Source organism: Flavobacterium sp. NRK F10 (genome assembly GCF_024054235.1).
Lineage (GTDB): Bacteria > Bacteroidota > Bacteroidia > Flavobacteriales > Flavobacteriaceae > Flavobacterium > Flavobacterium sediminis.
Genome location: NZ_JAMXLC010000001.1, coordinates 1,754,055 through 1,811,725, shown reverse-complemented (window position 1 = coordinate 1,811,725; position 57,671 = coordinate 1,754,055). Strand labels below are relative to the sequence as shown.

Genomic DNA, 57,671 nt, shown 5'->3' with positions numbered 1-57,671 from the left:
GCTTGCGGAGTACTTACCACAACGGCTCCTGTAAGAGGTAAAGATTGCATAATTGATAAATGGATGTCTCCTGTTCCCGGAGGAAGGTCTATCAACATAAAATCGATGTCGCCCCAGTTCGCATCAAAAACCATTTGGTTCAGTGCCTTCGCTGCCATTGGTCCTCTCCAAATAACCGCTTGATCCGGTTTAGTAAAAAATCCGATCGAAAGGATTTCAACACCATAGCTTTGAACAGGTTGCATTTTTGATTTGCCCTCCACTTCAACAGATACCGGTTTCGCATTTTCCACATCAAACATAATAGGCATTGAAGGTCCGTAAATATCAGCATCTAAAACACCGACTTTAAAGCCCATTTTTGCCAAAGACACTGCTAAATTAGCCGTAATAGTTGATTTTCCGACCCCTCCTTTACCGGAGGAAACGGCAATAATATTACTAATACCGGGAATCTGTTTTCCTTTGATTACGTTCTCTTCTTCCTTTTTTTCCGGAACTTCTACTTTAACATTGACCTTTACTTTTGCTTTCTCATACACCTTTTCATGTATTACTTTCATAATATCAACCTCTGCTCTTTTTCTGATATGAAGAGCCGGCGTATTAAGCAGCAAATCTACGACAACCTCATCTCCGAAGGTCAGTACATTTTGTATTGCTCCGCTTTCCACCATATTTTTACCTTCTCCGGCAACTGTAATGGTTTCTAACGCTTTTAATATATCTTTACGATCTAACTTCATTGTACTTAGTAATTTAATTTCCTTATTTACAATCTTTTATTAAGACTGATTTTAGATTGCAAAGATAAGTTGAAAAAGATAACGGGCAAAAATCAATTTGTAAAACTTTTGTTATTTTCCGCAAATAAAAAAAGCATCCTTGTCTAAGGGATGCTTTAAAAAAACCAAATTTAAAACTATCAATATCTAAAATAGAGGTCAAAATCTATTTCAACTTGATTGTTTACTACTATTGCTCCAAGGAGTTTTTTGGGGGCTTTAAGGGAAAAATCTTGAATATCAAGGTTAAGTACTCCTTTTACATTATTGTCTTTTGCATGGTATTGTACCGGAATTTCATAGGCTTTTCTTTGACCGGCAATCGCGACATTGACTTTTGCCGTTAGGGGGGTACTGTGTGTAAGTTCTATAAGTTCAATTGTAATATTCGGAAACTCATCGGTTCTTAAAATGCTTTTTAGGTCTTTTGTAATCATTCTATGTTTACAATCGAATCCGTCACTTTTGATCGCTATCACAGCTCCGTCGCAAATTGTACTGTTTTTAGCTTTCAAAAAGGTGATACAATACTCTTCTTTCAGCAAAGCCGAATCGTACTGACATTGAAACGTATTAACATTAGACTTGCCTTTTATAATAATCTGGCTTTGCTCTGTAATCATCACTTTAGTAGTTTCTACAGGTGTAAAACCTAAACTAAAGATTAATACTATTACAAATGTAAGCGCTTTCATAATTTCTGTTTTTTAGGCACGAAGACCAAACATGATCTTCGTGCCTCATGAAAAAAGTTATGATTAGAAGCTGATTATCGCTTCAGCAACAAATCCGTTAAATTTACCGCCATCCAGTTTATTTCCGGGTGCAAATCCGTCATATTTTTGATTTACATATTCTACTTTAGCTAAGATGTTTTTAGTCATAAACCAGCCGCCACCAATATTAAATCTGGTAATATCGACATCATATCCTGAAGCATCTTCTGCTGATACTGTATTATAACGTCCGCCAAAATAGAAGTTTTCATTACCTCCGAAACGATATAATAACTCTGCTCCTAATTGAGTGGCTTTTCTTCTATCTGTTTCGCCTAAATTTCTACCATTTGTAAATTCTAATACTCCAAAGAATTCTAAACCTTGGTATTTTACAAACGGGTTAAACATAATAGCAGTTAACTTATTATTGAAACCCGGATCGTATCTGCCTGATCTGAAATCTGTCGCTGCAGTAGCATCCGGAGCTGACATTACCATATAATATCTCGCACCGGCTCTGTCTCCTGCATATAAATAAGTTCTGGTTGCCCAAGCTGTATTGTAAACAGATCCTGTTAAACGAACTCTTAAATCATCGCTTAATTGTTTGTCAAAACCTAATTTACCCACAAATGAAGGACTTGCGTTACCATTAGTTTCATCGCTGACCACACTTTGATTTAATTTTGTATTAGTCACTGCTGCCATAGCTAAAAAGCCATCTTTTCTGAAATAAACTTCACCACCTACTTCGGTTGTAAATGAATCCATAATATAGTTCCCTACAAACGGATTAAATATAGCTTGTGCATTATCACTTCTTCTGAAGTGAGTATCCCCGTAGTTGATCTCCATATGTCCTACTTTAATAGTCACATATTTCATCAAATCTGAAGCTAAACCTTCTTTAACAAAATCTAAGTTGTCAACTTGGAAATAACCTCCTTTTACATACGGTTCATTATGGTGACGAGATGACAAATAGGTTCTCAAGTGCATACGAAGTCCTTTTGCTAATGCAACATCCATATCTAAGTTAGCTGTAGCTAAGTTAAAATTGTTAGTTATTGCTATCAAATCAGCCGCTCCATCTGCGTTTTCATGATCTATCGCCTGATACTGCAACGCAAAGGAACCTCCCATTCTTACTTTTACATTGTCAAAAGTTGAAGCGGTATCTTTTGGTGATTCAAAAACATTCAACCCTCTTTTGTCCGGTTGTCTAAAATTATCTAAGTCCCTGTTTTGAGCCTCTAAACTGCTGCATAAGCTTAACAAAGCTATTATAAATGCAGATTTAATAATTGATTTCATACCTGTTGATTTTATGTTGATTCGTAAAATTTTATTGATATACTACTGAAAAATTTATTGTTACACTTTCGCCTGTTTTAATAGTTCCTAACAGTGCTGTAGGCGGTTTTACACTATAGTGCGTCATATTAAGCGTTTGTTTACCGGTTAACTGAATTTTATTAGCAATTAGCTTAGCGGTAAAATTTTGTGTGATCTTTTTAGTTACCCCATTAATGGTAAGGTCGCCCTGAGTCTCGATCAAAAAAGTTCCGTTTGTATTTTTAGCTACTTTAAGAACTTTCGTCACTTTATAATTAATGGTTTTATATTTAGAACTATTCAGCGCTTTAAAAGTATTTTGATCCATTCCTTTTTTTCCGCTTTTCAATTGTTCTACTTCAACCACAAAAGTTAAATTTTTTAACGCTGTAATATCTGTACCGGAAACTGTAAAACCAGCCGTTCCTGACATTGTTTTTGCTTCTATTGTCCAATCGTGTAAATTAGAAGTCCCGTCAACTGTTAATTTACTTTCACTTAATAAAAGTTTATATTCTTGTGCATTTAAAAAACTGAATGTCAAAAACATAAACATTACTAATCCTACTATTCTATGTTTTGCTTTCATAACCTTTTCATTTAAATTATAGAACAAATTTCGCCTGAAATTTTAGTAGAAAACATGACTTTTGTCACTTTTGTTACAAAAGCCTGTAGAGAAGAGCAACTCAAACGTTATAGTTTATGTTTTTTTCAAAAAAAAATCCTAAAAGTGTTTTTCAACCTTTAGGAATAAGAAAAATAACAACTATTTCTTTTAAAAAAACAGAATTAAAAGCTCATTTACAACTCGTTATATTTTAAAAGATTCATCTTAATTGTAGTAAACCGAATCATTAATTGATTTTTTAAGACATCATATTGTGATTGTAACAACTGATTTTTTACGGAGTTAAATGTCACTGCTTCTATTTTACCACTCTCAAATTTTGACTGAGATGTTCTGTACGAGAGTTTAGCAAAATCTAAAACATCACTAAACCGGGATTCTAACTGTTTGTATTGTTCTTTTCTTTCATTTTCCAAAGCCAGTTGTTTCTCCAGTTGTTGTTTCTCAAATGTCATCTGCACTTTGCTTTTCTCTGTTTCTATTTTAGCAGACGCTATTTGTTTGCTGTTTCTAAATCCGTTGAATATAGGAATATTAAGTTGGAGACCTATTTGATGGTTCTTATTGTCCTGTAACTGGGTTTGTAAATCGCTGACCGCAACATCCGGTTGATTCAGAGGTTTGTAATAAAAAGTCGAAAACTGATAATAAGCTGATAATGACGGTAAACTATTCGCCCGATATTGTAAAATTGTTTTTTTACTAATCTTAAAATTGGTCTCTGCTAAATCTAATTTCGGATTTTGTATCTCCTTATCTATGGTTCCTGATGAAAAATCTTCTAATACGATCTCTTGTACCTCAACATCTGTTTTATTGATCAACTGGAACAATTGCAATTTTAAAAGAACTAACTGTTGTTCACTGTCTACTAATTGTGCCTGCTCTGACTTATAAGACAATTGCATGTCATACTCATCACTTTTCGGTTTACTTCCTATTTCAACTTCTTTCAGAACTCTGTCTAAATTATTTTTAGAATTTTTAAGTTGTTCGCTTTTAATTTTAACCAACTCTTGGGTATATAATGCCTGATAATAGCTTTCTGCTATTTGTAATTTATACTCATTTTCAAAAACTTTTCTTTCGGCTTCTGCTTTTTCAAGCTCTAATTTACTTTTGCTTTTTAGTGCCAAATTATTAAAATCTAACACATTGACAGACGCATTGAGATAGAAATTATCGTATAAAATATTGGAACTGACCCTGCCGTTTGTAGCCGGATCAATTGTAGATCCGAAATTATATGAATGATTTCCTGCAAGATTTACGGTTGGTAGCCAATAATGAATCAACGAAGTTTTACTTCTTTCTGCTCTTTTTACTTCCAACTGCCTGACCTGCTCTTCTAAACTTTGCTCTAAAGCGGTATCAATACATTCCTGTAACGACCAGATTTTTGACTGGGCGGTAACAAGAAGACTAAAAGTCAATAAAAGCGTAGTATATATTAGCTTTTTATTCATATTTCAAATATTTTAAAACATCTACTTTAGTCGCCTGATATGCTCTTGACAAGACTACTACTAATGTTAGTACCAATAAGGCTATGAATCCGATAACAAACGGCATTATACTGATCGATATCCTGAAAGCAAAGTTCTCTAACCATTTTTCCAGAAAGTAATACGTTGGCAATATGGCTAAAGCAAAACCGGCAATACCAAATACAATATATTGTTTCGACAATTCTTTTAACAAAGAACCGGTTTCTGCCCCTAATGTTTTACGAATGGCTATTTCTTTCATACGACGCTCAATGGAAAAGGCTGCTAAAGCAAATAAACCGAAAAGCGCTATTAATATCACCACCAGATTAAGAAGTGAGAACAAGTTTTTCTGTTTTACGTACTGTTCATACGTACGGGCATAATTTTTATCCACAAAATCATAATCAAAAGGATATTCGTTGTCCACATTCTGAACCCAGAATTTTTCTATTTCAGATAGTGTCTGTTCTAAATTTTCAGGATCAACTTTTACATACATCTGACTAAGATTTGACAACATCCAGTCGATCGTTTTGAAATGAAAAAATGCCATTGGCGGAATTTCGGCCTGTGGTCCGTAAATATGAAAATCTTTAACGATTCCTACTACTTTTAATTTATGATCGTTCCAGTTTACTTCTTTCCCTACTAAAGCACTATCTTTCATCATCTTTGCAGCAGTTTCATTGACTAACATGGAGCTTATGGTATCAGAAGCATACTTAGATGATAAATTTCTCCCTTCTTTTATTTTAATATTCATCATAGGAAGCATGTCAAAATCAATGGCCATATTCTGCCCCTGAATATTCACATTATTATAGATAAAACTGGAAGATGAAGTTGCTCCGCCACCAAAGTTAAAGGCTCCGGATGCTACCTCACGAACTCCTTTTATTTTTCCGAGTTCTTGTTTGATCATTTCAAAACGAGAGAAGTTTTTCTTCATATAACCTTCCTCGTTATGTCCGTATTTATTTCTATAAGAAATCCGGATCACTTGTTCTCCACTAAAGCCAAGATCCTTGGTTGCCATATAATGCACTTGTTGGTATACAATATAAGAACCTACAATAAAAAAAGAGGCTATGGCAAATTGTACGATCAACATGGCGTTTCTAAGCCAAATGCCTCTTTTGCTTCTGCTGAAATTTCCTTTTAAAACCTTCAGCGTTTCAAAATTGGAAACATACAAAGCCGGAAATATCCCGGCAAAAACAACTACGGCAAAAAAGATCAGGATTAATTGAATAAAGAACAGGCTTCCGTTCAACTCTAATGATTTACCGAGAAAATCGTTATAATAAGGCAATGCTAATTCTACAATCACTAAGGCGAACAGAATAGAGAACAAAACGAAAATGACAGTTTCAAAAACGAATTGATAAATAATATTATTTTTGGTAGCGCCCAATATTTTTCTAACGCCTACTTCTTTTGCCCGTTTTATAGTATTGGCTGTCGCCAAATTAACATAATTTACGATGGAAAGAACCAGGATCAAAACGGATAATCCCAGCATAATCATTAGAAACTGATAATTGCCTTTAGATTCCGGATAACTATCAATAACGGAATGTAAATGTGCTGTTTGCAAGGCTTCAAGGATTACTTTATTTCCTTCTTCATCATACTTTTTCAGCCACTCTTCCGGAGTTAAACCTTCTTCTTTTGCCCATTTGACCAAAGTATTCTCATACATCACCTTCTCTATCTTAGTTCTTACCTCAGGTGCTGTATTAGGGTCTTTAAGCTTAATAAGTAGTCCGAAATTATAATTTCCCCAATGATCCTTATTGTTTTTAAGCTTTGATTCTAATAGATTGGTAACAGCTTCCGGTGCTATAGAAGATTTAGTGTTTAATTTATACACTCCTTTAACTACTAATTTTCTACCGGAATATTCAACTTCTCTATTGATCGGGTTTTGATCTCCGAAAATACGTTGTGCGGCAACATCTGAAATTGCCATACTGGATTCGCTTAAACATGCCTTAGGATCTCCCTGAAGAAATTCAAAGGGAAAGAAATCAAAAAAGTTTTTTTGGGCATCAACAAATTTTAATATTTCTTTTTTGTCTTTATACTTTATGATCTCATTATAATACCAATTATTGAAATAACAATACGATTCTACTTCCTGAAATTGGGTTTCAAAATATGCCCCTAAAGGTGCCGGATTATTAGCCCAGATATTGCCTCCGCCCAAGTCCTGTAACACTTCAAAGACCTTTTCTTTTTCAGGATTCCAGGCGTCATAACTTTTTTCGTCATTATAATATAAAAGCGAAAAAACAAGTGCGGCAATACCGATACTCAATCCTAGAATATTAAGTATAGTAAATAACTTGTTGTTCTTGATGTGATAATAAAAAATATGTAACCAGTTGTTAAGCATAACTGTTCGTTTTTTGATGGATGATTATTATTTTTTAGTAACTGAGCCTGATGAGCTTTCTTTAATACGTATCTTATCCGGATCTCCGTAATAGATAATATCGGCACTGGATGATGCTTCTGCTTCTAACAATGCTGTTGCATGTATCATTACGTCGGCTGAACTATTTGCTTTTACATAAGCTTCTTTAGCTTCTAAATTTTTCAGATCGCAATCAGAAGAACTGCTACTTCCTACTTTTACTGTAGCTGCTTTTCCGGACACTTTTACGTCTGCTGAACTACTGGATTCTACTAATAGCATCGGAGTGTTTACCTGAATATCACAATCAGCACTGGATGAATTATCTATCGTTATTTTGTCGGCTTCAAAACTTCCTTCAATGCTACTCGACGAACTGCTTTTTAAGGTCACTTCTTTTGCCTTGTTCGTATTTAGAAGTTTGACTTCTGCGGAAGTACTGGTTGTAATTTCGTTTAAAAACGGACCGGAGATCTCAACTTTTAGAACCTCAAATGACACTCCGTTATTCCAATTTCTACCGCTTTTACTTTTTTTCTTTTTAGTATTTTTAAAATATTCTGTTGTATCAATATAAACCTTGAGCACACCGTTTTCAGTTTCTGTTTTTACGCAAGCTATTTTTTGAGCATCATCGGCATATACTTTAACTGATTGAATAGTACTGAATGTATAAAACACTTCAATAGTATTGGACACTTTTAATTTTGAAAAAGATTCCACCTGACGATTCTCTGAAACCTGAGCTCTAAGCATCAAGCTCATTAAACCAACCACTAAATAAATTATGATTCTGTACATGATCTTATTTTTTAAGAAATTAATATGTCTACTTTTTTGTTATTATTTTTCTCGGAAATAATCATTCCGTCTTTCATCACAATTGTTTTTTGTGAAAAAGAAGCATCATAATCAGAATGCGTTACCATTAAAATTGTAGCTCCCTGAGCATGCAGATCCGTTAATAACTCCATCACTTCATTTCCGTTCTTAGAGTCCAGATTTCCGGTAGGTTCATCGGCCAAAATGATTTTAGGCTCATTGATCAGAGCACGAGCTACCGCCACACGTTGCTGCTGTCCGCCGGATAATTGCTGAGGAAAATGTTTCAATCGGTGTGCAATGCCTAAACGTTCAGCAATTGCCTCTACTTTTTGTTTGCGCTGAGCTGCCGGAACATCATTATAAATAAGTGGTAATTCGATGTTATCAAAAACAGAAAGTTCGTCTATCAAATTGAAATTCTGAAAAATAAATCCGATGTTTTGTTTTCTCACTTTAGCTCTTTCCTGTTCTTTAAGGGCAATCATTTCTTGCTCTAATAAAATGTAATGTCCTTCATCAGCGCTATCTAGCAGACCTACAATATTCAATAAAGTAGATTTACCGCTTCCTGAAGGCCCCATAATGGTTACAAATTGGCCTTGTTCTAATTGAAAAGAAACGTTATTCAATGCTTTTGTTTCCACTTCTTCTGTTCGGAAGGTTTTTGAAAGGTTTTTAATTTGTATCATATTATTCGTTTTTTGATTGATGTTGCTTTATGCTCTCTTCTACAAATTTTATCCATTGGTAATCCGGTATGGATTTATCAATATAATAATCGGGCTGAATTCCTTTTTCATCAATGGTCATGTCAGGAATTCGCATACTTCTCGACAAACAGTATCCCAGCTCAAACTCATCACAGGGAGAATTTATAAAATACATATTAGATATGTCTAAGACCCCGAGTGTTGTTGTTCCGAACAATTTTACTTTTTTACTTTGCTTAGCTGCTAATAAGAATTGTTCTGTTGTACTTCCGTTACCGTTATTTATTATAATTCCCACATTTTCAGGGTAAGGATAAACGGTGTCAAATTCTTTTATACTGACTACCTTATTATCGTCATTTAAATTGACAAAGTGACCTCTCGATTTCTCTAATTCATCGTATGCGCTTTTTGCCCATTTTTTATCTTCTTCATCAAAACCATACTTAGGATCATTGATAAAATCAAGCATTCTTTTGTTGTTCAGTTCTGTTGAATAGAATTCAACTCCTACTGTGCGAATCGGGTTGGTATACAACAAAGGTAAAATTTCAGCAAAACTTCCGTCGCTTCCTCCTCCATTGTTTCTCACATCGATGATGAGGTTTTCTGTTTTCTGTATTTTGTCTTTGTTTTTAAGGATTACACTGTCAATTGCTTTTTTGTATGATGCACTAAAGGAAGGTATTCTTAAAAATAGTGTATGATCGTCTAAGGCCTCAAGGTAAGGTTCTTTTGCCTGTAATGCCCTAAAATGTTCCTTGATCTCATGATCTTCTTCAAAAAGAGGTTTTTCTCTTTTTAATAAAAATCTATTTCCGAGTTGCAGGTGATTTTTCCCTATCAGTTTCACTTCTGAAAAAGGCATCTCGGACTTATCTCTCATATAAAACACACCTTCTTTTTCTGAAAATATCAGTTTTATTTCACCTCTTTTCCAGGTTTCTGCTGTCGTTGTAATAATAAATCCTATATAAGAATCTCCTTTTTTTTGTATCCCTATAGTGTAAGGGTCTGTGAACCATATCCCTTCGTAATCGGCTTCTTTTTTAGATTGTATCTTATTTTCAAATGCTAGTATTTTCTTCTCAGCTATCGTTTCCCAATTTTCACTTACTGATTTTGTTTGAGGCTCATTATCAGAATCACCTGCCATACTCCTTTTAGGTTTTATGGCTATATGCCCCGAACGGAAAAATGTCATCCATTCGTATAACAATTTCATACATTCGACTTTGGTGGTTGCTTTCTTAATTTTCAAAAGCATTTGTTCACAATGCTTTTCATAGGCTTCTTTTCCTTTTCTGTCAACGGCATACTGGAAACCGGCATCATTTTTTTCAAAAGTATTTTTGACCCATTCATAATTTGATTCGCAATTACAATCTTGCGCCTGAACAGTTATTGCAAGCAATAAAACTATTGTGGTTAAAAATTTTGGTTTACGTAAAAAATTCATTCTGCTTATTTTTCTAAATTTAACACTTCAATCTCTTTATAATCCTGATAACCTGAAGTGATCACTTTATCTCCCGGCTTAAGTCCTTCCAATACTTCGTAATATAAAGGATTTTCTTTGCCTAATTTAATTGTTCTTCGTTCTGCCTTATTTTCTCCGGTTACTACAAATATCCATTTTCCTGAAGTTTCATTATAAAAACTACCTTTAGGCAAAACAGTTGTTTTTGTTTTTCCAGATAATACCAACCGAACTCCGAAGCTCAATCCTTGTCTCAGATCTAAGTTTTCTTGCTCCGGCAACTGTAATTCTACTTTGAATCGACCGTTTACAATTTCAGGAATAACCTTATCTACTATAACCTGAATTTTCTTACCGTTAAAATCTATACTCCCTTGCTGATCCTTTTTTATTTTACTGAGGTAAAACTCATCTACATCCGCTACTAATTTATACCCTTTCATCACATCAATTTTTCCTAAAACCTGCCCTTGAGTGTAACTCTGCCCTAAAACCGGCTCAAAAGAGGACAATCTTCCTGATAGCGGGGCTAAGACTAAAAAATTCTTTTTATTATCCCGTAAAACGGCTAAGCTCTTTTCCATGGTAGTGATAGACTGGTTCAATTGTCCTATCTGAATAGTATTGGCTTGCTTTTCTTTGGCAACACTCTGTTTAATGATATTCATACGCTCTTTCTGAAAACGAAAGTTTTCCTGTGTCTTCTCCCAATCGTTCTTGGCAAGAATTTCCTGTTCGTATAACTTTTTATCTAAATCATATTGGTTTTTAGCATCCTGATAATCATGTTCTATACCGATCAGGTCTTTAGACAAACTTAATTCCTGATTTCTCAGATCAAGCTTAGCTTTATTGAGGTTATTGATCTGCTCAATAATGGCCGTTTCCTGCTGCATGTAGTTCAATTCAGTATTCGGGTTATACAAGCGAGCCAAAGGCTGCCCTTTTTGAACAAAATCTCCGTTTTCTACAAAAATTTCCTGAACTGAACCTCCTTCTACAATATTTACTAAAATAGAATTCAAGGGTTCCGTCAAAGCCTGAAATACCATAAAATCTTCAAAATAATCATCTTGAACGGTTTTAATGGAAATCTCCCCTTTTTTTACGGTATAGCTTTTCTTTTTAGTAAAAGAGGCATACACTATGAATGTCAGGATTAAAATAATAATTCCTGCTATGGCTAGTTGCTTTTTTTTGTTATTTTTACGACTGATGATAGTGTCCATATATTGTTTTTAACTGAATATAAAGGAATTTTGTGCCAGAAACTTATATTTAACAAAAACACTGAAAACCAACATTTTACAAAGTAATTGTTTTACCCTACTGTTCATAAATGAACACTAAATGTCCGAAACCGTACAGCAGATGAAAAAGATACAAGCCAACATAGTAGTAATTGACGATCAAGAAGATATTCTTTTTGCAGCAAAAATGCTGTTGAAGAAACATTTTGAAACTATCATTACGCTTAACAATCCTAAAGACAGTATCAAAGTATTATCTGAAAACAAGATCGATGTTGTATTGTTAGACATGAATTATCGCATTGGTTACGAAGACGGAAAAGAAGGTATTTATTTTTTAAAAGAGATTTTACTCTTATCCCCTGCAACTAAAGTGGTTTTGATGACCGCTTTCGGTCATGTGGAAACCGCTGTAGAAGCCTTAAAGTTAGGTGCTTTTGATTACATCCTAAAACCCTGGGACAATTCAAAACTAGTTGAAGTTGTTAAAAAAGGAGTTACGCAAAGCAGAAAAGAAGTTAAAAGTACGGTATCCCAATCTGTAAATAATTTTTTCATCGGACAATCCAATGCCATTGTAAAAGCATACGATCTGGCGCAAAAAGTTGCCAAAACCGATGCTAACATCTTAATCTTAGGTGAAAACGGAACCGGAAAATATGTTTTGGCTCATTACATTCACCAACAATCTAACCGCAAAGATCAGGCTTTTATACATGTGGATCTTGGGTCTTTAAATGAAAACATTTTTGAGAGCGAATTGTTCGGCTATGCCAAAGGCGCCTTTACCGATGCCAAGAATGATACTGCCGGGCGATTTGAATTGGCCGAAAACGGCACGATCTTTCTGGATGAAATAGGGAATGTTCCTTTAACGTTACAGGCTAAACTATTGCAGGCAATACAAACTAAAACCATTACCCGCTTAGGAGAAGCCAAACCACGAAAACTAAACGTCCGGATTATTGCGGCTACTAACCTAGATTTAAAGACAGAAGTACAGCACAAGAATTTCAGGGAAGATCTTTTTTACCGGCTAAATACAATGCAGATCACATTACCTTCATTACGGGAACGAAGTGATGATCTAGTTGACCTTGCTAATTTCTTACTGGAAAAACTAAGCGCTAAATACGATAAGTACAACCTTCTATTTGATGAAAAAGCATTGGCACAAATTAAAAAGCATGCCTGGTTCGGAAACATCCGTGAAATGGAAAATCGAATTGAACGTGCTGTGATTCTTTGTGAAAATGAAAGTATTACAGTTGCTGATCTGGACTTAGAATCGATAGAGGTTTTTGAGACTGAAAAAGATGATATCCAACTTTCCGATATTGAAAAGATCAGTATTGAAAAAGTATTGCAAAAACATCAGTTTAACATCAGTAAGTCGGCAGAAGAGCTTGGCTTGTCAAGAGCCGCTTTATACCGAAGAATGGAAAAATACCAGATTAAAAATGATTAAACGATTTGACATTTTCATTCGTTTGCTTTTGATCTTGCTTTGTTTAGCAGGCAGTTTCTTTTTGTTTCAAAAAGAATACCATTACACTGCATTACTGTTCCTTATTATTGCTCTCGGGTTATTTTTAGAATTATTATCTTTTATCAGTTCTATCTTTGAATTTTATGACAAAACCATTTTGTCTATTCTGAACAAAGATTTTTCAGCCGATTTTAAAAGTAAAAAATACCAGGGATTCTATACTAATTTATTTGTCCTGTACGAACAATTAAAGTCTTCTCAAAAAGAGCAAATCACAAAAGACACCATTTATCATTCTATTTTTAACACCATTGAAACCGGAGTACTCATCTTAGAAAAAAAAGAATCCGATTGGCAGGTCACTTTAATGAATGATTATTTTTCTCATCATTTTAAAGCTCCTAAAGTTTCTAAATGGAGTTACCTCAACCAATATCTTCCGGCATTGTGTGAAATTATTGAAGAGCATCATTTTTCTGATTTTAAGACTCCCTTGCAAATACGTGTGGACAAACAGGATTACCAGACATTCATTTTACAAACAGCTCAAAGCAAGATCTATAACAAAGAGTATTATATTGTTTTGCTGGATTCTATTCAAAAGGTAATTGAGAAGAAAGAAAAAGAAGCCTGGATCAACCTGATGAAGGTGATTTCACACGAGTTAATGAACTCACTGACTCCTATTCATGCTTTAGCACAAAACTTACAGGAAACAACCTTGCAAGACACCCTTTCCCAAGAAGATATCAGTGACATTAAAGAAAGTGTTGGCACAATCAGCAACAGGACTCGTCATTTGCAACAGTTTGTTGAAAATTATCGCAAACTGGCGGCTTTACCTTCGCCTAAAAAGGAAAAGATTGCGCTACAAGAATTACTGAAGAACAGTCTTCAAATTATGCAGCCGCTACTTAAAAAAGAGCAAATCGCCGTCTCTAACGAAATTGGCTTTGATCGATGGATCTCGGTTGACAGGCAACAACTGGAACAAGTTCTGATCAATTTACTGACGAACAGCATTTATGCCCTTGCTGATAAAACAAACAAACAAATTACACTTTCGGGTGAAGTAAAAGAGAAAAGACTGTTCATTTACATTACCGATACCGGAAAAGGAATTGAAAAGGAAATTGAAGACAAAATCTTTTTACCGTTTTTTACCACTCGTAAAGAAGGAGCCGGAATCGGTTTAACACTTTCAAAAAATATCATTGAAGCTCACGGTGGTTACCTTACGTTTGAAAGCAATGAAAATGAGACTAAATTTACAATCTGTCTTTTGGAATAAACTGTTTTCTACTTATTGAAACTACCCAAAAGAAGAAATTCATGATCCGTATTATGTGATTTTCTCATGACGTTCGAAATGACCATTTGCACCTCTTTCGTTCAACATATTTTTTGTAGTCATTTGTTTTTTTCAAAAATCAGGAACTCATTACAGATCCGGTTCCCAAAAATGTTTGTCAAAATCTACAATTTTATTGTTCACTACTTTTATTCCTTCAGACTCTAATAGTTGCTGCATCAGATTAGTTCCTTCAAAATGATGTTTGCCGGTAAGCATTCCGTTCCGGTTTACTACTCTATGAGCCGGAACATCGTCCATACCATGGGAAGCATTCATTGCATAGCCTACCATTCTTGAAGATTGTGGCGAACCGATAGTTCTGGCAATTGCGCCATAAGAAGTTACTTTCCCGTAAGGAATCTGACGAACAATCTCGTAAACCTTTTCAAAAAAGCTTAATTCTTTTGGCTTTGCCATTTTTAAGAAAGTATTTTAACAAGAGAGGTTATAGCGACTATCCCTGTGACAATAGCTATAAAAAAATTAATATTCTTTGAAAGTAACGTTACCTTATGTTCTATTTTTTTAAAGAATACGGCATAGATATAGAAAATCGCAAAAGTTCCGATACTGGCTGCTAAAGAAAAGCTGATGATCTCAAGAATAGAGAAATGGAACAAATCTTTTGAAGCCAACATTAATCCCATTACAGCATAATACGGAACAGCAAACATGTTTAAGGATGACAACGTTACCCCGAATAAAAAGCGGTTGCGTTTGTCCTTTACTTCCACATTAATATTTTCTTTCTTTTTTGCTTTAATGCCATTATAAATGAAAAAGAACGTCAGTAAAATAAAAATAACCGTTCCAAATTTTTTCAACATTTCCGTTACATGTGGGTTGGTATCCAGAAATTTAGCAAAATAGGTTCCGACAAAGCTTTGAAAAAAAACAATTACTACTGAGCCTAAGGCAAATAGCAGCGCTTGTTTTTTGCTTTCCTCCACGCTCAAACGGGCAATGGTCATGTTCAACATTCCGGGGGCAACAATTCCTATTGCTGCAATTACAAATCCTGCTAAAAAAGCTATTACCAACTCCATCTATTTCAGTTTAAATTTAATATAGGTTATCGGTTTATTCTGTTCCAAATACTGACTTTCATAAAAAGTTTGAATTCCGGTTACTTCAGCCGGAGCGCCTTCGTTCCTGTAAATATTATGATTTGCATACAAAACCTCATGTCCTTCACCGTGTAATAGTCCCAAAGTATATCCATGCATGAATTCGCTATCGGTTTTAAGATGCATGATTCCATCCGGTTTCAATATTCTTTTATAGCGTTGCAAGAACTCTGTATTGGTCATCCTATGCTTAGTTCGCTTGTATTTAATTTGCGGGTCCGGAAAAGTGATCCATATTTCATCTACTTCATTCTCAGCAAAACAATGGTCAATCAGTTCAATTTGAGTACGAAGAAAGCCTACATTATGAATGCTATCTTCTACGGCCGTTTTTGCACCACGCCAAAAACGTGCTCCTTTTATATCGACGCCGATAAAATTTTTATCCGGAAACAATTGGGCTAAACCAACAGAATATTCTCCTTTTCCGCAACCCAATTCTAAAACAATCGGATTATCATTCTTGAAAAAGTCGGTTCTCCATTTCCCTTTATAAGGTAAATTTCCTGAAACCACCTCATCCCGAGTCGGTTGTACTACATTGTCAAATGTTTCGTTTTCTCTAAAGCGTTTTAGTTTGTTTTTACTCCCCACAAGAAAAAATTTAATTTTTTGGTAAAATTAAGGAAATATGAGAAACCACAAATTATTTTTACTTTACAACTTGAAAAAGAATACCTTTACCTGTAGTTCAGATTCATTATGAATATAGCAGCTACACAAAACTAAGTTGATTCTATTGGAAACAAAAAAGAAAATTTTAGTTGCTCCTTTAAACTGGGGATTAGGTCATGCTACCCGTTGTATACCTATCATTAAAGCACTGCAAAGTAACGGATTTGAACCGATAATCGCATCTGACGGTGTAGCCTTGTCTTTACTACAAAAAGAATTTCCTGAATTATTACATTTAGAGCTTCCTTCTTACAATATTCGCTATGCGGAAAAAGGGAAAAATTTTAAATGGAAAATGTTAGCTCAGGTTCCGCAAATTGTTTCTGCCATCCAGAACGAAAGAGACACAGTAGCCAAGTGGGTTGAAGAATATGGAATAAACGGCATTATTTCAGATAACAGATTAGGAGTACATCACAAAAGGATCCCCTCTGTTTTTATAACCCATCAATTAACCGTTTTAACCGGATCAACTTCCTGGATTACGACCAAATTACATCATTTTTATATCAAAAAATTTAATGAATGCTGGATCCCTGATGTTGCCGGAACACCAAACTTAACGGGAAAACTGGGACATTTAAGCAATACTTCTTTAAAACATTTACGTTATATAGGTCCGCTTAGTCGTTTACACAAACGAGTTGTGGAACCAAAGTATGATGTTATGGTTATTCTTTCAGGACCTGAACCACAAAGAACCTTTCTGGAAGAAAAGCTACAACTTGAATTCAAAGATTATAATAAACCGGTACTCTTTATTAAAGGTCGCATTGAAAAGGAACAATCTATTCATATAGAAAAGAACATTACGTACTATAATTTCATGAATAGTGAGCAACTGGAACTTGCTTTTAATCAAAGTGACAAAATCGTATGTCGTTCAGGTTATACTACAGTAATGGATTTAGCTCAACTGGGTAAAAAAGCTTTTTTCATCCCGACTCCCGGACAATATGAACAAGAGTATTTGGCAAAGAAATATAAAGCTGAAGGCATTGCTCCAAGTTGTAAGCAAGAAAAATTCACCGTAGATAAAATAGAAAAAATCCCCTTATACAGAGGATTACAAAATTTTTCAACGACTATTAGTTGGACTGAATTATTTCGCCTTTTCTAAGGTAAATGAAAATTCTGAGCCAACACCAAATTCACTTTCTACATAGATCTTTTCATTATGTCCTTCTATGATGTGCTTTACGATGGCCAGACCTAAACCGGAACCTCCTTCGCTTCTTGCCCCGCTTTTATCAACACGATAGAAGCGCTCAAACAATCTGGAAATATGGTGTTTTTCAATTCCTTCCCCATTATCTGTAATTCGGATAATTGCTTTATTACTCACAAGATCTTCAATACTCACCTCTGTCGTTCCTCCTTCTTTCCCGTATTTTATAGAATTTACCACTAAGTTAGTGATGACTTGTTGGATTTTTTCCTGATCAGCAATAACTTTAATCGGATGTTTATAATGAGTATCAAAGGTAAGCGTGATGTGTTTTTTAGCAGCGCGCATTTCCAGCAAATCAAAAACATTCTGAATCACTTCAATGATATTGAATTCAGAAAGATTTAAGTTCAAATCTCCTGTTTCTAATTTAGTGATCATATCTAAATCTTTCACAATATAGATCAACCTTTCAACTCCTTTTTCCGCTCGCTGTAAATATTTCTTGCGAATGTTCTTGTCATCCATAGCCCCGTCAAGTAAGGTCAGTAAATATCCCTGTACGGTAAACAAAGGCGTTTTTAGTTCATGAGAAACGTTCCCCAGAAATTCCCTTCGGTATTCTTCTCTGATCTTTAAGGTTTCAATCTCCAGTTTTTTATCACGTGCAAATTTCTGAACTTCTTTTGTCAATGTAGCCATATCTGTTGTTACTGGCTGATTGCGAAAAGAGACATTCTCTAATAATGATACATCATCATATATTTTTTTCACTCTTCTGTAAATAAAGTGCTCCACTCTGAATTGCAGTACAAAAAAGGAAAAAATAAAAAGCATTATAGCATATAATACAATATACCATAAACTCACTTTTAAAAAGTAGTAATTAAAGATGTATAATACACCAAAAGAAAATAAAGTTATGTAAGTTGAGGATTTAAGAGCGAATTTGTATGATTTCTTAAAATTAACTGTCATTAAAATTCAATTTTATAACCTACTCCTTTAATGGTCTTAAAGAAATCGTCTCCTATTTTTTCTCTTAGTTTTCTGATATGAACATCAATAGTTCTACCACCAACAACCACTTCGTTACCCCAGACTTTATCCAGAATCTCTTCGCGGGTAAAAACTTTACCCGGTTTAGTTGCTAATAAATAAAACAATTCAAATTCTTTACGGGGCAGAACTATCTCTTCATCCTGACGAATGATCTTATATTCTTCTCTGTTAATTTCTATATCCCCAACTTTAATTATATCACTTGCCTGATCTTCATTTTTAAGCCTTCTTAACAATGCCTTAACTTTACTGATAAGAACTTTAGGCTTAATAGGCTTTGCAATATAGTCATCAGCACCGGCATCAAACCCGGCTACCTGAGAATAATCTTCTGAACGGGCAGTTAAAAAAGTAATGATGGTATTTTGTAATTCAGGGAATTTCCTGATATTTTCACAAGCTTCGATACCATCCATCTCAGGCATCATAACATCCATAATAATCAAATGAGGAAGTTCTTTTCTCGCTAAGGCTATAGCTTCTTTACCGTTTGAAGCTGTAACTATTTGATATCCTTCCTGGGTTAAATTATACCCCACAATTTCTAGAATATCCGGTTCGTCATCTACCAGTAAAATCTTGATGTCTTTTTTCTTCATTTCTTGAGAATACATAATGTTACTGCTTGTAAAGGTAAAGATAATATAAAAAGTTTAATTGACTTAACAATTATTTAATCACTTTACATTTTGCTAACACCTTGAACACTATTTTATAACAAGTAGTTAACATTTCGATAATCTAACCGCCTTTCCTTTGCCCCAAAATAATAACACAACAAATGAAATTTAAATTAATATTATTACTGTCATTCTTTTCCCTATTAGGGTTCTCGCAAACCGGAACCGTTTCAGGTACTATTCTGGACAAAGAATATAATGACGAACCATTACCTTTTGCTAATGTGTCTGTTAAAGGAACAAGTAAAGGCGCCTCTACTGACGAAAACGGGAAATACACTATTAACAATTTAGAACCGGGCAACTATACTTTGGTAATCGGTTATGTAGGTTACGAAACTAAAGAAATTCCTTTTACACTAAGTGCAGGTGAGACAAAAGTTATCAACGAAACTTTAGCCGCAAGCGGTGTACAATTAAAAGATATTGTAGTTCAGGCTACTGTAAGCAAAGAAAAAGAGACCGCTCTTTTGATGGAACAACAAAAAGCTATTGAAATGAAGCAATCTATCGGCTCCCAAGAACTTTCCAGAAAAGGGATTAGCGATGTTGCTACTGCTGTAGCTAAAACTACCGGAGTTAGCAAACAAGAAGGTTCCGGAAATGTTTATGTAAGAGGTTTAGGAGATCGTTACAATTCAACATCTATCAATGGCTTACCTGTACCTTCTAATAACCCTGAAAAGAAAAACATTGATCTAGGATTATTCTCTACAGATATCGTAGAATACATTTCAATCGACAAAGTATATTCTTCAAGAATAGCGGGGGATTTTGCCGGAGGTAATATCAATATATCTTCTAAAAATTATAAAGGCAATGGTCTGTTTGAATTATCATTAGGTTCAACAATCAACACTAACGCTGTTAATCAAAATGGAGATTTCTATTTACAAGACGGGCCAAGTTATTCTGGCTTTACAAACTACGGCATTCCTTCTAACCCTTTAAATGCTTATAACTTTGAAAATAGTTTAACTCCAACAAATGAAGCACCGTTCGCGGGAAATATCGGTTTAAGAGCCGGTAAATCTTACGATATCGGAGAAGAGGGAAGATTAAGCTTGTTTGCAAATGCTAGTTTTTCAAATGGTTTTGAATACAGAGAAGGTATCAATCAAGTTCTAAGTGCTCAAGGAGCTGAAATAAAATCTTTCAATCAGAAAAGATACACTTATAAAACAAACTCTACTGGAATGTTTAATGCTAATTACAAATTAAACAACAAACATAAATTAGCTTATAACTTCCTTTTTGTAAACTCTTCTAACCAAAGCAAAGACACTTATTTCGGGTCTGACAGAGATTATGAAAACGTTGACCTTTTAGTACAACGCGGTACTTATGTTCAAAATACCTTATTTGTGAATCAACTTTTAGGAAATCACGAAGTAACAGATAAGATTGACTTTGATTGGGGAGTTTCTTACAACACAATCAAAAGTGATATGCCAGACAGAACTCAAAACAAATTAGATAGTCCTATTGGCGCTAACGAATTTTCTTTAGCTATGGCAACAACTACTGATAACCATAGATATTTCCAAAACTTAACTGAAAATGAAGCAGCCGCTAACTTAGCTTTAAGTTACAAATTCAAAGAAGATGAAGACGGAAATAACAAAGGAAAAATAACTTTAGGTTACAACGGAAGATTCAAGAAACGTGATTTTGAGGCTACTCAGTTTAATTTTCCAATATTGAGTTCTCAATTAGATATCATTCAAGACCCTAATAATCTTGATACATTTTTCAATCAAACTAATTACAGTAACGGATTATTTTCAATCACTACTTTTAACGGAACAACCAAACCACAAACATATAACGGTGAACAAAATATTCATGCTGGTTTTGGTAGTGTAGAATACAAGTTTAATGATAAATTAAGCGCTATAGTTGGTTTACGTTTTGAAAAAGTATTCCAAAGAGTAGATTGGAAAACTCAATTAGACGCAACTGGAGGTTTTAACTCTTTTGACAGAAATGAATTCTTGCCTAATGCTACCGTAAAATACGTATTAAACGACAAACAGAATTTACGCTTGGGAGCAAGTAAAACTTATACTTTACCTCAGTTCAAAGAAAGAGCACTATTTATTTACGAAGATGTTACAGAAGTTAAAATCGGGAATCCGTATTTATACCCTTCTGAAAATTATAATTTAGATCTTAAATGGGAGTTCTTCCCGAAAAATGATGAAGTAATTTCATTAGCTGCTTTTGGTAAATACATCTTAAACCCAATTAACGAAATTACATTAGCTTCATCAACAAATGACATCTCTTTCATCAACACTGGTGATTACGGTTATGTTTATGGTCTTGAAGTGGAAATAAGAAAAAATATTTTTAAAGCAGAAGACGACAAAAACAGATTATCTGCCGGATTAAACACTTCAATCATGAAAACGGAACAAGAACTTAATTCCGAAAAAGTAAGAAATGAAACAGATTACAATGTTAATCTAACAGATTCTAAAGCCGGTTTTACAGGTGCTTCAAATTTATTAATTAACGCTGATTTAACCTACAACCACAATTTTAAAAATGAGGGTAATGTAATGGGAACTTTTGCTTACTCTTATTATTCAGACAGATTATATGCTTTAGGCGTGGAACAAAAAGGAAATTTGGTTGACAAAGGTTTAGGTACTTTAGATTTTATCTTAAAAACGAAATTGAATAAAAAATTCGGAATCGATTTTTCTGCTAAAAACATCTTAAACCCTAGATTTAAAAGAGTTCAAGAAAACAGTACAGAAGACATCACTGTTCTTTCATACAAAAAAGGAGTATTCTTAAATTTAGGTGTTAATTACCAATTTTAACATTAAATAAAATATATTAAAGTCTAATAAAAAAGGATTAGTTGTAAACAACTAATCCTTTTTTATTTAACCTATTAACATTTCAGATCTGTTTACAATAAATTCACATTTACAATACAATATTTTCATAATTATATCACATTTAGTTAACTCATCTAAAAAGCTAAAAACTGAAATTTGCCTCGTAATTAATCAATAAATGACACAATGAAAAAATTAGTTAAAAATTTATTAGGAATAGCTCTTTTATCTATGGCTATATTCACAACTTCATGTTCAAATGACAGCAGCTCATCAAATGATAACACTTCTTCATTTGTATTAGTTCAAAATGATTTGAAAGGTAACATAAACGACGGAGAAGTTATCTTACAAAGTGGATTAACATACAAGCTAACTGGTAAGCTAATAGTAAACAGCGGAGCTACCTTAACTATCAAAGAAGGAGCTATCATTGAAGCTACAGACCCAACTGAAGCATCTCCTGCTATTCGCTATATTGCAGTTGCACAAGGTGGACAAATCTTTGTTGAAGGAACTTCAACTAATCCGGTGGTAATGACAGCTGACACTCACAATCCAGGAGCTTGGGGAGGTTTAGTAATTTGTGGTAAAGCACCAATCAACAAAGGAGCGACTGCATCTGCTGAAGTTTCTGATTTAACTTATGGAGGTACTATCGCTAATGACGATTCTGGTTCTATCGAATATTTAAGAATTGAATATTCAGGTTATGCTTATAACAGTGAGAAAGAATTTAACGGATTATCATTATTTGGAGTTGGTAGTAATACAACTATCGATTATGTTCAACTTTTTGACGGATCTGATGACGGAATCGAATTTTTCGGAGGTACTGTAACAGCTAACCATATGGTAGTATTAAATACTTCAACAGTAACTGTTGGTGACGACATGTTTGACTGGACTGAAGGATGGACTGGCGGAGGAAACTACTGGTATGGTAAAAGAACTAACGGTGGTAACAGAGGTATAGAAGCCGATAATAATTCAAATAATCATTTAGCTACTCCTATTGCAAATCCTACAATTAACAACTTAACATTAATCAGTAGCGGAACTAGTTCAGGAAATGAAGACCAAGCTTTCAAATTGAGAGTAGGTACTAAAGCAAACATTAACAATGTTGTTTTAGCTGGATGGACAAAAGGTTTTGATGTTCAACATGACGAAACTATCAGCTATGTAGAAGACGGAACATTAACAGTAACTAATGTTTTATTCAATAATGTTGGTACATTCGCTTCTTATAAAGATACAGCAGGAAATTCAGTTACTCCTTCTCAAGAAGTTTACACAACTAGTGCCTCTGCAACTGGTGCTGGAAATGGAGAGACTTTACCTACTTGGGCTCAAGGTTGGACTACAGGTTTCTAATAAGATATCGTTTTCAACATAAAAAAGTTAAAAATCCCTCAAAATTGAGGGATTTTTTTTTGGCATGTATTTTGTAAAAATATTTTTTGTAATTTTATACCGTAATTTTATGCCAATGACAAAAAAATACTTTTATCTTATCCTTTTTATACTTTTCTTTTCTTTGGGTTCTCAGGCTCAGGAAAACAAAAGCTATACTGACAATGGCACAAAACAAGAACAGCCTGCTATTGACGGGTTATCTATATATCCAAACCCTACTAATACCGGAAAGATTTATATCACTTCTAAATCTTCTGTAGAAAAAAGAATTGAAATTTTTAACGTTTTAGGTAAAAAAGTATTAGATGTTGTTTTGACTTCTAAAGAAGTTAATGTGAGTAGTTTAGCACCGGGCGTTTATATTATAAAAGTAAAAGAAGGTGATGCCTCAGCCACCAGAAAATTAATCATCAATTAGTTTAACAGTCTTTACTATTTATTATTAACTATTTTTTTACATTGTGTAGTTGTTAACTACCTTTATTTGTTAATATCTTTGTATCGAATTAAATTCTTATAAAAATGAAAAAACTTTACTTGTTATCTATTTTATTCATTTCAACTTTGTCTTTCGGACAAGCTACTGAATTATATTTCAGCATGTATGGCGAAGGCTCATCTAGTAATAAATTTTTAGAAATTTATAACGGGACAGGTTCAAATGTAGATTTAGGTGATTATTCCGTTGAACTTTATTCAAATGGAGCCTCAACAGCGACTAACACTCAAACTTTTACTGCTGGTACAATATTAAATGCAGGTGATGTTTATGTTTTATACAATAGTAGTTCAAATGCTACTATAGTAAGTGCAGGTGATGCCTCTTCTTCAACATGTAATTTCAATGGCGATGATGCCGTCGCTTTATTAAAATTAGGATCAGTAATTGACGTTATTGGTGAAATTGGAGTTGACCCAGGCTCTTCTTGGAATGTAGGTAGTACTACTGGAGGAACTGTAAACCACACTTTAGTAAGAAAATCATCCATTTGTAGTCCTAATGCCACTCCTCTAGGTTCGTTTGGAACCGATGATGCCACATCAGAATGGGATGTTTTTGCCAGTGATGCCGAATGGGGACAAATTGGAACACACAATGGTTGTTCTACTTCTCCATCTTTAGTAATTTCTTCTCCAACTGACGGAACAATATACAGTCCTTTAACTACTTCAGTAGATGTAACTCTTTCTATTTCAAACTTTGTAGTAGCTAATGGAACTGGTGATGGACATATCCACTATACAATTAATGGTGGCTCAACTATAATGAAATATGACACAACTCCTATTAATGTTACTGTTTCTACCGGTAACTCATACACAGTTTATGTTGAATTAGTTGACAACTCTCACACTCCAATTTCACCAGCTGTTAATGCTACTGTTACTTTTTCTGTAGCCTCGTTCATAGCAGTTACTGATTTAGCAGCAATGAGAGCTGATGTTATTGCAAATGGAGTAGGAAGCTATTATCAAATTTCTTCTAATCCGGTTATCTCTTATTCAAGAAGCAGCAGAAACCAAAAATATATTCAAGACACCTCTGCCGGAGTTTTAATTGACGACAATGACGGTATTATGCCTTACAATGACGGAACAGGTTCCGGACCGGTTCAGGGCGATGCTTTATCCGGATTACAAGGATATACTGTTGACTATAACGGGGTTCTTGAATTTATTCCTATAGCTACAGCTACAGTTGCTTCTTCAGGAAACAGCATTACACCACAAGTTGTTACTGCATCTGACATTACAAGTAATATTGAGGCTTATGAAAGTGAATTAGTTCAGATCAACTCTGCTACTTTTGCAGATGGCGACGGTACTGCTACTTTTGCTTCAGGTGCTAACTATATCGCTAATGACGGTACAGATATTACTTTCAGAACAATCTTCTCTGAGGCTAATTACATCGGAACTGTTATACCTACTACTCCGCAAACACTTGTTGTTTTAGTAGCAGAATATAACGGAACAGCCCAGGTTGTTGCAAGAGACTTGGCTGATATGCCACTTGAAACTAGATCTTTCGATGCTGTTGATGGCCTAACAATGTATCCTAATCCTGTTTCAGGAGGTACTCTATACATCAATACTTCTGCTAATACTTCAAAACAAGTACAAGTATACGATGTTCTAGGAAAGCAAGTTATCAACGCTACAGTTTCAAACAACACTTTAAACGTTGCTAACTTAAATTCAGGTATTTACATTGTAAAGATCACTGAAGAAGGAAAAACAGCTACCAGAAAATTGATCGTAAGATAATTTTTTAAATATCACAAAATAAGGAAAAGCCGTTAACAATGCTAACGGCTTTTTTTTATTACCTTTATGTAAGTAAATTCGTTCTTATGAAAACAACACACACTTATTATCTAGCAGTTGTTATCTTAATTTTTTTTCATCAACTCCTAGATGCTCAAACAACTGAAGCTACTAACACTATAAGCAACGCTAATAGTTATTTAGGTACAGCTAACGATTATGACATTCTCTTCAAGAGAAATGGTATTGAAACTGGTAAAATAACAACAAATTCTATCAGTTTAGGCAAAAACTCAAATGCTCAAAATTATTCTACATCAATCGGATACCAATCTGGTTCAAATTCAAGCACAAATGCTACTAATAATGTATTTATAGGAGCATCCGCGGGGCTTTTTAATTTTACAGGAAGAAATAATACATTTATTGGCTCATTTGCCGGGTCTACAAATGTTACCGGCTATGAAAATGTTTACATAGGCATAAATGCCGGTCCTGATGATGCAGACGATGCACATGGCAATGTATTTATAGGAGCCTACTCCGGATTCAATGAAACTGGTTCTAACAAATTATACATATCAAATTCTGATACCAATTTACCATTAATCTGGGGTGATTTTGCTGAGGAGCAATTAAAATTCAATGGTAAAGTCGGCATCGGATATGGTTTTGGCAATTACCCGACAACTACCGGCACGGCAGATGTTTCCACCTACAACCTTTTTGTGAACGGAGGTATCCTCACAGAAGAAGTTCGGGTTACATTACAAAGTACTTGGGCTGATTATGTCTTTAAAGAAGGTTATAAATTACCCTCTTTAGAAGAAGTGGAAAAGCACATTCAAGAAAAAGGTCATTTAATAAATGTTCCCAGCGCCGAAGAGATAGAAACAAACGGTATTGAATTAGGCGAAATGACTAAAATTCAACAAGAAAAAATTGAAGAACTTACTTTGTATCTTATCGAACAAAAAAAAGTTAACGAAGAGCAAGAAAAGGAAATTAAAGAATTAAAGAACCTCGTTCAGTCCTTATTACAGAAAGTGCAAGATTCCAACGAATAAAGCCTAAGAATATGAAAAATATCGCACTTATATTCCTTATGCTTTTTCTAACAAAAGTGAACAGCCAGGTTACACTGGAAACCTTTTATGAAACGAGCGATTCTCAGATAAACATCTTTATCGTTTCTCAGGGCTATGACAATGCTCACATGAGTGAATTCAACTCTTTTGTTAACGGTTTACTGAATAAACTTTGGTCTACAGTTCCTTTTAATGAATTTCAAAGCAATTTCAGAATAATATTGGTCAGAGACATAGCTACCACAAATGGTTTCCCAAGAGCCTTTAATCAATTTGACCCTCCTACATTATGTAGCGGTGGTAGTGTTAGCGGTGCAGAAGATTATGATACATTTAAAACCAGAATGGATAATCTGATTACTAACTACATTCCCGACTATGATGATAAATCATACCTCATAGCTGTTTTTAATAATGATTATTATACCGGTGGTGGTGGAGAATATGTTTTTGCAACAGAAAACTGCTACGGTTCTTATATGTATAATGTGATCATACACGAGTTCGGACATTCCTTCGGACTTTTAGGTGATGAATATGGTCCGACTACAGCTAGTGTAGACCCAAATGATTTTCCTCTTTTTCACAACAGGAATATTACCAATCTCTCTACACCTGAGGACATTCCCTGGAAATACCTCATCGCTCCGTCAACACCGATCCCGACATGTTCGTATGGCTCAAGCTGTTTCTATACAGTAACCGGCTTATATGAAAGCGCAAATTATACTAACATAGGTTGGTACAGACCCAAAAATAATTGTAAGATGAGAACTGTAACCCAATCCTTTTGTCCTACATGCCGGGATTTATTAAGAGAAACGATCATTAAACATTTATGCCCGACCAACTCAACTATTTCGGAAGATTTTATAAGCAGACACCAATATTTGATGCATTGGAGAAAAGCCAGTGAAAGCTTATCTTCAACCTCCACGATCGGAAATAAAATCAGCGTCACTTTTTTATCTCAGAATGAAATCTTGTTAACGCCCGGTTTTGAAGCTGTTAATGGAAGTGATTTCGCCGCTAAAGTTGGAGATTGTAGCTCTATTGACCTTCAAAACGAATATAAGATCCAACATAAAAAATTCCGCACGATCGAACAAGCTCCTGAAAATACTATTTCAGATTTACAAACGGAAATATATCCTAATCCATTTTCGGGCAATACATTATTCTTTAAAACAACCACTAATAGCTCCAAACAAATCCTAATATATGACATGTTAGGTAAACCAATCATTAACACCACTACTGAAAACAATTTCATAAATGTGACTAATCTGGCTTCCGGAGTTTATCTTGTAAAGATCATTGAAGCAGAAAAAACGGCTACCAAAAAATTAATAGTGGAATAATTTCCTTTTAAAAATACAGTATAAAAAAACGCCAACTAAAAGTTGGTGCTTTTTTATTTCATAGCTTTGCAAAAAAAATTGATTTGGTTTCATCTCACGACATATTTACTATTTCCGGAAAGAAAGATTTTGAAAAAATCACGATGAAAGTTTTTCGTTACCAATACGAAAACAATTCTGTATATCAAAAATTCTGTAACCTGATCAGAAAAGATCCTACTAACGTAAAAACTATTGAAGCCATTCCGTTTTTACCCATTCAGTTTTTCAAAAGTCATGATGTTTTAAGCTCATCAGACTCTATTCAACAGATATTTACCAGTAGTGGCACAACCGGTATGCAAACCAGTCGACATTTAGTTACTGATATTTCTCTATATGAAGAAAGTTACCGCAAAGGTTTTACTGAATTTTACGGAAATATTGAAAACTACTGTGTCTTAGCACTACTCCCTTCTTATTTAGAACGTGAAGGCTCCTCTTTGATCTATATGGTTGAGGATCTAATTAAACTAAGTAATCATCCCGATTCCGGCTTTTACCTGCACAATTATGACGAATTGATCGCAAAACTGGAAGATCTGGATAATTCCGGACAAAATGTATTATTGATAGGTGTAACGTATGCTCTCTTGGATTTAATTGAAAAACATCCGTTTCAACTAAACAATACCATTATCATGGAAACCGGTGGTATGAAAGGCAAAAGAAAAGAAATCATCCGTGAAGAGTTACATTCCATCCTTTGCAAAGGGTTCGGTGTATCTGCCATCCATTCCGAATATGGTATGACCGAATTGTTGTCTCAAGCTTATTCTTTAGGAAATGGCATATTTGAATGCCCTCCTTGGATGCAAATCCTTATTCGTGATACTGAAGACGCCTTAACCCTTATCCCCGAAGGAAAAACCGGAGGAATCAACGTAATTGATCTGGCTAATATTAATTCATGTAGTTTTATTGCTACTCAGGATTTGGGAAAAAAATATCCCAACCATTCTTTCGAAGTGTTGGGACGTTTTGATAATTCTGATATCAGAGGCTGTAATTTAATGGTCTTATAAAATTACTTCACTCTGATCACATAATAATTTTTCTTTCCTTTTTGAAGCAATACAAATTGATCGTTGATGAGATCTTCTTTTGTAATTACTTTATCCTCTACTACTTTCGTTTTGTTTACCGAAATTGCATTTTGTTTCAATTCTCTTCGCGCTTCACCGTTAGAAGCTAAGAAATTGGTTTTGGCTGCCAAAGCTCCAATCATATCTAAACCGGCTTCTATTTCACTCATCGATAACTCAACCATTGGCACACCATCAAAAACTTCTAAAAAAGTTTTCTCATCTAACTTTTTTAACTCATCAATAGAATTACTAAATAAAGCATTTGAAGCCGCAATAGCATTATCTAAATCTTCTTGAGAATGTACAAACAACATCAATTCTTCTGCCAAACGTTTTTGCAACACACGTAAATGCGGTGCTTGCTGATGCTCCGCGATCAAAGCATCAATCGTTTCTTTATCTAAAAATGTAAAGATCTTAATGTATTTTTCAGCATCAACATCCGTTGTGTTTAACCAAAACTGATAAAATTTGTACGGTGACGTTTTTTCGGCATCTAACCATACATTTCCACCTTCACTTTTTCCGAATTTAGAACCGTCTGCTTTCGTAATTAACGGACAAGTCATAGCAAAAGCTTTAGCTTGCTCGTCATTACCCACATTCATTCTGCGAATAATTTCCGTTCCGGTAGTAATATTACCCCATTGATCACTTCCTCCCATTTGTAATTTACATCCGTAGGCTTTGTGTAAATGGTAAAAATCGTAACCTTGGATCAACTGGTATGTGAATTCCGTAAAGCTCATTCCGTCTCCTACTTCTCCGCTCAAACGTTTCTTTACCGAATCTTTTGCCATCATGTAGTTTACGGTAATACGCTTTCCGATATCACGGGCAAAAGCAATAAATGAAAACTCTTTCATCCAGTCGTAATTATTTACCAGAATCGGCGCATTGGCATCCGTTGCTTCAAAATCCAAAAAGCGAGACAAAACGCCTTTAATCCCTTCCACATTTTTATTCAATGTAGCTTCATCTAAAAGGTTTCTTTCATCTGATTTTCCTGAAGGATCACCAATCATTCCCGTTGCCCCACCTACTAATGCAATAGGTTTATGACCAAAATTGCGCAGGTGCTTTAACAAAATGATAGGCACCAAGCTTCCTATGTGTAAGGAATCCGAAGTAGGATCAAAACCAATATATGCTGTAGTAGATTCTTTTGTCAATTGCTCTTCAGTTCCGGGCATGATATCATGTACCAATCCTCTCCAACGTAATTCTTCTACTAAATTTTTCATCGTTTTACAATAATTTGCGCAAAGATAGTGGCTAAGTTCCAAAGTTTCAAAGTTTCAAACTTATAAAGTTGCATTTAATCTGATTTCTGTTACTCTCAAATCAAAGATTTCCCTATTTTTACATCATGATATTAGTAACAGGCGCAACAGGTTTGGTAGGCTCTCACCTACTTGTAAAACTGCTTCAGGAAAACGAAGCTGTGAAAGCCATTTACAGAAACAAAAAAAGTTTAGAAGCCGTTCAAAGAGTCTTTGTATATCATGATGCTTTGCCACTTTTTGAAAAGATCATTTGGGTAAAAGCTGATATCACTGATATTCCGAGTTTAAACAATGCTTTTGAAAATGTTACTGAGGTTTATCATTGTGCTGCTCATATTTCTTTTGATCCCAAAGATGAAAACCTGCTTCGGAAAATAAACGAAGAAGGAACCGCTAATATTGTTAACTGTTGCATTGATTTCGGAGTTCGTAAAATTTGTCATGTTTCATCCATTGCCGCTTTAGGCGACCTGAAAGAGAACGAAACAGTAATTACTGAAGAAACGGAATGGAATACGGAATTTCCGCACAGTGATTATGCAATAACCAAATACGGTGCTGAAATGGAAGTATGGAGGGGCTATCAAGAAGGTTTAGAAGTCGTTATCGTTAATCCCGGAATTATTTTCGGTTATGGCTTTCCCGATAAAGGCAGCAGCCTGATTATAAAAAATATTAAGAAAGGGTTTCCGTTTTACTCAAAAGGTCTCGTTGCAATTGTTGCCGTAGCTGATGTAGTGGATTGTATGACCGCCTTAATGAAAAGTACTATTAACGGGGAACGCTATACCTTAGTTTCTGAAAATATTTCTCAGGAAGAACTATTTTATACACTTGCTGACCTACTGAAGGTTAAAAGACCTTATGTGTATGCCAACAAGACTTTGACAGCGATTGGCTGGAGATTAGACTGGTTCTTGTCTTTTATTCTGGGCAAAAAGAGAATGTTTACCAAAACTATGGCTAAGTCTTCCCATAATACACACCAGTACGACAATAGTAAAATCAAACAAACGCTTGGTTATGATTTTAAAACTATAAATGAAATTTTCACTTTTATTTCAAAGGAAGATTATTGTCGATAGTATCCCGATCTAAAAGACGATTTGTTTGCCTTCTCCTAGATTTAGTAGCAGAATCTTTCTTTTTAACGCTTGAATTTTTTTCCAACGGATCAGATGATTCACCCTCTTCTGGAATCTGGCTATTGATACGATCCAATACCGATTGATACATTTGTTTGTATTTACGAGCATCAGAAGCATAATAACGCTGGTTCTGATAAAATGTAACACTGTCTATCTGATATTTCTCAAATAAATAAGCCTTTGTATCAACCCCGTTTTCTCTTAATGTTTTAGGGCTAAAACTTTCTGTCGCCTGTAAGATAGCTAAATCGTATAAGATATTCTTCATCTGCTCTTCATCTAATAAGCGATCCGGCTTAGGAACCGGGTTAGAGTTACAAGCTATAATTAAAAAAGCACTCAGAATAATTATCTTTTTCATATTATTCTCTTTCAAACAATAATCGCTGTCCTACTTTAACGTCTTTCACTTTACCATTTGCATATACTAAAGCTCCGTTCACAAAAGTATGGGTCACTCTTGATTTAAAATTAACGCCTTCAAAAGGAGACCAGCCACATTTATACAGAATATTTTCTTTCTTAACAACCCAAGGCAAATGAGCATTTACAATAACCAAGTCGGCATGATATCCTTCCCTGATAAATCCTCTTTTCTCGATCTTAAATATCTTTGCCGGATTGTGGCACATCTTTTCTACTATCTTTTCTACTGAGATCTTCCCTTTTACATGCTTTTCAAACATCGCTATCAAAGCATGTTGAACCAATGGTCCTCCGGAAGGACAACTCGTGTACGGATTCATTTTTTCCTCTAAAGTATGCGGTGCATGATCTGTAGCGATAACATCGATCCTATCGTCTAATAGTGCTTCCCACAATGCTTCCCTGTCGGATTCCGTTTTTACTGCCGGATTCCATTTGATCAGACTTCCTTTGGTATCATAATCTTTATCGGTAAACCAAAGATGGTGTACACAAGCCTCAGCGGTGATCTGTTTTTCCTCTAAAGGAATCTTATTGGTAAACAGACTCATTTCTTTTGCTGTAGACAAGTGGAAAACATGTAAACGAGCCCCTGTTTTTTTTGCTAATTCAATTGCTTTTGAAGACGAAATATAACAAGCTTCAGCACTTCGTATCAAAGGATGGCACTTCATCGGGATTTCATCGCCGTACTCGGCTTTGTAACGTTCCAGATTTGTTTTTATAGTTCCTTCATCTTCACAATGTACTGCAATCAGCATTTTAGTAGATGAGAATATTTTTTCTAAAACTTCCTGGTTATCGACCAACATATTACCGGTTGATGATCCTAAAAACAATTTGATCCCGGCAACATTTCGGGGATTTGTTTTTAAAACTTCTTTCAGGTTATCATTGGTTCCTCCCATCATAAAGGAATAATTCGCATAAGAAGTCTCGGCAGCAATCTTGTACTTTTGTTCTAAAAGTTCCTGAGTAACGGCATTCGGTATCGTATTCGGTTGTTCAATATACGATGTAATACCTCCGGCAACTGCAGCCCGACTCTCACTGGCAATATTTCCTTTGTGTGTCAAGCCCGGCTCTCTAAAATGTACCTGATCATCAATAACTCCCGGAATTAAATAATTCCCTTCGGCATCTACAATGATACAATCCGAAGATTTAGGGCTGATCTTCTCAGCTATTTCTTTAATAAAACCATTTTCTACTAAAACGTCGCCTTCAAAAATTTGGCCTTCATTTACAATTTTAGCATTTTTGATTAAATAAGTTCGCATTATATGGTGTTCAGTAATTTTTTTATTCTTAATAATATAACTCCAAAAATAGCCTCTCTGATGATCGAACCACTCATTTTGGATTGTCCTTTAGTCCGATCCGTAAAAATGATCGGAACTTCAACTAACCTCAGTCCTTTTACAAACGCTCTGTATTTCATCTCTATCTGAAACGCATAGCCAATAAATTTTATTTTATCAAGTCCAATATTCTCTAACGCGTTTCGCTTATAGCATATAAAACCGGCTGTAGCATCATGAATCTTCATTCCTGTAATGATTCGCACATAAACCGAGGCAAAATAAGATAGTAATACTCTCGACAAAGGCCAGTTCACTACATTAACTCCTGTTGAATAACGCGAACCAATAGCGACATCCGCTCCGTCCTCACATGCTTTCAGCAATCTCGGCAAATCAGCAGGATTATGGGAAAAATCGGCATCCATTTCAAATATATAATCGTATTGATTGCTCAAAGCCCATTTAAATCCGTGTACGTAGGCTGTTCCTAATCCTGATTTCTTTTGCCTGATTTCAACAAATATCCTGCCATCATACTCTTGTTGCAAGGTTAATACCTTTTGTGCAGTTCCGTCAGGAGAATTGTCGTCCACAATTAAAACATGAAAAAAATCATCCAGAACCATAACCGCTCTAATGATGTTTTCTATGTTTTCAATTTCGTTATACGTGGGAATAACGACAAGTCCTTTTGGCATTCTGTTAAAATTTGGATACAAAAATACGCTATTTATCGACTTTATATCTTAATTATTTTATAATAATAGTCATGATAGTATTTTTTGTAATTTTGCGCTATGCACAAAATCTTCTTTACCGAGAGAATCATAGGTTTAAATGACTGGGCCACCATTCTTTTTCTGGTAGCTTTTGTCGCCATTGCTATCAATCGAAATATTTTCGGGGGGCGCTTCAGTGAATTTCTTCGATTGGCTGTTTCAGACAAATATACTAAGATTTACAAAGAATCCTCTAATATAAGAAGCGGATTTACAGTATCTCTGTTCTTTGTACAAATGATTTCTTTTTCTTTCTTTATTTTACTCCTGTTAGCGCAGTTTTACGCAAAAGAAAAATACAATGCAATATTATACATTCAGATTTTTACTTTCCTGACCGTTTTTATTCTATGCAAATATCTGATTGAAAAAATAATTGCCACTTCTTTTAAAATTGAAGAATTTGCCGAACAGTTCAATTTGCTGAAAGTTACATACAGAACTTACATAGGACTCTTGCTATTACCTATTAATATTATCTTATTTTACAATGCTGTTAACAGTAATGCTGTCTATATCATACTCATATTATTAATCACAGCTTTTTCATCGATCACTTATCTGATAACTTTAAAAACATACCAAAGTTTAGTGTCTCGTAAAATATTCTATTTTATTTTATATCTTTGCACCTTTGAAATTGCCCCCTATTATTTCATGTATTATTGGATTACAAAAAATTGAACATCTTATGTCAAATTTGAAAGTGAAAACAATTTTGGTTTCACAACCAGAGCCTAAAGTTGAAAATTCTCCTTATTTTGAACTTCAGAACAAACTAAAAGTTAGAGTAGACTTCAGACCTTTTATCCACGTAGAAGGCGTAAGCGCAAAAGAAGTTAGGGCTCAAAAAATTGACTTGAGTAAATTTACGGCTATCATTTTAACCAGTCGTAATTCTGTAGATCACTTTTTTAGGGTTGCCGAAGAAATGCGCTTTAAAGTACCGGAAGACCTGAAGTACTTTTGCCAATCAGAAGCTGTAGCATACTATTTACAACGTTATGTGGTATACCGCAAAAGAAAAATTTATGTAGGACAAAAAGAATTCTCGGATCTTGCTCCTTTAATTAAAAAATACAAAGACGAGAAGTTCTTATTACCTAATACCGACCAACTTAATTCTGATGTACCGCAAACATTAGACGCTTTAAAAGTAGACTGGACACAGGGTATCTTCTATCGCACGGTAATGAGTGACCTATCGGATCTGAAAGACGTTTATTATGATGTTTTAGTGTTCTTTAGCCCAACCGGGATCAAGTCTTTATTCAAGAACTTCCCTGACTTTCAACAGAACAATACCAGAATTGCCGTTTTCGGCGTTACCACTCAAAAAGAGGCTTTAGATCGAGGCTTACGCGTAGACATTATGGCTCCGACTCCCGAGATCCCTTCAATGACAGGTGCTTTAGAAAAATATATTTTAGAAGTAAACAAAGGAAAATAGGTCTTACGATCTATTTTCTTTAGCTATTATACAATATAAAAAAAGGGTTTCTAATAATTAGAAACCCTTTTTCAATTTACACTTTTATCTAATTAACCCAATTGCGGCCCGGCAGCCACAAGTGATTTTCCTTCTTCGTTATCGGTATATTGCACAAAGTTCTTAATGAATTTTGCTGCCAGATCTTTCGCTTTTTCTTCCCATTCAGAAGCAGCTGCATAGGTATTTCTAGGATCTAAAATAGCAGTATCTACATTTTCCAAAGCTTTAGGCACTTCGAAGTTAAAGATCGGCACAATATGTGTTTCTGCTTTTTCTATAGAACCATCTAAAATTCTATCTATAATTGCTCGGGTATCTTTAATTGAAATACGTTTTCCTGTCCCGTTCCATCCGGTATTCACCATATAAGCCGTTGCATTATGCTCTTCCATCTTCTTTACCAACTCTTCTCCGTACTTTGTCGGATGCAAGCTTAAAAATGCTTTTCCGAAACAAGCTGAAAAAGTAGGTTCCGGTTGTGTAACACCTCTTTCTGTACCTGCTAACTTAGCCGTAAAACCAGATAAGAAATAATATTTTGTTTGCTCCGGTGTTAATTTTGAAACCGGTGGCATTACTCCGAAAGCATCTGCCGTAAGAAAAATCACTTTAGTAGCGTGTCCTGCTTTAGAAACCGGTTTCACGATATTTTCAATATGATCAATAGGATAAGAAACTCTCGTATTCTCAGTAACGGAACCATCTGTAAAATCAATCTTACCGTTAGCATCAACCGTTACATTCTCTAACAAAGCATCTTTACGAATAGCATTATAGATATCAGGCTCATTCTCTTTGCTTAAGTTAATGGTCTTTGCATAACATCCGCCTTCAAAATTAAAAACACCGTCATTATCCCATCCGTGCTCATCGTCTCCTATCAATTCGCGTTTCGGATCAGTTGACAATGTTGTCTTTCCTGTTCCTGACAAACCAAAAAACACTGCCACATCACCGTCTTTACCTTTATTGGCAGAACAGTGCATTGAAGCAATTCCCTGAAGTGGCAAATAGTAATTCATCATCGAAAACATTCCCTTTTTCATTTCACCGCCATACCATGTTCCTCCGATCAATTGCATTTTTTCAGTCAAATTGAACGCTACAAATACTTCTGAATTAAGATTGTATTTTGCATAATCCTTGAAAGATGTCTTAGAGGCATTTACCACCACAAAATCAGGCTCACCGAAATTCTCTAATTCTTCTTTTGACGGTCTGATAAACATATTGGTCACAAAATGAGCCTGCCAAGGCACTTCCATGATAAAACGCACTTTTAAACGAGAATTTTCATTAGCTCCGCAAAACGCATCAACGACATACAGTTTCTTTCCGGATAACTGTTCTACGGAAACCTCTTTCAAAGCGTTCCACGTATCTTGTGAAATAGGCTTATTATCATTTACTGCTTTATCAGATGTCCACCATACAGTATCTTTTGTAACATCATCCTTTACTATATATTTATCTTTAGGCGAACGTCCGGTAAATTCTCCGGTCATCACATTAACAGCTCCCAGCTCAGTCAATTGTCCTTTTTCATACCCTTCTAATTGGTTATCCAATTCCGAATTGTATAAATAATCATAAGATGGATTGTAAACAATTTCTTCTACGTCTTTTATCCCGTATTTTTCCAGCGAAATCGTTTTCGCTAATTGTGTGTACTGCTCCATAAAATTAGTGTTATGTTGTTTATTTTAAAGTTGCAAAAGTATGAATTTAATTTTAACAGAGGCTTTAATTGCCGTTTTTTAACAAGGTTGCGTAAAGCAAATACCCCCAAGAAGCAATCATTAAAACTCCTCCTAAAGGCGTTACAGGCCCTAAAAATTTTGCTTTTATTCCTGTCATGGAAGAAGTTGACAATACATAAATAGAACCTGAAAAAAAGACTACACCGATTGCTGCTAAATAAAACACGATCACTTTATCGCTTACTGCAAGATTCTGAAACTGACTTACGAATAATAAAAAGAGAGCGTGATACATTTGGTATCGGACTCCGGTTTCAAAAGAAGCTAACTGCTCTAAAGACAAAAACTTTTTTAATCCATGAGCTCCTAAAGCTCCTAAAACAATTGCTAAAAGCCCGATTACAATGGCAAAGCCTAAGATTTTCTTCTCCATGTATTAAAATTTTAGACAAATGTATTAAAATAAAATTTGTTAAATAATGATATCTATCAGGAATTTAATTTTAAAAAATATAACATTTTAGTATATTCGTGTGATATTTTACACAACAAACAAACCAAACATGAAAAATATATTGGTTATCGGTGCGGGGCGCTCTGCTTCTTCACTTATACAATACCTTTTAAATAAATCTGAACCTGAGGGTTTAAGCATTACTATAGCCGACTTATCAGAAGAACTGGCTCGTAAGAAAGTAGGTAGTCATAAAAATGCCAGAGCTATTGCTTTTGATATTTTTAACGAAAAGCAACGTCAGGAAGAAATTACAAGAGCCACTATTGTTGTTTCAATGCTTCCGGCTCATTTACATTTGGAAGTAGCTAAAGACTGTTTAAAAATAGGTCGAAATATGGTTACGGCATCCTATATCAGTCCGGCCATGCAGGATCTGGATCATGACGTTAAAGAAAAAGGACTGATCTTCATGAACGAAATAGGACTTGATCCGGGAATAGACCACATGAGTGCTATGAAAGTCATCAATGAGATCACCGACCAAGGTGGAAAAATGATCCTTTTTGAATCTTTTTGTGGCGGACTCGTAGCTCCGGAAAGTGATAATAATCTCTGGAATTACAAATTTACCTGGAATCCCCGAAATGTCGTTTTAGCAGGACAAGGCGGAACTGCCAAGTTCATACAGGAAGGCACTTATAAATATATCCCTTATAACAAACTGTTCCGAAGAACAGAATTTCTGGAAGTCGAAGGCTTCGGACGATTTGAGGCTTATGCCAACAGGGATTCACTAAAATACCGCAGTGTATATGGCTTAGACAATGCTTTAACTGTATATCGCGGAACGATCAGAAGAGTCGGTTATTCGCGAGCATGGGATATTTTAGTTCAACTCGGAATGACTGATGATTCATACATCATGGAGAATTCTGAAAACATGTCTTATCGTGAATTCACCAATTCTTTCTTGCCCTATCACCCGACTGATACGGTAGAAATAAAATTGCGCCATGCACAAAAAATCGATCAGGACGATATCATCTGGGACAAGCTACTCGAATTAGACCTTTTTAACTCCGAAAAAAAAGTCGGGTTAAAAAATGCCACTCCGGCTCAGATCTTAGAGAAGATCCTTTCGGAAAAATGGACCTTAAAACAGGAGGACAAAGACATGATCGTTATGTACCATAAATTCGGTTATGAATCTGAAGACGGTGAGAAAAAACAAATTGACGCTACTATGGTTTGTATCGGTGATGACCAAACCTACACTGCTATGGCTAAAACCGTAGGGCTACCGGTTGCTATTGCTACTTTAAAAATATTAAACGGAGAAATTAAAACTCCCGGGGTTCAGATCCCGATTCGTAAAGAGGTATACGAACCTATTTTAAAAGAATTGGAAGAGTATGGTGTTGTATTTAAAGAAGTTGAAGTTCCTTATTTAGGATACAACCCTTACAATGTAAGCAGTTAGTTCTTGCTTACTTCACTATAATTTAATCCCATTTAGTATCTATTTGGGATTTTTTGTTTTATATTTATAGTATATTTTTAATTTCACATGAAAAATGTAACTTATGAAAGTTAATCAGTTACAAATCGAAATCGACGGCATTGACAAAGAGATCTTACGAGACCTAATGGAAGACGCTCGCAAACCGATCCTGCAAATTGCAAACAAGATCGGTATTTCCGGTGCTGCTATCCACCAACGTTTACGCAAACTGGAGCAAGCCGGTGTAATCTCCGGTTCTAAATTTGTAGTCGATACCAAAGTTTTAGGTTACAGTACTATGGCATTCGTAGGCGTGTATTTAGAAAGAGCTTCCAGTAATTCGGAAGCAGTGCGGGAATTGCGAAAGATCCCTGAAGTTTTAGAATGCCACTATACGACCGGAAACTGGAGTATCTTAATTAAGATCATTTGTAAAGACAACGAACATTTAATGCAGTTGCTCAACAAAAAGATCCAGTCCATCAAAGGTGTTTCCAGAACAGAAACTTTTATTTCGTTAGAACAACAGATTGACCGACAGATCCAATTGTGACCACAACGGTTGAAACATAAAAAAGCCCCGATATTTTTAATGTTCGGGGCTTTTTACTATTTTTATCTTACTAATTTCTGTTACCAAAAACCTGATAAGCCCAATACAATAAAGAAGCTATAGCTCCGATAGCAGCGACCAAATAAGTTCGTGCTGCCCATTTCAAAGCATCTTCAGCTCCGGAATATTCTTGCTGGCTCAACATATTCTTACTTTTCAGCCAAGCTAAGGCTCTGTTACTCGCATCATATTCGACCGGCAAGGTAATCAATGAAAAGGCTGTTGCAATCGCCATCATGATCAATCCGATCACTGCAATATAAAATCCGTATCCTGTCTTTGATGCGGCACCCAAAATAAGTCCTCCGATCACTAACCATTGCGACAAGGATGAAGATATCTGTACAACAGGAACTAATTTAGAACGCATTTCTAACCATTGATATGCTTTTGCATGCTGTACGGCATGTCCGCACTCGTGAGCAGCAACAGCGGCAGCGGCGGCGTTTCTCTGATTATAAACCGCTTCACTCAGATTCACTGTTTTATCAGCCGGATTGTAATGATCGGTTAAACGACCTGCCGTTGAAATTACTTTCACATCATAAATCCCGTTATCGTGAAGCATTTTCTCAGCGATCTCTGCTCCGCTCATGCCATTTCGCAAATGTACTTTTGAATAGTATTCAAACTTACTCTTCAGTTGGTTACTTACCAACCAGCTTACTAAGGCAATACCTCCTATTAATATATAATATCCTAACATAATTTTCTTTTTTCTTTACTATATCAAATTTTAAACCAAAATCTACAAATGTCAGTTTGACAGTTTGTTTTACCTGTTATACGTATTTTTCAAAAAAAGTTACACCTTACCATAAAAAAAGCACGTGAATTACGTGCTTTTAATTGTTCTTAACTTATAACTAACTACTTCAGGACGCTTGTTTCAACTCCTTTACTTTTTTCATTTCATTAAACAGTTCTCTTCTTAGTTTTTGTTCCCGCTCAATACTGGATCTTCTGAAAGCCTCGTATTCATCTTCTAAATTACTCAAGATGGTTTTAGAACTTTTGGTAATCTCATTAGCTCTCATGAACTTCAACACAAAAAATCCTATTACTAATAAACTGGCAAAGAGCAATGCCCAAAGTGAACTTACATAAACATATTTATTAATTGACGTTCCTAAAAAGCCTATTGACTGTTTGTCATTGCGCAGTTTTGAAGTTTCCGCTTGTAAACTTTTCAAACTTTTATCTAATGCACTGATCTCACTGTCTTTTGTTTTGATCTCTTTTTGAAAATCGGAACGCACTTGATCCGAGAGATTTAAAAACGATTCGAGTTCGCTTTTAAAACGAGACATTACCTGTTTGTCGATCACTTTATAATCTTTGTAATTTAAAGATTGATCTAACACAGTATGTATCTGGCTCTCTAACTTTGCCTGAGCCTGTGTGTACTCAGTAAAAATATTTCCTTTAACTTCTCCTGAAAAGGCTACTTTAGGAGACAAGCAAATTGTAACAACGAAAATAAGTGCGTAGCTAAATTTTTTCATAGAACGGCGATTTTTTGGGGGCGGTTAGTAAAAAAACAAGTTCTAAAAAAGAACTTACATTTATCTATAAATCAAATTACTCATCTAATGTAAAAAAAATTTTTTAAACCACCATATTTTTTTCACCTAAATTAAAGATTTATAACATATTACGCATTATTTCTAAAGAAATAAACAAATTCTGCTGTAATCCCAGACTCCCGAAAACCTAAAAACAGTATCTATTTAAAAAAATACAGGTTCCACAATCTTATGATAGATATTTTATCCTGTAAAATAAATATAGACAGATTCTTTTTCCGAATTATTGAATTATTAACCCAAGTATAAAACGATTATTTCCTATTTCCTTAACGGTATTATGAACATCTGCATAATCTGACTTCCATTTCCCGTTTGTGAAAGCAAATTCATACGCAATGTTCAGTCTTAATTTAAACGCTTTATTTCTCCATGCATAAAATGAAGCTGAAGGACCAACATAAAATATCTGATTGCGCAACGAAATATGTCCACTATTATTCATCGGATCCAGATCATTCAAGTTAATCACATTATTAGCAGCATACACGTCTACATTATTTCCTGTTGCACTTAGGTTCAAACCTGTGGTCAAGGCAATATTTTCCGTTTTAATCAGATTGTAATGAACTCTTAAACGTGCGTTTACTCCCAGTAACTTACTTTTGGTATTGTTTGCTCTATTCGTAGAATACAGAAAACCGAACTCGATATCCCCCGAAAACTGTTCGCCGAATATATTGGCTCCCAATAAAAATTCAGGCATTGTTTCCTTTATGTCAGCCGCACCGGAAGCTCTTAGTTTATCGTTCAGCTTAAATGAATTGACCTGCATACCAATTCCCCAATAGAAATCTAATTTAGGACTTTTTGTAATTTTAACGGAATCTGCTTCCTGCGAAAAAGCAAAAAAGGAACTCGTCAGAACTAGTAGTGTAATTATTTTATTCATCTCTGATGGATTTTGAAATTCAATAACTTCGAAAATAAAAAATCCCAATGACTTAACAAAAGCAATTGGGATTTCTTTAAAACTTGTCGTATTATTTTATATCAATTATTATCCGACTATATTGATAATTTTACCCGGAACGATAATTACTTTTTTAGGTTCACGTCCTTGTAATTGTCCCTGTGTTCTTTCATCTGCCATAATTATCTCTTTAATCTGCTCTTCAGACAAATCCAAAGGCAATTCTACTTTAAAACGCATTTTTCCGTTGAAAGACACCGGATACTCTTTAGCGCTTTCCACCAAATAACTCGCTTCAAACTTCGGATAGGCAACAGTAGCTACCGAACCTTCGTGTCCTAAAGCACTCCATAATTCCTCAGCAATATGTGGTGCATAAGGCGAGATCAAAACGGCTAACGGTTCCAGAATAGCTCTGTGGTGGCATTTTTGTTGTGCCAATTCGTTGACACAGATCATAAACTGAGAAACCGAGGTATTAAATGAGAAATTCTCGATGTCTTCCGTTGCTTTTTTGATGGTTTTATGCAACGATTTGTACATGTCTTTTGTCGGTTCTTCGTCAGTAATATTCAAACCGTTGTCGTCAAAATACAAACGCCATAATTTTTTCAAGAAACCATACACTCCGGTAATACCAGCCGTGTTCCAAGGTTTTGCTTGTTCCAATGGTCCTAAAAACATTTCATACAAACGCAAGGTATCTGCTCCGTATTCTTCACAAATATCATCCGGATTGACTACGTTGTATTTCGATTTCGACATTTTTTCTACTTCGCGACCTACAATGTATTTTCCATCTTCTAATATAAATTCAGCATTTGCATAGTCTTTATATAAAGGATGTGCTTTGAATTTTTCTATGTCTAATTCAGAAGTAATATCATTGATACAAGATAAATCTGCGTGACTCTTTTGAATATAAAAATTAGGTTCATGTCCTTGAAAACCTTCTTTATTTTTGTCATAAAAAGCACTTAAAAGAAACCCAAACATTTCACTATCAAATTCATCAGTCATATAACCCCATAGTTTTGTGCTATCAGATTTTTCTTGTAGTTTTTTGTAATATTTATATGAAACTAAATAAGGTTTTTTTAGCTCAACAAGATGTATTTCTTGATTAAATTCTCCTTCATTTTTTATATAATATGGTATAATTTTGTAAAAAAATGCAGAATTCCCCAAAATCATTCCCTGATTGATCAGTTTTTTGAACGGTTCTTCTGTTGGTGCAAAACCTCTGTCTTTTAAGAATTTGTTCCAAAAACGAGAATACAATAAGTGTCCGGTGGCGTGTTCGCTACCACCAATATATAAATCTACGTTTTCCCAATAGTTCAAGGCTGCTTCGCTAGCAAATTCGTTCTCGTTGTGCGCATCCATATAACGCATCCAATACCAAGAACTTCCTGCCCAACCCGGCATGGTATTCAATTCTAACGGGAAAACTTTCACGTTATCTATCAACTCATTACTAACCACTGAACACTGCTCAATATCCCAAGCCCACTCGGTTGCGTTTCCTAATGGCGGCTGACCGTCTTCTGTTGGTAAGTATTTTTCAACTTCCGGTAAACGAATCGGCAAATGTTTCGCCTCGATCATTTTAGGCAAACCATTTACATAATACACCGGGAAGGGTTCTCCCCAATAGCGTTGACGTGAGAAAACCGCATCGCGCAAACGGTAGTTTACTTTTGCCTTTCCGGCACCGATATTTTCTAAAGCTTCAATCGCTTTTTTCGTTCCTTCTTTATACCCTAAACCGTTTAAAAAATCAGAATTAACCAATTCAAAACCTTCTTTGGCAGCAAAAGCCACTTCTGAAATATCCTGATTGAAAATATTTTTGATCTCCGGCATGCCATTCGTTCCTTTAAAGAAATTGGCAAACGCATAATCGCGTTCGTCACCGCAAGGAACCGCCATAACGGCTCCGGTTCCGTAACCTGCTAACACATAATCACCGATCCAGATCGGAATCGGTTCTTTGGTAATCGGATGTTCGGCATACGCTCCGGTAAACACACCTGAAATGGTTTTTACATCAGCCATACGTTCTCTTTCCGAACGTTTTGCAGTGGCTTCAATATACGCTTCCACGGCTTCTTTTTGCTCCGGAGTAGTAATTTGAGCCACCAATTCGTGTTCCGGTGCCAATGTCATAAACGTAACACCGAAAATAGTATCAGGACGTGTGGTGAAAACTTCAATAGTTGCTGGTTGTTGGTTGTTGGTTGTTGGTATTACTTTAAAAGTAACCGATGCGCCTACTGATTTTCCGATCCAATTGCGTTGGCTTTCTTTTAAACTTTCGGTCCAATCGATGGTTTCTAAACCTTGCAACAAACGTTCGGCATACGCTGAAATTCGCATCGACCATTGCGTCATTTTTTTACGAATTACCGGATGACCGCCACGTTCTGAAACGCCGTTTACGATTTCGTCATTGGCTAAAACGGTTCCTAAAGCCGGACACCAGTTTACTTCGGTTTCCGCCAAATAGGTTAATCTATATTGTAATAAGATCTGTTCTTTTTCATCGGCTGTAAAAGCATTCCATTCTGTTGCAGAAAAAGCCGGAATACCATCCGCACAAACCGCATCCACAGTAGTATTACCGTTTTGTTCAAATTCCTGAACTAAAGTTGCAATGCTTTCTGCTTTATCGGACTTGTTGTTGTACCAAGATTCAAACAACTGAATAAAGATCCATTGCGTCCATTTGTAATACTCCGGATCGGAAGTACGTACTTCTCTGTCCCAATCAAATGAAAAACCGATTTTATCTAACTGCTCGCGATAGCGTTTGATGTTGGTTTCTGTTGTAATAGCTGGATGCTGTCCGGTTTGAATCGCATATTGTTCGGCAGGTAATCCAAACGAATCGTATCCTTGCGGGTGCAACACGTTAAACCCTTGATGACGTTTGTAACGCGCCACAATATCAGAAGCAATGTATCCCAGCGGATGCCCAACGTGTAAGCCGGCTCCCGAAGGATAAGGAAACATATCTAATACATAATATTTAGGTTTATCGGAATCATTAGAGGCTGCAAATGTTTTATGCTCTGCCCAGTAGTTGCGCCATTTGGCTTCGATCTCGTTGTGAAGGTATTTCATTCAGCTAATTAGTTATCGGTTTACACTTATCAGTTTACAGTAGCTCCGTGAAAACTGCGACTGTAAACTATCGGCTAAAAATTTAGCTGCAAATTTACATTTTATAATACTAAAGTTAAAACTTTGTTGTTATATTCTGTATATACCAAAATTCTTTTTTACTTTTACCGCATAATTTAAAGGAAACTATGGCTTCATCTTTTGAAAACTATCAAAAAAGGCGTTTAATTTCATCTTATTTTTCTGTGATCTTGAGTATTTTTTTAGTACTCTTTTTACTAGGAACTTTAGGCCTTTTTGTGATTAATTCAAAAAAGATTACCAATGACTTTAAAGAAAATATCCCGATGACTGTCTTTTTTATGAATGAGGCTAATGACAGTATCCTGAATGCTTTTGACACGGAATTAAAAAATTCTCTTTTTATCAAGGAGTATGCTTTTGTACAAAAGGACAGTGCGGCTAAAAACAATGTAGATATTGTGGGTAAGGATTTTATGGAATTCTTAGGTTTTAATCCGCTGCAAAACTCATTTGACATCAACCTTAAAGGGGATTATGTTATAGCAGACAGTATCAAAAAGATAGAAACGGGGTTTAAGAAGAACGAATACGTTTCAGAAATTATCTATGATAAGCAATTGGTTGATCTGGTTAATGATAATATTAAAAGGATCAGTTTTTATATGTTGATCGCCAGCGGTTTCTTAGCCGCTATTGCCATGTTATTAATCAACAGCTCGTTACGCTTGTCTATTTATTCGCATCGTTTTACGATCAAGACCATGCAGATGGTAGGGGCTACTAAAGCTTTTATCCGCAAACCTTTCATCTGGCGCGGCATCAAGCTGGGGCTGGTAGGTTCCCTACTTGCTATTATTGCGCTATATATATTGGTAACTTATGTCGATAAATATTTTCCGAGTTTAGGTATTGCTAAGGATTATGCTTCATTGGGCATTGTTTTCGGCGGTGTTCTTTCAATAGGCATTGTCATTACTGCCATTAGTACATTCTTTGCGACGCAACGTTTCCTGAACCTGAGAACTGACGACCTTTATTAATTTTTAAGATCCGGAATAATGAAAGATAATCCTACACACAAAGAAGATTTTTTATTTGGCAAAACTAACTATATTGTTCTGTTAATCGGTTTAGCCATGATTGCTTTAGGCTTTTTACTTATGAGCGGTGGCGGCAGTGATGATCCGAATGTTTTCAGTGAAGAAATCTTCAATTTCAGAAGAATCCGCTTAGCACCTACTGTAGTTTTAGCAGGTTTTGGTGTTGTTATTTATTCCATTTTTAAAAAAGATAAAAAGTAATTGGTGATCCATAAGTAATACTAAGTATCCACTTTTTACTATTTAATTTTCACGAAGATCATTATGGATATACTTCAGGCGATTATTTTAGCTATTATTGAAGGAATTACTGAATTTTTACCGGTTTCTTCTACCGGACACATGATCGTAGCTTCTTCTTTTTTTGGTATTGCTCACGACGATTTTACCAAATTATTCACTATCGTTATTCAATTGGGAACTATTTTATCAGTAGTTGTTCTGTATTTCAAACGCTTTTTCCAAAGTTTGGATTTCTATTATAAATTATTCGTTGCTTTTCTTCCGGCAGTTTTTTTCGGATTGTTGCTGAATGACTTTATCGACGGTTTATTGGAAAACCCGATAACGGTTGCTATTTCACTGATCATAGGCGGTTTTATTTTATTAAAAGTAGACGATTGGTTCGGCGGTCACGATGACGGAACGGAAATCTCTTATCTGACGGCTTTAAAGATCGGTTTGTTCCAGTGTTTGGCAATGATCCCGGGTGTGTCACGAAGCGGAGCCAGTATCGCAGGCGGTATGACACAAAAATTATCGCGTACGACTGCTGCCGAATTCTCATTTTTCTTAGCTATCCCTACAATGTTAGGCGCAACGGTAAAAAAATCATACGATTATTACAAAGCCGGATTTGAATTGACACAGGATCAGACGTATTTACTCATCATCGGAAATGTAGTGGGTTTCATTGTAGCGATGATCGCTATTAAATCGTTTATCGGCTTTTTACAAAAGCATGGTTTTAAATTGTTTGGTTATTATCGTATTATTGCGGGAGCGATTATTCTAATTATCCATTTTTTTGTTAAACCGTTAATCATTATCTAATGCAGGCAGAGGACTTTACGGAAGGAAAAGTACTTTTGATCGACAAACCGCTTACCTGGAGCTCGTTCCAGGCAGTGAATAAGCTGAAATACGTTTTAAAACGAAAGTTCAATTTGTCCAAACGCTTTAAAATAGGACATGCCGGAACTTTAGATCCCCTAGCGACCGGATTGCTTATTATTTGCACCGGAAAGTTTACCAAAAAGATCAACGAGATACAGGCTCAGGAGAAGGAATATACCGGAACGATCCTTTTGGGAGCCACAACGCCTTCTTACGACTTAGAGACCGAAGTAGATCAAACCTTTCCTACAGAACATATTACTGAGGTATTGCTTCAGGAAACTTTACCGCAATTCACCGGAGAGATACTGCAAAAACCACCTGTTTTTTCGGCTATTAAAAAAGACGGAAAGCGTTTGTATGAACACGCTCGTGCCGGTGAGGAAGTGGAAATTGAAGCCCGAAAAACTACGATTTACGAATTTGAATTGACTCGCATTGCCTTACCGGAAGTTGATTTCAGAGTAAAATGCAGCAAAGGAACCTACATCCGTTCACTGGCTCACGATTTCGGAAAAGCCTTGCATTCCGGAGGACATTTGACAGCGCTGCGACGAACTAAAATCGGCACTTATGATGTTGCTGATGCAATCAGTCCGAATGAATTTGAAGAAAAGATCAACCATGAAGACTAAATGTTTCATCCTCTTTTTTTTATTAAGTTTTGCGGGTTTTTCGCAGAACAAGATTGAACTGCAGAATGGTGATCTTATTTTTCAATCCATGCATTGCGGACCGCTTTGTGATGCGATCAATCAGGTTACAGAAGGTTATCACGGAATTGATTTTAATCACATGGGAATAGTTGTCATCAAGGAAGGAAACATTTACGTTTTAGAAGCTTCCGGTACAGCCGTAAAACTCACACCTTACGAGACTTTTATCACATATACCGATTTACCGATGTATGTAGGCCGATTAAAGAAACGCTACCGAAAATTAATCCCGTCAGCCATTGCTTTTGGTTTACAACAACTCGGCGTTCCTTATGACGACGAATATTTGTATGACAACAATAAATATTATTGTTCAGAACTCATCTACGATTGCTTCTTAAAAGCGTATGGAAAGCCTTTGTTCTCTTTATTTCCTATGACCTTTAAAGCTCCCGGCTCACAGAATTACTTCGCTGTCTGGGAGGCCTACTATCAAAAACTTCATGTTGCAATACCTGAAGGGCAACCGGGTTGTAATCCCGGCGGGATCTCCACTTCCAGAAAAATCAGGATACTGGGTATTTTGTAATTCATTTTTCTACAGAAAATTTTGAAGTTCGCCGGTTTTCTCTAAATTTACCATCGGAATTTTTCTAAAAAAGGAGTTCAGAAACCATAAAACGAGGCGGAACCGAAAAGCCAGATGAGTAGGGTAAACATTTAACATTAAAACAATTAATGGCTGCTATTAAAAACATTGAAGGTCTCTCTACAGATGACATCAACCGAGAACTAAACAGAGGGGCTAAATTTGTAGTTTTTCAATATTGCTTTTCGATCCTTATCATGACCTTTAAACGAGGAAGTGATGTTTATTTTATTAAAGCGGATGAATCTACGGTTAAACACAGTATCGGTTACACGCTTCTTACGTTGTTCTTTGGCTGGTGGGGTATTCCTTGGGGGCCCATTTACAGCATCGGATCATTGTATACTAACCTGTCTGGCGGTAAAGATATTACTCAGGAAGTTCTGAATTCAATAAATGCTCAGAATTCTTAAATAATTTCTCTGTTAAAAATCGGGTACCTAAAAAAGATATCCGATTTTTATACTTCTTATTCAAAAGTCCTGTTTGTTCTCCCAGACGTTATTGCTCTTTTTTAATCAATTGGTTCTGCAAATTTTCACTATATTTAAAGGTAGTTTTTAATGCTTTTCCGGTATGAACACACTTGATCTCTTTTTTAAAAACAACATCATCCCCCTTGTTATTCTTTTAACATCCGGAAGCTCTTTATCGCAGGAAATCAACCTTTCGCAAAATTATGTCATTAACGACAGTATAACCTATACTTATACACAACCTCATTTTTTTGAGTTGTTTAAATATTTGCCGAAAGATCTCTACGAATTCGGAAAATATACGGTTCAAAAAGAAAATCTTTTATGGACAAGTGCCGCTGTAGGAAGTACTTTGGTATTGCTTCCGCTGGATCAAAATCTTACAGACAACGCACAGGAAATCGGCAAATCTCTAAACTTATATGAAGATGTGAGATACACTCGTGTTCTGGGAATCGAATTGATCCCGAAAGACATTAACGGAGCTATTTATTATTTGGGCAACAGTCTGACTCCGATGCTGCTAAGCGGAAGTTTTTATGTAGCGGGAAAAATAAATAATGATTACCGGGCATTAAACGTATCCAGTGAGTTGGTTGAAGTAGTGATGGCTTCAGGAATAAGCACACAAATTCTAAAAAGAATTACCGGGAGACAAAGTCCGAGTGCCGCAATTAAAAGCGGAAATCCGGGAGGTCATTGGACCCCTTTTCCCAGCTTTAAAGCGTATCAATCAAACACCCCTAACTATGATGCGATGCCTTCCGGCCACATGACCACTTTTATCGCCTCTCTTACTGTAATCGCTGTAAATTATCCGGAGATAAAATGGATACGCCCTGTAGGCTATTCTTTAGCCGGAATAATGGGTTTTCAAATGATGAGCACCCGGGTTCATTGGGCTTCTGACTATCCTTTTGCTCTTTTAATGGGTTATGTTATCGGAAAGAATGCGGCAAACCGCAGAATTAAAAAAACCGTTCATAAAAATACGGTCGGTATCAACTCTACCGAATCAAAATTTAAAATGGATTTTAGCTTTTTGTATACCTCTGAGTACAAAACTGCCGGAATTACAATTTTGTTTTAGTGTTTGAATTATAAGCTTGATATGAATAATTTTCTATAAAACGATGACAGCAGGTTTTACAATAATATTGCTGTTTATTGTTTTTTGTTCTCCCGTTTTTAATAACCTTTTTCTCTTTACATTTTGGACAATTTATAGTATCACTAACTTTGAAACACAAGGTGGCATTTTTACTCATTTTAGTTCATTTAAGGCAATATTAGAATAAAAAAGATGAGCAGTATTGCTCATCTTTAAATTATTTTCTTCTATTATTTATTCTATTTCAATAGGTTATAATTCTGAAATTTTATATCACTAAATTTGAAACACTACCCTGAAAACCTCCGGCTAAATACTGTGTCGTAGGGTTGTTGTTTCCGTAGACATATTTTTGCAATTTAGCCCCTGCGGCATCGTAAAGATATTGAATTTCAAATCCATTTTCAAATAAAATGCGTACCGGAAGATTCAAATGATTGTAACGGATTCCTGTGATCCCTTTGTTGGTATCTCTAAGCATATTACCATTGGCATCATAGCCATAGTCGTTGTCGGTATCTTCTATACCGTCGCTATCGTCTTTAAAGCCTTGTGGCACATTAGTACTGTCAAATACTTTATCCAATTGGTTCGAATTGGCTTTGTACGTATAGGTCAAATCGTCTATCACAAATTCATAATCATTAGCATCACTGTCTCCATGACGCACTAAGGTTTGAATATTGCCGTTCTTGTCATAGCTCAACTGTTCTAAATAACTGTCGTGGTAAGCTCCTGATTCTCTTCGGTAATTAGCTTCTAACAAACGATTGGTCGGATCGTACTGATAAGTATACATCCTTAAAATGTTATCATTTGCCGTTCGCCAATACGTAGCCGAGATGTTTCCGTTATACAAAGCATCAGGTGCCGCATCATGGATCGCCAGAGGAGCATAGTCGTTATAATCGATCTTAAAGTTAAACAGGTCATTGCCTGTCATAATATTATTAACATCATTAATGTTTGTTAACCAACCTCTGATGTTGTAGGTATAGTCTACCGTTTGTAAAGCGGTTGCTCCCGTGATGTCTGCACCACCAACATTTTTGCTAATCAATTGCCTTAGTTTGTCATAAGACTCTTAAATAGATGAAAAAGGCGAAACAGGTTAGGAATCGCCTTTTTAATTAATTATTTTAATATTAAAATTGGAAAATAATATTCTTTAAACTGTTTCAAAATACTATTAAAATCTTTAGATTCTTTAAGTTCTGACCAACCAGTATATCGATTTTGTATTCCTATTTTTTCATTTGAAATAAGAATTGCTGACTTAAAAACTACTTTTTCTCCTGAACATAAAACCATTTTACTTTGGATAGTTGAAACATCTTTATCTGTATAGATAAATTTTTCATTAAAAAGTCTAAGTATTAAATTTTTATCAGAAGTTACTAAAACAGTATTTTTAATTTTTTCTGAATTAATAATATTATCATCTTCTTCATTTAATATCAAATAAACTTTATAGTGGGATTTATCAACTTGATTTAATAAATCATTCAAAGTAAATTCATCGCCCTTTTTAAATCTATTATCCGTTAAGTTTATTGAAGAATCAGAATAATCTAAAACTAAAGGATTTAAAGAAAGATATATAATTAACAATAAAACTACAAAAACTATTATTTTAAGAAATTTAATCATTTTCTCCTTTTTTAGTTACTATTTCTCCATTATTTTCCTTTAACAATTGGCTATCTGTTCTTACTCCACCATCAAACTGGGTTCTTACACTGGAACCATTAACCGTTGATTGGGAATCTACTATTTCGGTAAATTGGTCAACAACACTTGATTCAAAAAAGCCACTTACAGCTGTTTGACAGGCTGCAACAACATTAATCCACGCTCCACTAGCAAATGCTTCAGAATTAAAATCGCTTGGATCAAAATCCTCTCCCCCTAAACCATCTGTATAACCTGCATCTAAATCTCCAGGAGTAGCATGTCCTACATAGTAAAAACTGGTTATTTTATCATTTTTCCTTGAATCTCCACCAGTCTTCTCATTTACATAATCTACTATCTTATCAACTTCATCAACTACTTTCATCTCAATACCAGCTTTTTTAGCCAATTTCTCATATTTTTTGATTTCAGCTTTCGTGTATCCATAACTTTCAGAGCCATCATTATAAACCAACCATGTAACCTTTTCAGATTTAGATTGTCTTCTTCCTAAAGCACTTTTCGCTCTATCTAAACCATTAACTAAAAAATGTTCTCTATTTTTATGTTCACCTGGTTGACCAGATACAACTACTCCTTCTTTCCCATTAGGGTCTATAAATTTTAATGGATTATTAAACACATAAACAAATGGTGAAGTTGGTGCAAACCTCTCCGCCAACGGGTCAATATTCATCCATCTACCTAAAGCAGGGTCATAATTCCTTGCTCCGTAGTCATATACATTTAAACTAAGTTCATCCTGGAACTCTTGTCCGTTGTATTTATAATTCTAAAAAATTCTCATTTCTTATATTTATAATAATACCATGAATTGATACTATCAAGTTTTATCAAATCAAATTCCTTTTTATATCTCTCTACTAAAGAATCGCTAAGAGTTGTGTTATCAAAACTTATTAATCCCAAAAAATTATTTTCTTCACTTTCTGAATCGATAATAATTGTTTCAATAATAAACTTTTTTTCATCTGGATAAATAGAATATATTTTTAAACTATCCATGATTCTCTTAGTATCAGAAATAACATCCATGATTTTCTCTTTTCTCTCCTCTGATAGATAAATTTCTTGACCGTTTTTAAGTACAGAAATTAAAGTGTGCTTTTTTAAATCAAATAATATTTTTTCTCCTTCAATATCTTCATAAACAAATATGTTATTACTTCTTTTGTCTATATAAAAATATTCCCCTCTATTTTCTTTTATCAGATTAGATTCTATGATTTTTTCTAACAGAGAAATATTATTCTCTTCTTTATTATTATCACATGATTGAAAAAAACATAAAAACAATATCAGAGTATATAATATCAATCTTTCCATATTTTTTATCTTTTAACATCTATTTTTTGGATATTTGGATTGTTATTCATTAGAGAATTATTGAACTTAAAACCATCAATAATAGCTCTTTGGTCAGCTTCAGAGTCTAACATTCCTGGATTATCATCTTTTAAAGCATTATTAATATGGGCTCCTAATGTAGCTGTATCTGGATTAAATCCTAAAATACTCATTGCTTTTCCCCATAATAAATTTCCAAAATCATGATTATTATAAGCTTTATCTCCTAATAAGAAAAAACCAGCACTATCGTTATTTATCTCTTGTTGTCCAAATCCACTTTCTCTTAATTCATCGGAAAGATACATTATGGCAAAATCTAATTTTCCTCCATGTGATTCGTCCAAAGCAAAGTTAATTCTATCTAAAAATCCTTTAGATTCAATTTCTGATTTTTCCATATAATTATTTACATTCTCCTCTGTCTTTTTAAATACAATATTTTTATCTGAATCATATGTTGTACTTAATTCTAAATTTCTACTATCCATTTTAGGGTCGTTAAAACTATACACTGATTCTGTTCCATCTTCATTTTTTTGTACTATCCTATGAAAATTATCATTTGTCTTTCTTATCTCTCCCGTAAACTTCCCGTTTTTATCAAAAACATAATCATTATCAGGTGCCATCCCATCAGGGTCTATAAAATAAACAGGATTATTAAATGCATAATTATATGGTGAGAACCTACGCATTTGTTCCGCCAACGGGTCAATATTCATCCAACGACCTAAAGCCGGATCGTAGTTTCTTGCTCCGTAATCATATACATTTAAACTAAGTTCATCCTGCCATTCCTTGCCATTATATTTGCGTTGAAATGAACCATCCCCCTCATATTTAGGCAGGTCATCCAGAATGATCTGGTTTAAGATCTCATCTTTAATATACTGCTGCTCGTTAGTATTATACGCCGTATGTTTTAATCCGAAAGGATAGTAGTTGTTCTCTTCTAGTATTTCGGTGTTATCTACTATATTATCTTCATTGGCATCGCTATAACTCAAACGAATATTCCCGAGATGGTCGGTGTAATTGAATACATAATGGTAATGCCCGTTTAAAACATCTACGTAACCTTCCTCATGTGGAAAAAGTTTCAAAGAACTATTGTAATACTGAAAACCTCCGGCTAAATACTGTGTCGTAGGGTTATTGTTTCCGTAGACATATTTTTGCAACTTGGTCCCTACAGCATCGTAAAGATATTGAATTTCAAATCCATTTTCAAATAAAATGCGTACCGGAAGATTCAAATGATTGTAACGGATTCCCGTGATCCCTTTGTTGGTATCTCTAAGCATATTACCGTTGGCATCATAGGCGTAGTCATTATCCGGGTCTTCTATACCGTCGCTATCGTCTTTAAAGCCTTGTGGCACATTAGTACTGTCAAATACTTTATCCAGTTGGTTAGAATTTGTTTTATACGTATAGGTCAGATCGTCTATCACAAATTCATAATCATTAGCATCACTGTCTCCATGACGCACTAGGGTTTGAATATTGCCGTTCTTGTCATAGCTCAACTGCTCTAAATAACTGTCGTGGTAAGCTCCTGATTCTCTTCGGTAATTAGCTTCTAACAAACGATTGATCGGATCGTACTGATAAGTATACATCCTTAAAATGTTATCATTTGCCGTTTTCCAGAACGTTTCCGAGATATTTCCGTTATAGAGTGCCTCCGGGCTTTCTTGCGGATCGTTATATCCTATGGAAAAAGCAAAAAGATCATCTCCTAAGGTGTTCACATTGTTAATGTTTGTCAACCACCCTCTGATGTTGTAGGTATAGTCTACCGTTTGTAAAGCGGTTGCTCCCGTAACGTCTGTACCGCCAACATTTTTGCTGATCAATTGCCCCAGTTCGTCATAAAACTTCTTAAATAGATGAAAAAGGCGAAACGGTTAGGAATCGCCTTTTACTATGTTTTATCTTTATTCTTTACTTAATTTAAAAGGATTAATTTTAAAATACTTTGTAATAAAAATTAAAAGAGATAAGCTAACTAAAAAGGCTATAAAACATCTTAACACATGATTATGAACGAAACGTATGAGCGTTCTGATATCAAAAAAACGATATAAAATAATTCCTAAAAAAACAATTAGCGAGAATTCTAACAGGTTTTTTATTTTAGCTTTATGAGACTTTATTAAAAAACTTGTAGAAATAAAAATGATTAAGTACAGAAGAATTGGTAATACTTTTAAAACAATTAGTTTTTGTTGTACTTCATATAATGATGATTCTTCAAATTCCCCTGTATAAAAAGCACTATCTGTAAAAAAATAATACCCTAAAATTAAATACATTATTGTCTCCATAAAAAGGAAAATGCTTACTAATGATAAGAGGTGGTATTTTAAATTCATTTTGATATACAATTATTATTTAGTTATTCGTTTTAATATCTTCAAGATAACCCTTTACTGCATTTTCTGTAAAATCTCCATTCTTTGTTTTTACTTCAACATTTTTTTTAATTGCATCAACAGCACCATTTTTAAAATCAGAAGAACTTTGATTTATACTAACTTCAGATGTAGTTTGCTCACTTAATGTAGTAGGGTTTAACAATTCATATCCTCCATCATTGAGATTTACATCATATGTTGTCGAAGTGTCTGTTTGGGAGACTTCTACAGTACTTGGCAATTGATCATTCCCTACATATCCGGTTTCTGAAGTTGTACTGGTGTTTAAAGTAAAAGTACTCGCTTCTGCTGCTGAACTTACAACATTACCATTAGCATCTTTAAATACTCCATTAGAATTTGTTGTGGTTACTGTAACTGTTTCACTTATATCATTCAAATTAGCTACATCAGTAAAAAGTGAACTTATACTAGTATCCTTAAATTTAGATGTCGTACTCATTACTACACTTTCTCCAGAAGAATTATTCCTTACATTAAGATAAGTATGATCATGGCTTCTTTGTGTTGAACCTGGTAAAATCCCTCTAGAGTAGTTTGTTCTATATCCTCTGGCTGACCCCGAATGAGTTATGTTTCTTGAGTAGTTTGTAGTTCCTACTGACCTTAAAGTCTTTGTATATCCTTTATATTTTCCTCCTCCATTACCATAAGGAGCCATTCCATCAGGGTCGATAAAGTAAACAGGATTATCAAAAGCATAATTATATGGTGAGAACCTACGCATTTGCTCCGCCAGCGGGTCAATATTCATCCAGCGTCCTAAAGCCGGATCGTAATTTCTTGCGCCATAGTCATATACGTTTAAACCAAGTTCATCTTGAAGCTCAAAGCCATTAAATTTGAATTTATACACCGATTCCACTGTTGTAGTAGGTCCTTTTAATACTACGGCTCCTGCTGTTCCTTTCTGATACAACAACTCATCACTGTTGTAATTAGCATGTTTTAATCCAAAAGGATAGTAATGGTTCTCTTCCATGATCTTAAGGGTACTGGTTGCCGGATCTATTCCATAACTCAACCTGATGTTCCCTAAATGATCGGTGTAGTTGAACACATAATTATAGGCAAAGCCACAACTGCTCAAAAAACCACAAGTTTCCGTAACGTTCACATAACCCTCTGCATGCGGGAAAAACTTCAATACGTTGTCCACATATTGAAAACCGCCTTGTAAATAAGCCGTTTGTGCTGTTTCACTTCCTAAATAGTCCAGTACACTTTTCATCACTTTGGTTCCTAAAGCATCATAAAGATATACGATTTTTGCGCTGGTTCCAAATGTAATCTCTACCGGAAGGTTTAAATGATTGTATGTAATGTTCGTAATCCCTTTATTGGCATCACTGATCATGTTGCCGTTGGCATCATACGTATAATCGTCATCCGGGTCGTTAATTCCGTC

General features: G+C 35.1%; 52 protein-coding genes and 1 pseudogene (1 of these 53 only partly in view). 22 read left to right on the top strand and 31 right to left on the bottom strand.

Going from position 1 to position 57,671, the window contains the following annotated elements; translation table 11 throughout:
• The 10 genes from NHF50_RS08245 to NHF50_RS08200 form a co-directional block, all read right to left on the bottom strand.
• On the bottom strand, window positions 1–746 hold the 5' portion of the coding sequence (locus NHF50_RS08245; RefSeq protein WP_109569226.1) for an Mrp/NBP35 family ATP-binding protein. 394 nt of this gene lie to the left of the window's left edge; the window shows 746 of its 1,140 coding nt (coding positions 1–746); the start codon lies at window positions 744–746; the stop codon falls past the left edge of the window.
• 179 nt (window positions 747–925) lie between these two features.
• The gene (locus NHF50_RS08240) at window positions 926–1,480 is read right to left on the bottom strand and encodes a YceI family protein (protein ID WP_252775722.1); all 555 of its coding nucleotides are present in this window, start codon (window positions 1,478–1,480) and stop codon (window positions 926–928) included.
• A gap of 63 nt (window positions 1,481–1,543) precedes the next feature.
• Window positions 1,544–2,818 (bottom strand): hypothetical protein, encoded by a 1,275-nt coding sequence (locus NHF50_RS08235; RefSeq protein WP_109569224.1) that lies wholly within the window; start codon window positions 2,816–2,818, stop codon window positions 1,544–1,546.
• Between the two features lie 31 nt (window positions 2,819–2,849).
• Entirely contained in the window at window positions 2,850–3,428 is a 579-nt protein-coding gene (locus tag NHF50_RS08230) for a YceI family protein (protein ID WP_109569223.1), read from the bottom strand.
• Between the two features lie 215 nt (window positions 3,429–3,643).
• Entirely contained in the window at window positions 3,644–4,936 is a 1,293-nt protein-coding gene (locus NHF50_RS08225) for a TolC family protein (protein ID WP_252775720.1), read from the bottom strand.
• A complete protein-coding gene (locus NHF50_RS08220) occupies window positions 4,929–7,358 on the bottom strand; it encodes an ABC transporter permease (protein WP_252775718.1) in 2,430 nt (809 codons plus the stop codon). The genes NHF50_RS08225 and NHF50_RS08220 overlap by 8 nt, the downstream gene beginning before the upstream one ends.
• A 27-nt stretch (window positions 7,359–7,385) precedes the next feature.
• Complete coding sequence (locus tag NHF50_RS08215; protein ID WP_109569221.1) at window positions 7,386–8,180, bottom strand: GIN domain-containing protein; 795 nt, start codon at window positions 8,178–8,180, stop codon at window positions 7,386–7,388.
• A gap of 11 nt (window positions 8,181–8,191) precedes the next feature.
• Complete coding sequence (locus NHF50_RS08210) at window positions 8,192–8,893, bottom strand: ABC transporter ATP-binding protein (protein WP_252775716.1); 702 nt, start codon at window positions 8,891–8,893, stop codon at window positions 8,192–8,194.
• A gap of 1 nt (window position 8,894) precedes the next feature.
• A complete protein-coding gene (locus NHF50_RS08205; RefSeq protein WP_252775714.1) occupies window positions 8,895–10,373 on the bottom strand; it encodes a S41 family peptidase in 1,479 nt (492 codons plus the stop codon).
• A gap of 5 nt (window positions 10,374–10,378) precedes the next feature.
• The gene (locus NHF50_RS08200; RefSeq protein ID WP_252775710.1) at window positions 10,379–11,623 is read right to left on the bottom strand and encodes an efflux RND transporter periplasmic adaptor subunit; all 1,245 of its coding nucleotides are present in this window, start codon (window positions 11,621–11,623) and stop codon (window positions 10,379–10,381) included.
• A 142-nt stretch (window positions 11,624–11,765) separates the two neighbouring features.
• Here NHF50_RS08200 and NHF50_RS08195 point away from each other — a divergent pair, with 142 nt between their 5' ends.
• Both NHF50_RS08195 and NHF50_RS08190 read left to right on the top strand, forming a co-directional pair.
• A complete protein-coding gene (locus tag NHF50_RS08195; protein ID WP_252775707.1) occupies window positions 11,766–13,112 on the top strand; it encodes a sigma-54 dependent transcriptional regulator in 1,347 nt (448 codons plus the stop codon).
• Window positions 13,105–14,424: a PAS domain-containing sensor histidine kinase gene (locus NHF50_RS08190; RefSeq protein ID WP_252775705.1), complete on the top strand. Its 1,320-nt coding sequence runs from the start codon at window positions 13,105–13,107 to the stop codon at window positions 14,422–14,424. The genes NHF50_RS08195 and NHF50_RS08190 overlap by 8 nt, the downstream gene beginning before the upstream one ends.
• 150 nt (window positions 14,425–14,574) lie before the next feature.
• On the opposite strand, the gene NHF50_RS08185 is transcribed toward NHF50_RS08190, so the two are convergent.
• From NHF50_RS08185 to trmB, 3 genes are read right to left on the bottom strand one after another with little or no spacing between them, the layout of a single operon-like run.
• The gene (locus tag NHF50_RS08185; RefSeq protein ID WP_109569217.1) at window positions 14,575–14,904 is read right to left on the bottom strand and encodes an MGMT family protein; all 330 of its coding nucleotides are present in this window, start codon (window positions 14,902–14,904) and stop codon (window positions 14,575–14,577) included.
• Between the two features lie 2 nt (window positions 14,905–14,906).
• Complete coding sequence (locus tag NHF50_RS08180) at window positions 14,907–15,533, bottom strand: LysE family transporter (protein WP_252775703.1); 627 nt, start codon at window positions 15,531–15,533, stop codon at window positions 14,907–14,909.
• A complete protein-coding gene (gene trmB, locus NHF50_RS08175; RefSeq protein ID WP_109569215.1) occupies window positions 15,534–16,208 on the bottom strand; it encodes a tRNA (guanosine(46)-N7)-methyltransferase TrmB in 675 nt (224 codons plus the stop codon).
• Window positions 16,209–16,353: 145 nt separating this feature from the next.
• Between trmB and NHF50_RS08170 the strand changes: the two genes are divergently transcribed.
• A complete protein-coding gene (locus NHF50_RS08170) occupies window positions 16,354–17,409 on the top strand; it encodes a glycosyltransferase (protein ID WP_109569214.1) in 1,056 nt (351 codons plus the stop codon).
• Here NHF50_RS08170 and NHF50_RS08165 read toward each other — a convergent pair.
• Complete coding sequence (locus NHF50_RS08165) at window positions 17,392–18,435, bottom strand: cell wall metabolism sensor histidine kinase WalK (protein ID WP_109569213.1); 1,044 nt, start codon at window positions 18,433–18,435, stop codon at window positions 17,392–17,394. The genes NHF50_RS08170 and NHF50_RS08165 overlap by 18 nt on opposite strands.
• Window positions 18,435–19,118: a response regulator transcription factor gene (locus tag NHF50_RS08160; protein WP_252775700.1), complete on the bottom strand. Its 684-nt coding sequence runs from the start codon at window positions 19,116–19,118 to the stop codon at window positions 18,435–18,437. The genes NHF50_RS08165 and NHF50_RS08160 overlap by 1 nt, the downstream gene beginning before the upstream one ends.
• A 182-nt stretch (window positions 19,119–19,300) precedes the next feature.
• Between NHF50_RS08160 and NHF50_RS08155 the strand changes: the two genes are divergently transcribed.
• From NHF50_RS08155 to NHF50_RS08125, 7 genes are all read left to right on the top strand, one after another.
• Window positions 19,301–22,030: a TonB-dependent receptor gene (locus tag NHF50_RS08155; RefSeq protein ID WP_252775699.1), complete on the top strand. Its 2,730-nt coding sequence runs from the start codon at window positions 19,301–19,303 to the stop codon at window positions 22,028–22,030.
• A 207-nt stretch (window positions 22,031–22,237) separates the two neighbouring features.
• Window positions 22,238–23,428 (top strand): hypothetical protein, encoded by a 1,191-nt coding sequence (locus NHF50_RS08150; RefSeq protein WP_252775697.1) that lies wholly within the window; start codon window positions 22,238–22,240, stop codon window positions 23,426–23,428.
• A gap of 115 nt (window positions 23,429–23,543) precedes the next feature.
• Window positions 23,544–23,888: a T9SS type A sorting domain-containing protein gene (locus tag NHF50_RS08145; RefSeq protein ID WP_109570638.1), complete on the top strand. Its 345-nt coding sequence runs from the start codon at window positions 23,544–23,546 to the stop codon at window positions 23,886–23,888.
• A gap of 104 nt (window positions 23,889–23,992) precedes the next feature.
• Window positions 23,993–25,738: a T9SS type A sorting domain-containing protein gene (locus NHF50_RS08140; RefSeq protein WP_252775696.1), complete on the top strand. Its 1,746-nt coding sequence runs from the start codon at window positions 23,993–23,995 to the stop codon at window positions 25,736–25,738.
• 86 nt (window positions 25,739–25,824) lie between these two features.
• Window positions 25,825–26,805, top strand: a complete 981-nt coding sequence (locus NHF50_RS08135) for a hypothetical protein (RefSeq protein ID WP_252775693.1) — start codon at window positions 25,825–25,827, stop codon at window positions 26,803–26,805.
• Between the two features lie 11 nt (window positions 26,806–26,816).
• A complete protein-coding gene (locus NHF50_RS08130) occupies window positions 26,817–28,187 on the top strand; it encodes a M64 family metallopeptidase (protein ID WP_109569209.1) in 1,371 nt (456 codons plus the stop codon).
• Window positions 28,188–28,270: 83 nt separating this feature from the next.
• Window positions 28,271–29,251 (top strand): acyl transferase, encoded by a 981-nt coding sequence (locus NHF50_RS08125; RefSeq protein ID WP_252775691.1) that lies wholly within the window; start codon window positions 28,271–28,273, stop codon window positions 29,249–29,251.
• 2 nt (window positions 29,252–29,253) lie between these two features.
• Here the strand turns inward: NHF50_RS08125 and tyrS are convergent, their stop codons facing one another.
• Complete coding sequence (tyrS, locus tag NHF50_RS08120) at window positions 29,254–30,558, bottom strand: tyrosine--tRNA ligase (RefSeq protein WP_252775689.1); 1,305 nt, start codon at window positions 30,556–30,558, stop codon at window positions 29,254–29,256.
• A gap of 125 nt (window positions 30,559–30,683) precedes the next feature.
• Between tyrS and NHF50_RS08115 the strand changes: the two genes are divergently transcribed.
• Window positions 30,684–31,685 (top strand): NAD-dependent epimerase/dehydratase family protein, encoded by a 1,002-nt coding sequence (locus NHF50_RS08115; RefSeq protein WP_252775688.1) that lies wholly within the window; start codon window positions 30,684–30,686, stop codon window positions 31,683–31,685.
• Here the strand turns inward: NHF50_RS08115 and NHF50_RS08110 are convergent.
• From NHF50_RS08110 to NHF50_RS08100, 3 genes are read right to left on the bottom strand one after another with little or no spacing between them, the layout of a single operon-like run.
• On the bottom strand, window positions 31,657–32,109 hold the full coding sequence (locus tag NHF50_RS08110) for a DUF4296 domain-containing protein (RefSeq protein ID WP_109569206.1): 453 nt from the start codon (window positions 32,107–32,109) through the stop codon (window positions 31,657–31,659). The genes NHF50_RS08115 and NHF50_RS08110 overlap by 29 nt on opposite strands.
• 1 nt (window position 32,110) lies before the next feature.
• Window positions 32,111–33,454 carry a dihydroorotase gene (locus NHF50_RS08105; RefSeq protein WP_252775686.1) on the bottom strand — a complete coding sequence of 448 codons (1,344 nt, stop codon included), beginning with the start codon at window positions 33,452–33,454 and terminating at the stop codon, window positions 32,111–32,113.
• The gene (locus NHF50_RS08100; protein WP_252775685.1) at window positions 33,454–34,176 is read right to left on the bottom strand and encodes a polyprenol monophosphomannose synthase; all 723 of its coding nucleotides are present in this window, start codon (window positions 34,174–34,176) and stop codon (window positions 33,454–33,456) included. The genes NHF50_RS08105 and NHF50_RS08100 overlap by 1 nt, the downstream gene beginning before the upstream one ends.
• A 99-nt stretch (window positions 34,177–34,275) precedes the next feature.
• Here NHF50_RS08100 and NHF50_RS08095 point away from each other — a divergent pair, with 99 nt between their 5' ends.
• Both NHF50_RS08095 and NHF50_RS08090 read left to right on the top strand, forming a co-directional pair.
• A complete protein-coding gene (locus tag NHF50_RS08095) occupies window positions 34,276–34,941 on the top strand; it encodes a DUF4271 domain-containing protein (RefSeq protein ID WP_252775683.1) in 666 nt (221 codons plus the stop codon).
• A gap of 16 nt (window positions 34,942–34,957) precedes the next feature.
• Complete coding sequence (locus NHF50_RS08090; RefSeq protein WP_109570636.1) at window positions 34,958–35,707, top strand: uroporphyrinogen-III synthase; 750 nt, start codon at window positions 34,958–34,960, stop codon at window positions 35,705–35,707.
• Between the two features lie 92 nt (window positions 35,708–35,799).
• Here NHF50_RS08090 and pckA read toward each other — a convergent pair whose 3' ends face one another.
• Both pckA and NHF50_RS08080 read right to left on the bottom strand, forming a co-directional pair.
• Window positions 35,800–37,428: a phosphoenolpyruvate carboxykinase (ATP) gene (gene pckA / locus NHF50_RS08085; protein WP_252775681.1), complete on the bottom strand. Its 1,629-nt coding sequence runs from the start codon at window positions 37,426–37,428 to the stop codon at window positions 35,800–35,802.
• Between the two features lie 64 nt (window positions 37,429–37,492).
• Window positions 37,493–37,882 (bottom strand): DUF423 domain-containing protein, encoded by a 390-nt coding sequence (locus tag NHF50_RS08080; RefSeq protein ID WP_109569202.1) that lies wholly within the window; start codon window positions 37,880–37,882, stop codon window positions 37,493–37,495.
• A gap of 130 nt (window positions 37,883–38,012) precedes the next feature.
• On the opposite strand from NHF50_RS08080, the gene NHF50_RS08075 reads away from it, so the two are divergent.
• Both NHF50_RS08075 and NHF50_RS08070 read left to right on the top strand, forming a co-directional pair.
• Entirely contained in the window at window positions 38,013–39,386 is a 1,374-nt protein-coding gene (locus tag NHF50_RS08075) for a saccharopine dehydrogenase family protein (protein WP_252775679.1), read from the top strand.
• Window positions 39,387–39,489: 103 nt separating this feature from the next.
• Window positions 39,490–39,960, top strand: coding sequence for an Lrp/AsnC family transcriptional regulator (locus tag NHF50_RS08070; RefSeq protein ID WP_109569201.1), 471 nt, complete (start codon window positions 39,490–39,492; stop codon window positions 39,958–39,960).
• A gap of 70 nt (window positions 39,961–40,030) precedes the next feature.
• Here NHF50_RS08070 and NHF50_RS08065 read toward each other — a convergent pair whose 3' ends face one another.
• The 4 genes from NHF50_RS08065 to NHF50_RS08050 form a co-directional block, all read right to left on the bottom strand.
• Window positions 40,031–40,726, bottom strand: a complete 696-nt coding sequence (locus NHF50_RS08065; protein ID WP_109569200.1) for a zinc metallopeptidase — start codon at window positions 40,724–40,726, stop codon at window positions 40,031–40,033.
• A 169-nt stretch (window positions 40,727–40,895) separates the two neighbouring features.
• Window positions 40,896–41,525, bottom strand: coding sequence for a hypothetical protein (locus tag NHF50_RS08060; protein ID WP_252775677.1), 630 nt, complete (start codon window positions 41,523–41,525; stop codon window positions 40,896–40,898).
• Window positions 41,526–41,829: 304 nt separating this feature from the next.
• Window positions 41,830–42,498 carry a hypothetical protein gene (locus NHF50_RS08055; protein WP_252775675.1) on the bottom strand — a complete coding sequence of 223 codons (669 nt, stop codon included), beginning with the start codon at window positions 42,496–42,498 and terminating at the stop codon, window positions 41,830–41,832.
• Between the two features lie 108 nt (window positions 42,499–42,606).
• Complete coding sequence (locus NHF50_RS08050; protein ID WP_252775673.1) at window positions 42,607–45,645, bottom strand: leucine--tRNA ligase; 3,039 nt, start codon at window positions 45,643–45,645, stop codon at window positions 42,607–42,609.
• 188 nt (window positions 45,646–45,833) lie between these two features.
• Between NHF50_RS08050 and NHF50_RS08045 the strand changes: the two genes are divergently transcribed.
• From NHF50_RS08045 to NHF50_RS08015, 7 genes are all read left to right on the top strand, one after another.
• Window positions 45,834–46,709, top strand: a complete 876-nt coding sequence (locus tag NHF50_RS08045; protein WP_109569195.1) for an ABC transporter permease — start codon at window positions 45,834–45,836, stop codon at window positions 46,707–46,709.
• Window positions 46,710–46,727: 18 nt separating this feature from the next.
• Complete coding sequence (locus NHF50_RS08040) at window positions 46,728–46,970, top strand: DUF3098 domain-containing protein (protein WP_109569194.1); 243 nt, start codon at window positions 46,728–46,730, stop codon at window positions 46,968–46,970.
• 63 nt (window positions 46,971–47,033) lie between these two features.
• Window positions 47,034–47,822, top strand: coding sequence for an undecaprenyl-diphosphate phosphatase (locus tag NHF50_RS08035; RefSeq protein WP_252775671.1), 789 nt, complete (start codon window positions 47,034–47,036; stop codon window positions 47,820–47,822).
• Window positions 47,822–48,520, top strand: coding sequence for a tRNA pseudouridine(55) synthase TruB (gene truB / locus NHF50_RS08030; protein ID WP_252775669.1), 699 nt, complete (start codon window positions 47,822–47,824; stop codon window positions 48,518–48,520). The genes NHF50_RS08035 and truB overlap by 1 nt, the downstream gene beginning before the upstream one ends.
• Complete coding sequence (locus NHF50_RS08025; protein ID WP_252775667.1) at window positions 48,510–49,130, top strand: YiiX/YebB-like N1pC/P60 family cysteine hydrolase; 621 nt, start codon at window positions 48,510–48,512, stop codon at window positions 49,128–49,130. The genes truB and NHF50_RS08025 overlap by 11 nt, the downstream gene beginning before the upstream one ends.
• Before the next feature lie 149 nt (window positions 49,131–49,279).
• Window positions 49,280–49,603: a hypothetical protein gene (locus NHF50_RS08020; RefSeq protein WP_252775664.1), complete on the top strand. Its 324-nt coding sequence runs from the start codon at window positions 49,280–49,282 to the stop codon at window positions 49,601–49,603.
• A gap of 163 nt (window positions 49,604–49,766) precedes the next feature.
• Window positions 49,767–50,756: a phosphatase PAP2 family protein gene (locus NHF50_RS08015; RefSeq protein ID WP_252775662.1), complete on the top strand. Its 990-nt coding sequence runs from the start codon at window positions 49,767–49,769 to the stop codon at window positions 50,754–50,756.
• A gap of 289 nt (window positions 50,757–51,045) precedes the next feature.
• Here NHF50_RS08015 and NHF50_RS08010 read toward each other — a convergent pair whose 3' ends face one another.
• The 6 genes and pseudogenes from NHF50_RS08010 to NHF50_RS07985 form a co-directional block, all read right to left on the bottom strand.
• The gene (locus NHF50_RS08010) at window positions 51,046–51,837 is read right to left on the bottom strand and encodes a hypothetical protein (protein ID WP_252775659.1); all 792 of its coding nucleotides are present in this window, start codon (window positions 51,835–51,837) and stop codon (window positions 51,046–51,048) included.
• Window positions 51,838–51,911: 74 nt separating this feature from the next.
• On the bottom strand, window positions 51,912–52,427 hold the full coding sequence (locus NHF50_RS08005; protein ID WP_252775657.1) for a hypothetical protein: 516 nt from the start codon (window positions 52,425–52,427) through the stop codon (window positions 51,912–51,914).
• Window positions 52,420–53,232 (bottom strand): annotated as a pseudogene (locus NHF50_RS08000) (RHS repeat-associated core domain-containing protein); the annotation flags it as partial. The gene NHF50_RS08005 and the pseudogene NHF50_RS08000, both read right to left, overlap by 8 nt.
• 23 nt (window positions 53,233–53,255) lie before the next feature.
• Window positions 53,256–53,798, bottom strand: coding sequence for a hypothetical protein (locus NHF50_RS07995; RefSeq protein ID WP_252775656.1), 543 nt, complete (start codon window positions 53,796–53,798; stop codon window positions 53,256–53,258).
• A gap of 5 nt (window positions 53,799–53,803) precedes the next feature.
• The gene (locus NHF50_RS07990) at window positions 53,804–55,681 is read right to left on the bottom strand and encodes an RHS repeat domain-containing protein (protein ID WP_252775654.1); all 1,878 of its coding nucleotides are present in this window, start codon (window positions 55,679–55,681) and stop codon (window positions 53,804–53,806) included.
• Between the two features lie 538 nt (window positions 55,682–56,219).
• On the bottom strand, window positions 56,220–57,671 hold a 1,452-nt coding region (locus NHF50_RS07985; RefSeq protein WP_252775652.1), incomplete at its 5' end, for an RHS repeat-associated core domain-containing protein.

Coding starts and splice junctions, on each gene's coding strand:
- pckA (WP_252775681.1), bottom strand. CDS start 37,428: ATGGAGCAGTACACACAATTAGCGAAAACGATTTCGCTGGAAAAATAC.
- NHF50_RS08055 (WP_252775675.1), bottom strand. CDS start 42,498: ATGAATAAAATAATTACACTACTAGTTCTGACGAGTTCCTTTTTTGCT.
- NHF50_RS08220 (WP_252775718.1), bottom strand. CDS start 7,358: ATGCTTAACAACTGGTTACATATTTTTTATTATCACATCAAGAACAAC.
- NHF50_RS08045 (WP_109569195.1), top strand. CDS start 45,834: ATGGCTTCATCTTTTGAAAACTATCAAAAAAGGCGTTTAATTTCATCT.
- NHF50_RS08075 (WP_252775679.1), top strand. CDS start 38,013: ATGAAAAATATATTGGTTATCGGTGCGGGGCGCTCTGCTTCTTCACTT.
- NHF50_RS08080 (WP_109569202.1), bottom strand. CDS start 37,882: ATGGAGAAGAAAATCTTAGGCTTTGCCATTGTAATCGGGCTTTTAGCA.
- tyrS (WP_252775689.1), bottom strand. CDS start 30,558: ATGAAAAATTTAGTAGAAGAATTACGTTGGAGAGGATTGGTACATGAT.
- NHF50_RS08215 (WP_109569221.1), bottom strand. CDS start 8,180: ATGTACAGAATCATAATTTATTTAGTGGTTGGTTTAATGAGCTTGATG.
- NHF50_RS08240 (WP_252775722.1), bottom strand. CDS start 1,480: ATGAAAGCGCTTACATTTGTAATAGTATTAATCTTTAGTTTAGGTTTT.
- NHF50_RS08115 (WP_252775688.1), top strand. CDS start 30,684: ATGATATTAGTAACAGGCGCAACAGGTTTGGTAGGCTCTCACCTACTT.
- NHF50_RS08095 (WP_252775683.1), top strand. CDS start 34,276: ATGCACAAAATCTTCTTTACCGAGAGAATCATAGGTTTAAATGACTGG.
- NHF50_RS08155 (WP_252775699.1), top strand. CDS start 19,301: ATGAAATTTAAATTAATATTATTACTGTCATTCTTTTCCCTATTAGGG.
- NHF50_RS08160 (WP_252775700.1), bottom strand. CDS start 19,118: ATGAAGAAAAAAGACATCAAGATTTTACTGGTAGATGACGAACCGGAT.
- NHF50_RS08015 (WP_252775662.1), top strand. CDS start 49,767: ATGAACACACTTGATCTCTTTTTTAAAAACAACATCATCCCCCTTGTT.
- NHF50_RS08190 (WP_252775705.1), top strand. CDS start 13,105: ATGATTAAACGATTTGACATTTTCATTCGTTTGCTTTTGATCTTGCTT.
- NHF50_RS08210 (WP_252775716.1), bottom strand. CDS start 8,893: ATGATACAAATTAAAAACCTTTCAAAAACCTTCCGAACAGAAGAAGTG.
- NHF50_RS08200 (WP_252775710.1), bottom strand. CDS start 11,623: ATGGACACTATCATCAGTCGTAAAAATAACAAAAAAAAGCAACTAGCC.
- NHF50_RS08025 (WP_252775667.1), top strand. CDS start 48,510: ATGAAGACTAAATGTTTCATCCTCTTTTTTTTATTAAGTTTTGCGGGT.
- NHF50_RS08235 (WP_109569224.1), bottom strand. CDS start 2,818: ATGAAATCAATTATTAAATCTGCATTTATAATAGCTTTGTTAAGCTTA.
- NHF50_RS08145 (WP_109570638.1), top strand. CDS start 23,544: ATGACAAAAAAATACTTTTATCTTATCCTTTTTATACTTTTCTTTTCT.
- NHF50_RS07995 (WP_252775656.1), bottom strand. CDS start 53,798: ATGGAAAGATTGATATTATATACTCTGATATTGTTTTTATGTTTTTTT.
- NHF50_RS08060 (WP_252775677.1), bottom strand. CDS start 41,525: ATGAAAAAATTTAGCTACGCACTTATTTTCGTTGTTACAATTTGCTTG.
- truB (WP_252775669.1), top strand. CDS start 47,822: ATGCAGGCAGAGGACTTTACGGAAGGAAAAGTACTTTTGATCGACAAA.
- NHF50_RS08130 (WP_109569209.1), top strand. CDS start 26,817: ATGAAAAATATCGCACTTATATTCCTTATGCTTTTTCTAACAAAAGTG.
- NHF50_RS08150 (WP_252775697.1), top strand. CDS start 22,238: ATGAAAAAATTAGTTAAAAATTTATTAGGAATAGCTCTTTTATCTATG.
- NHF50_RS08140 (WP_252775696.1), top strand. CDS start 23,993: ATGAAAAAACTTTACTTGTTATCTATTTTATTCATTTCAACTTTGTCT.
- NHF50_RS08185 (WP_109569217.1), bottom strand. CDS start 14,904: ATGGCAAAGCCAAAAGAATTAAGCTTTTTTGAAAAGGTTTACGAGATT.
- NHF50_RS08165 (WP_109569213.1), bottom strand. CDS start 18,435: ATGACAGTTAATTTTAAGAAATCATACAAATTCGCTCTTAAATCCTCA.
- NHF50_RS08180 (WP_252775703.1), bottom strand. CDS start 15,533: ATGGAGTTGGTAATAGCTTTTTTAGCAGGATTTGTAATTGCAGCAATA.
- NHF50_RS08020 (WP_252775664.1), top strand. CDS start 49,280: ATGGCTGCTATTAAAAACATTGAAGGTCTCTCTACAGATGACATCAAC.
- NHF50_RS08135 (WP_252775693.1), top strand. CDS start 25,825: ATGAAAACAACACACACTTATTATCTAGCAGTTGTTATCTTAATTTTT.
- NHF50_RS08050 (WP_252775673.1), bottom strand. CDS start 45,645: ATGAAATACCTTCACAACGAGATCGAAGCCAAATGGCGCAACTACTGG.
- NHF50_RS08040 (WP_109569194.1), top strand. CDS start 46,728: ATGAAAGATAATCCTACACACAAAGAAGATTTTTTATTTGGCAAAACT.
- NHF50_RS08035 (WP_252775671.1), top strand. CDS start 47,034: ATGGATATACTTCAGGCGATTATTTTAGCTATTATTGAAGGAATTACT.
- NHF50_RS08065 (WP_109569200.1), bottom strand. CDS start 40,726: ATGTTAGGATATTATATATTAATAGGAGGTATTGCCTTAGTAAGCTGG.
- NHF50_RS08205 (WP_252775714.1), bottom strand. CDS start 10,373: ATGAATTTTTTACGTAAACCAAAATTTTTAACCACAATAGTTTTATTG.
- NHF50_RS08195 (WP_252775707.1), top strand. CDS start 11,766: ATGAAAAAGATACAAGCCAACATAGTAGTAATTGACGATCAAGAAGAT.
- NHF50_RS08100 (WP_252775685.1), bottom strand. CDS start 34,176: ATGCCAAAAGGACTTGTCGTTATTCCCACGTATAACGAAATTGAAAAC.
- NHF50_RS08230 (WP_109569223.1), bottom strand. CDS start 3,428: ATGAAAGCAAAACATAGAATAGTAGGATTAGTAATGTTTATGTTTTTG.
- NHF50_RS08225 (WP_252775720.1), bottom strand. CDS start 4,936: ATGAATAAAAAGCTAATATATACTACGCTTTTATTGACTTTTAGTCTT.
- NHF50_RS08070 (WP_109569201.1), top strand. CDS start 39,490: ATGAAAGTTAATCAGTTACAAATCGAAATCGACGGCATTGACAAAGAG.
- NHF50_RS08110 (WP_109569206.1), bottom strand. CDS start 32,109: ATGAAAAAGATAATTATTCTGAGTGCTTTTTTAATTATAGCTTGTAAC.
- NHF50_RS08105 (WP_252775686.1), bottom strand. CDS start 33,454: ATGCGAACTTATTTAATCAAAAATGCTAAAATTGTAAATGAAGGCCAA.
- NHF50_RS08005 (WP_252775657.1), bottom strand. CDS start 52,427: ATGATTAAATTTCTTAAAATAATAGTTTTTGTAGTTTTATTGTTAATT.